Source organism: Austwickia sp. TVS 96-490-7B (genome assembly GCF_019331795.1).
Classification (GTDB): domain Bacteria; phylum Actinomycetota; class Actinomycetes; order Actinomycetales; family Dermatophilaceae; genus Austwickia.
In genome coordinates this window covers 287464-345134 of the sequence record NZ_JAHPZL010000001.1, presented here as the reverse complement: position 1 = coordinate 345134, position 57671 = coordinate 287464, and the positions used below count along the sequence as shown (strand labels likewise).

Here is a 57671-nt window from a genome sequence, read left to right as displayed (position 1 = left end):
CACCTACTCGGTGAAAGTCAGCGATGGCACCGGGCAGGAAATCTGGAGCAAACCATCAGCGCCTGTCACTGTGAGCGCTGGCAACACGTTGAGTGGTTACGCCACCACAGTGCTCCAAGACGGCGCCCGCCACTATTGGCGCCTGGGCGAGTCTGCTGGCTCCACCGCTGACCTCGCTGGCGGCGTGGACGCCGTCTTCGGCAGCGGAGTTCGCACCGGGACGTCCGGTGCGCTCAAGGACGACACCAACACTGCGATGACCGTCGACGGCTCCGTCAACGGCAACGCCAAAGCCAAATCGGTCGAGAACATGGCCGGAGCCACGACCATGGAAGCGTGGATCCGCACCACCTCCACCAAGGGCGGGCGATTCATGGGCGTAGGTGTTGAGACGAAAGACGTGTGGAACCGCACCGTCGTCACCAACGACCGGCACCTCTACCTCACCCCTGACGGTCGACTGGGAGTCCGTCCCGACGGCACCACCACGCAAGTGGAGTCCACCAAGACCTACAACAACGGCTCCTGGGTGCATGTGGTCGCCACCACCGGTGACAACGGCCTGGTGCTCTATGCCAACGGTGAAGAGGTCGCTAAAGACCCCAACTACCGTCCCGGAGGAGCCATCACCGGACGCTGGTATATCGGTGGGGACCGCACCGGCGTACAAACCTGGCCCAGCCGCTGGGCGCTGGCCGGGGACGTCGATGAGGCTGCCGTCTACGGCAAGACCTTGTCTCCTGAGCAGGTGGCCCGACACGCCAAACTCGGCATCGAGGGCGGCGCCGCCCAGATGCCCAACACCCCGCCTCGGGCTAGCTTCACCTCCACCGTCGACCATCTCAAGGTCGCCGTGGATGCGTCCGGATCCACCGATGTCGACGGCAAGGTCGTCTCCTATTCCTGGGACTTCGGCGACAACACTCCGGCCCAAAGCAGCGACACCGCCCAGAGCAGCCACACTTATGCCGCTGCTGGCAGCTACGTCGTCAAACTCACCGTCACCGACGACAAAGGCGCCACCTCGACCGCCCAGTCGACAGTCACAGCGAGCGCACCCGTCGATCCCGCAGCGCCGGTGCTCGCTGACAGCTTCACCCGCACTCTCGAGCGTGGCTGGGGTAACGCCGAAACCGGTGGCGCCTGGGTGCGCGACAACGGTGCCGGGTCCTACTCGGTCGACGGAAACAAAGGCGGGATGTCCATCGCGCCACGCACCTCCGTGGGAGCCCAACTCGGTGACAACACCGGCAAGGACAACGACCTGCGGATGCGTTTCTCCTACGATCAGGCAGCGACCGGCGGTGGCATCTTCTCGCAGATCATCGGTCGTGGCACCTTCACTGACGGGTACGGCGCGCGGCTGTGGATCCACGAGAACGGCAGCGTCCGCATCGCTCCGATCAAACGGGTCGCTCGCGCCGACACTGACTTGGCCGCGCTGCAAGTGGTTCCTGGTCTGACCCACAAGGCAGGCACCGACTACGAGATCCGAGTGCAGGTCACTGGCAGTGCTCCCACCCAGGTGAAGGTGAAGATGTGGGTGTCGGGTGAGACCGAGCCCAGCGCCTGGACAGTGGAAACGACGGACACCACCGACAGCCTGCAGAAAGCTGGCGGGATCGCCGTACAGACCTACCTTTCTGGCACGGCGACCACTCCGATCCTGCGCTGGTTGATCGATGATGTGAAGGTCACGACCGTGCGTCCGTGACCTGCTGAACACCGAGACAGGAGGGAGACACCATGGCACCCGATCGCTTAGCGACGACAGCCCTGGCAGTCTCCCTCCTGCCATTGGTGGTGTTTTTCCTCCGCGGCCGACCCAAAATTCTGGCAACACTGTGGCTGGTCTCGTTCTTCGTCGTCCCCGTCTGGGCGACCATCACCCTGGGAATCGGTCTACCACCGGCCACATACGTCGGATTAGCCGTCCTTCCTTTCGCCTACTTCGGCCCTGGCCCTAGGGTCCCTCTGCGCTGGTACGACTTGCTGGTGATGCTGTTTTGCCTGCTCTGCACCCTGTCGGCGATCCTCAACTCCGGCACCCTCGGCGCCATCACCACCCCGATCCTGCAATGGGCGCTCGGCTACGCAGTCGCGCGAATCCTGTGGGTTCGGGCCGGAGCGGCGTTCATGTCCGCGGCGCTCGCTGTGGCTTGCGGGGTCGCTGCTGTATTGGGCCTCGTCGAATTTTTTACGGCGCACAACATCTTTTTTTCCTTCCCGATGGGGCGCGGCAACGGGTTATACAAGGTGTGGGCTGAAGAGCAGATCCGGGCCGGGTTCTGGCGCGTCGAAGGGGCCTTCGGGCATTCGATCGCTTTTGGCAGTGTCCTGGCGATGTGTTTGCCCGCAGTGATCTGCTCTCGGCTGCGCCCGATGATCAAGGCGGCCATCTCACTCCTGGTGGGGGTGACCTTGGTGCTCACTTTTAGCAGGCTCTCGCAGATCACTGCTCTGGTGGGGATCCTGCTCACGTTGTTCCTGCCCGGTGGGCATCTGCAGCGACGTACCCGGAAAATGGGCATCGTCGCTGTGGTCGGCTTCGCAGCGCTCTCCTTGCCGTTTATCAGCGCGACGGTCGAGCAGGCCGGTGACGAGGCGGAGGGCAGCGCCGAATACCGGGACCGGTTGTGGAGCCTGTTGGACGGCCTGGTGCCGTTCGGTCCGTCGCCGGCCGCGCATGTCTCTCCGACCGGCACCTTGTATTTCGGTGAGTTCCGCTCTATCGATAACGCTTTCCTGCTGACCGGGCTGACCTACGGGTGGTTGCCGCTGGTCCTGGCGGTCGTTCTCCTGGCTGGTGGCGTCGTCTCCATACTGCGCTGCGGGTACTCTGCGCCGTTGGCTGGATTGCTGGCTCAAACTCCGGCGGTATTCAGTGTCGCTTTCATTACGCAATACGAAGTGTTCTACTGGGCGATGGTGGGGATGGCTTGTGCTGCGACAGCTGAGCTGGTCCGAGGGAGTGACGAACTGGCGGCTGAGGGGGGCAGCGTGAGTCGCTCCCCGCTGTGGGGACTGAGGTCCTGGAGGTCGCCTGAGGCTGGTGATCGGCTCAACCCTGGGTGATCTCTGACGATCTGTGCGGGGACGGCCCCACACGTCTTCCCCACATTCTTGGAGTTCTCCGTGTCCCATACTTCCCTGCGCTCATTTTTCCCCCACCGTGTCACCACAGCTCTGGCTGTGTGTTGCGCCCTGACTCCTGTCCCCGCCACGATCGGCCTCAGCTCAGGTGCGGCTTTTGCTGCTTCACCTGCGGCAACGTCCTCGACGATGATGATCCAAGACAGCTTCACCCGCACCGTTTCTGGTTCTTGGGGTTCTAGCGATCACGGTGGAACCTGGACGGCGCCTAGCGCGGCGACCGTCCAGGTCATCGGCGGTCGCGGCCAGATCGATGGCTTGGCTCCGGCGACCGCATCAACCCTGTTGCACAACGCCACCCTGCCAGCAGACATGTCATGCGGGGTGTCCTACGTGGTCCCGGCGACGCGCGTTTACACCGCCGTCGAAGCCAGGGTGCAGTCGACCACCGGTCCTCGTTATCGGGCGAGTGTCGTCGTGATGCCCGAATCAGGGCGGTTGGCCTTGACGATTGTGCGCGCTCATGGCTCTTCAGAGACCGTTGTCGGGCATCGCGACCTGTCAGCGACGGCGAAGCCTGGCCAGGTGGTCCGGGTCGAGATGGCGGTGACCGGGACGGATCCTGTCCGATTGCGGGCTAAGGCTTGGGCCGGAAGCACCGCTCCTGACTGGCAGATCGATGCGACCGATGCGTCAGCAGATCGAGTCACCCAACCTGGTCGGATGGGGGTGCGTGCCTACGTGTCCAGCTCGGGGGCCAAAACCTCAGTCCAGCTCGACGACGTCACTGCATCGTCCTTGGCTCCCGCCGTACCACCCACGACGCCACCTGCGACTCAGGAACCGTCAACGCCGTCGGGCCCGCCCGCGATCCAGCCAGCCGCGACAGCAGGATCGGCAGCGTTGGGGTCCACCAACTACTCGATTCCCGCAGGTGCGGTCTTCGTCTCTGCGGCCGCAGGCAACGACAGCGCTGCCGGCGGCAAGGACACCCCGGTGAAAACGGTGGCGGCGGCCCTGCGCAAAGTCGGCGCGTCAGGAACGATCGTGCTTCGCGGCGGTGCTTACCACGAGAGCGTCACCATCCCGGCGAATAAGCCAGTGACCATCCAGTCTTTCCCCGGCGAAAAAGCCTGGTTTGACGGGTCACGGGCCGTCGGCGGTTGGCGCGCGGACGGGACAGCGTGGGTGGCCACCGGCTGGTACACCAATTTCGATGACAGCCCCACCCAAACCACTGGCGCACCTGACAATGACACCCCTGGATGGCAGTTCATCAACCCGAAATACCCGATGGCATCGCACCCGGACATGGTCTGGATTGGCGGTGTCGAACAACGCCAGGTCGGCTCCCGAGCTGAGGTCAAAGCAGGCACGTTCTATGTCGACGACGCCGCAGGCAAGCTCTATCTCGGATCAGATCCGCAAGGCAAGGTCGTTGAGGCCAGCGACCTCACCGCGGCGATGAACATCCAAGCCCCCCAAGTGAGTTTGCGTGGCATCGCGGTGCGTCGATATGCCAACTCCGTCCCGCAGATGGGCGCGATCCTGGGCTACGGCACCGGCTTGCAGATGGAAAATGTGATCGTTCAAGACAATGCCACCACCGGTCTGGGGGTGTACGCCGGAGGCGCCCGGCTATCTCGTATCACGGTCAGTGGTAATGGCGAGACCGGCCTGAACGGGTGGCGAGCCGACGACTTGGTCGTCACGGATTCCCTGTTCGAGAAGAACAACGACGAACGCTTCAACTTCGCACCAGCTGCGGGGGCGATGAAAGTCGTCAAGAGCCAAGGCGTCGTGGTGCGCGGCAGTAAGTTCGTCAACAACCCCGGCCCCGGTCTGTGGTTTGACGAGTCGGTGGCGAAGATGACCGTCGTGGGCAACGACATCCGTGACAACGAGGGCACCGGTCTGATCGTGGAACTGTCCTCCCGCGCGGTCGTCGCGGATAACGTCGTCACCGGCAACCTGGAGGAGGGCATCCGGGTCCAAAACAGCGACAAGGTGTCGGTGTGGAACAACACCATCGTCAACAACGAGCGGGCGTTGAACCTGGTCCAAGACTGGCGGGAAGCGAGCAACCTGTCCGTCGCCGGTCACGACCCGCGGATGGGCTTGCCTGACCCGTTGATGCCGTGGATCCTGCGGGACATCTCCATTGGCAACAACATCCTGCAAGCCGGTCACGGCGCGAATGCCACTCTCGCGGTGGAGAACTACGAGCACAAGTACGACGCGGACGCACTGCGCATCACCAGCGACGGCAACATCTACCAGGTGCCCGCGTACGGCGCCCCACGGTGGCAAGTTGTCTGGGCGCGTCGTGGCACCGACCCGTATGTCTACACCACGCTCGCGGATTTCCGGGCGGCCCGTAGCCAGGAAAAGCACAGCGTCAGCACCACTGCCGCAGCCCGCACCACCGCACTGACCGCTATCGCCCAACCGTTGCCTGCCGCAGTGACTGCGGCACTTCTGGGTAAAAAGCTCACCGGGGTCGTCGGCGCGGTGCGCTGACGCCGACATCCCACCGCACGCGGCGTGTCGTCGACATTAGCTCGATGACGCGTCGCGTGCTGCGGTCTGGAGCTCCTGCACCCACGCCTTCAGGCGATCAGGTGCTGCTGGTGGGCTAAACCCCGCCGCAGTGATCTTCGCCAGTGACAACGCGCTGTGCTGTGGCCGCGGCGCCAGATCTTTACCGCTGCCATAGACAGCGGTACTGACTCGGCCGATGTCTCCAGGGTCGCGTCCACACCAGGCGAAAACCTGTGCGGCGACCTCCGCCCAGCTCGTCACCGGGCCGGAGTTGGTGAGGTGATATACGCCGTACGGGGCGTTCTCGCGCAGGAGGTGAACGATCCCGGCGGCGAGGTCATCAGCGAAGGTGAGCCGACCGTATTGGTCGTCAACCACAAGGGGCGAGACCCCCCGACCAGCCAGCGACATCATCGTCGCGACGAAGTTGCGACCCTGCCCAACCACCCAACTGGTGCGCACCAGATAGTGCCGAGGCACCTGCGCTACCAGCGCCTCTCCTGCTGCTTTGGTGGCGCCATATACCCCCAAGGGGCACACCGGTTCGTCTTCGAGGTGCTCCTCGACAGTGCCGTCGAAGACATAGTCCGAGGAAATATGCACCAACGTCAGTCGACGATCCCGCGCCAGATCGGCCAGACGACGTACGCCGTCCACATTGACCGCCCACGCTCGACGGCGACCTTCTGCTTGTTCGGCGTCGTCAACAGCGGTGTACGCCGCGGCGTTGATCACCGTGCCCACCCCCCGCCAGTCCAACTGCTCCAAGCTGTGCGGATCGGCCAGGTCACAGGTGGCCCGGTCCACAAAGGTGGCCTGCGGCACCGCTGCCTGCAGCGCTCGCCCGAGTTGGCCTGAGGAGCCCAACACCACGATCCGGGCCGGAGGGATGGGGGTGATCTGCGACAACATCGGGTGGTCCTGGTCAGCTGGGGAAAGGACAGTCTGCTCCAGCGGGATCGGCCAGGCCACCCCCACCTGTGGGTCGGCCAGGTTCACGAAGGTGTATTCCGCGGTGGCTTGCGCGCTCCAATGGTCGTTGACTAGGTAGGCGTACGCCGTCCCCGGATCAAGCGACTGATAGGCGTTGGCCACCCCTCGCGGAACGAACACCGCCACACCCGGATCAATCATCATCGTGGCCACCCGGCCGAAGGACTCACCGGCCCGTAAATCCACCCAGGCCCCATACACCCGCCCGGTGGCGACGGACACCAACTTGTCCCACGGCTCGGCGTGGAACCCCCGTGTCACTGGGCCGTCATTGAACGACACGTTCTGCTGCACCGGACCAAAATCGGGAAGTCCCGCAGCGACCATGCGTTCGCGGTTCCAGTTTTCTTTGAACCAGCCCCGGGCGTCGCCATGCACTGGTAGCCGCCACACGGACAGTCCAGGAATTGTGGTGTCTTCCCGGTGCATCAGCGCGCACCCTCCCCGCTCAGGGGGCGTTCACCAGCAGCCGCGTATTTACGTTCGGTGGCGGCTTTTTGCGGTCGCCACCACGCCTCATTGGTGCGATACCAGTCGATAGTCGCAGCGAGACCAGCCCGAAAATCCTGGTAGCGCGGAGTCCACCCCAGCTCAGTGCGCAACGTGGTCGCGTCGATGGCATATCGCAAGTCATGCCCAGCACGATCAGTGACCAGGTCGTAGGCGTCCCGAGGCTGACCCATCACGTCGAGGATCATCTCGACGACTTCACGGTTGTTTTTTTCTCCGTCCGCGCCAATCAAGTAGGTCTGCCCGATGCGGCCGCGAGTCAAGATCTGCAGCACCGCAGCATTGTGATCGTCAACGTGGATCCAGTCCCGCACGTTGGCTCCCGCGCCATACAACCGGGGACGCACCCCGTCGATCACATTGGTGATCTGTCGCGGAATGAACTTCTCCACATGTTGATAGGGGCCGTAATTGTTAGAACAGTTGCTGATGGTCGCCTGCACCCCAAACGATCGGGTCCATGCCCGCACCAGGTGATCCGACCCAGCCTTAGTCGCTGAATACGGACTGGACGGGCGATACGGCGTGGACTCAGTGAACCGCGACGGATCGTCTAACTCCAGGTCGCCGTACACCTCGTCAGTGGACACGTGATGAAAACGCACCCCGTGGCGACGTACCGCCTCCAACAACTGGAACGTGCCGATCACGTTGGTCTGCACGAACGGGCTCGGGTCAGCCAAAGAATTATCGTTATGGGATTCCGCCGCGAAATGCACCACCGCGTCGCAGCCACTCACCTGCTCATCGACGGTGGTTGCGTCAGCAATGTCACCGACAACCAGGCGGCATCGCGTCGGGGATAGTCCTTCGAGGGTACGGCGATCCCCGGCGTAGGTGAGTTTGTCCAGCACCACCACCGACGCATCGGTGTGGTCCAGGACATGCCGCACGAAATTGGCCCCGATGAACCCGGCGCCACCGGTCACCAGGATGGATCGTAGGTCAGTCATGCTGGGCTCCTGTCAGTCTGGTCCTGCGAGGGCAGGTGGGCCCCGCACTTCTCACATGTTGCTGGTCCGGCCTGGTCGTCATACGTCTCGTCGTCATCGTCGGGCAGCGGCTGGATGGGGGTGGTCGCCAGGTTGGAGAGGACCTCCCGCAGCAAGGTGCTCGACGTGTGCCGGGTATACGGGAAGTACTCCACCCGCGCGCCGACCTGTCGCAGGTCAGCTTCGAGTTTGTCTCCCTTGGGGGTGTGCTGCCAGTCGTCGCCCTTGAAGATGACGTCGTAACGGAACTCCTGCCACGAGTCGAACTTGTCAGCGTGGTCGTCGACAACGACTTGGTCCACGGCAGCCAGGTGTTGGACGATTGCCATCCGTTCATCCAGGGGGATCACCGGGGTTTTTGATTTGACTTTTTCTACCACCCCGTCTGAGACCACCCCGACGATGAGGTGGTCGCAGTGTTTACGAGCCTGAAGAATGATATTCAGGTGACCGATGTGAAACATGTCGAAAACGCCCGAAACGTACCCCTTGACCACTTTTCCTCATTTCTGTTGCGGGGACGTCGGCACTGACGGTCACCTGACCGTCACGCAGAGGCGTCCCCCCTCCCCAGCAATGGCACCCCGAGGGGATTCAGATGTATCTCACCTGGATCCCGGACTTTCTTCCCCTGAGTCTGCCCTCTCGGCCGCTCGAGTAGGCCGCAGTACTCATATCAAGATGATTTTTGACGACTGGTGATGATGGCAGTCCCCTCGTCAGACCCGCGGCGCGTGGGTAGTCGGGGAGAACCCCCACAACCATGATGCTTCGCGCCCCGGGTGAACGCCTATGAAACAGTCGTCCAATTTCAGGTATCGTAGCAAAGAGAGTTCAGATACCTTCGCGCAGCAGCTTTGGGGGAGGTGCGACGACCCGCACCAACGGGCCGCCACCACATCGGTAGCACGACGCGCTATATCGGTGCGTCATGCCATATCCACATGTGCGTCGACCTTGAACCGTCCGACGGGGGACGAGGGGAAGACCGCACAGTGCAACCAGCCGATGCCATGGCAGGGCAACACCCGAGCCGATGTGGGGGAGACAGGTCTTAGCGAGAGGAGTTGCGGGAATGCGCATCGCCATGGTCGGAACACGAGGGGTACCTGCTCGATACGGAGGTTTCGAGACCTGCGTGGAGGAAGTGGGTCGTCGACTCGCTGACGCCGGGCATGAGGTCATCGTGTATTGCCGCGCCGACGAACGAGGCCCTGACACCTACCTCGGGATGTCACTCGTATGGCTGCCTGCTTTGCACCACCGCGTCGCGGAAACCCTCAGCCATACCGCCCTGTCCGTGGCCCACGGCATCAGCAAAGCCCGCCCGGACGCCGCGATTGTCTTCAACGCCGCGAACTCCCCGCTCATCCCCCCACTCAGCATGTCGCGTATCCCAGTGGCCACCCACGTCGACGGCCTGGAATGGAAACGCGCGAAATGGGGCCCAGTCGGGCAGCGCTACTACCGGATGGCTGAATCCCTCGCGGTGCGCTGGTCTGACGCGCTGATCGCCGACGCGATCGGCATCCAGGATTACTACCAAGACGAATTCGGGGTCGCCACCCACCTCATCACGTACGGCGCTCCGCACGTCGAGCGCGCTGACCACCCCGGTCTCACCGAACTCGACCTGACTTCCCGCGGATACCACCTGGTCGTGGCTCGGATGGAACCGGAAAACCACGTCTCTCTCATCGTCGACGGCTATGTCCGAAGCAATGCCACCGCGCCACTGGTGCTGGTGGGTTCGGCGCCGTACGCCGACGAATACATCTCCTCGATTCGGGCGCTTGCCGACGAGCGAGTCCGCTTCCTCGGCGGAGTGTGGGATCAGGAACTGCTCGACCAGCTCTATGCGAACTCCCTGATCTACTGGCACGGACATTCCGTGGGAGGCACCAACCCTTCGCTGCTGCGCGCCATCGGCGCTGGTGCGGCCGTCAACGCCTTCGATGTGTCCTTCAACCGGGAGGTCCTCGGCGCCGCTGGCCGATACTTCTCCCAACCGGACGACATCGCCGCCCTGGTGACCGACGCCGAAACCGACCTGTCGGCGACCCTCGCCCGTGGTGAGAGCTCCCGGGAGCGCGCTGAGCGATATGACTGGGACGATGTCGCCGCGAAATATGAACACCTGTGTGCCCGCCTCGCCAACGGCGACCTGCGTAAACGTGGATCTCGTGGATATCGGCGCCCGCGCCCGCGCACCGTGGAGGCGACGCCGTTGCTAGACAGCCGCCTCACCCAGGAGACCCACCGGTGACCGCACCCGAGCGTCAGTCCCGATCCATTCCCGACACGGTGCGACTTCTTGCCGGATTCCAGAAAAGCTCCCAAGGCGCCCCGGCGTACTCCAGGTTTGTCAACCGGCCCCTGGGCCGCGTCTTCGCCGCGATCGCTGATCGGCTGAACCTCACGCCCAACCAGGTCACCCTGATCTCCGGGCTGACTTCGCTGAGTGGCATTGCCGCGCTCGCGCTGCGCCCCGCCGATTGGATGACCGGTATCCTCACCGCGACACTGCTCGTCCTGGGGTATGCCTTGGACTCCGCTGACGGGCAACTCGCCCGACTCACCGGTGGCGGATCCCCCGCCGGTGAATGGCTCGACCACGTCGTGGACTGCATCAAGATCAGCCTGCTGCACCTGACCGTGCTGATCTCCCTCTACCGATACACCGACCTCGACCGCAGCTGGCTGCTGATTCCGGCCGGGTATGTCCTCGTCGCCAACCTGTATTTCTTTGCTTTCATCCTCGGTGACCAGCTCAAACGGCAACACGGAGTCACCCGTAAACCTTCAGGTGCACCCGCTTCAGTGCTGCGCTCCTTGCTCGTCGCACCCACCGACTACGGCCTGATGTGTCTGACCTTCCTGCTGTGGGGCGCACCGCCGATCTTCCTCAGTGCGTACGCCGTCCTCCTGCTCGGCACCACCGGATACGTCCTGCTGGGCCTGCCCAAGTGGTATCGCGACATGTGTGCCCTACCAGGACAGTCCTGATGGGCACCCCCAACCAGCGCGTCGTCGTCGCCGTCCATCCCGGTGCCGAGCGATACGGCTCAGACCGGATGTTCGTCGAATCCGTGCGCGGGCTCCTCGCCGCGGGTTGTCATGTCATCGCGGTCCTCCCCGGACCAGGCCCCCTCTGCGCTGACCTCACCGACGCCGGAGCCGACGTCGACTTCGCGCCCCTGCCCGTCCTGCGTAAATCCGCGCTGAAGCCCGCAGGCCTGGCCACTCTCATCGCCGACACCGTGCGCTCAGCGCGACACACCCGAGACCTGCTGCGACGTCACCGACCCGACGCTGTCTACGTCAGCACCCTGACCATCCCCACCTGGATCGCCGCTGCCCGCCTGCATCGCACCCGGGTGGTCTGCCACGTTCACGAAGCCGAACCCCACGCTCCACGCCCCGTGCGCCTCGGATTGGCCTCCCCGCTGATGCTGGCCGACTCGCTCATCCTCAACAGTGCCTTCGCCGGGACAGTTCTCACCGACACCCTCCCTGCCCTCGCATCACGGATCACCGTGGTCCCCAACGGTGTCGCCGGCCCACCCCACGAACCAACCCCGCCCCGCACCACCCTGGACGGACCCATCCGGGTCGTCTTCGTCGGACGGCTTTCCCCCCGCAAAGGCCCCGACATCGCCTTAGCCGCCGTACGACGTCTGCGCGACCAAGGCCACGACATCCGGCTCACCCTCATCGGATCGGTCTTCACCGGCTACGAATGGTTCGAAGACCAACTCCGCCGTGACGCCGCCACCGACATCGCTGACGGAACCCTCACCATGCGCGGCTTCACCGACGACATCTGGAGCGAACTCGCCCACGCTGACATCGCGCTCGTACCCTCCGTCATGCCCGAACCCTTTGGGAACGCCGCCGTCGAAGCCATCCTGGCCCGACGCCCCGTCGTCGCTAGCCGAATCGGCGGACTCGTCGAAGCCGTCGCCGGAGCTGACAGCGCCGCCCTGGCTACCGCCGGTGACCCCGACGACCTAGCCCGCGCCATTGACGACCTGATCAGCCGCTGGCCCACCATCGCCGCCGCCACCGACGCCGCCTGCGCCCACGCCCGCCACGCCTTCGCCCCGCAGCGATACCGCCACACCGTCGCCACCATCGTCACCGCCCGCCCGACCTCCCCCGCCGAGGAGACCGACTCGTGACCGACGGACTCGCCGTCATCGTCGTCAATTACGACTCCGCTGACCTGCTGCGCGACCACCTCACCGCTGTCCAACGCGACCTCATCAGCGCCACCGACCCGCGCCTCAACCAGGCGCAGATCATCGTCGTCGACAACTGGAGCACCCCCACCGCCCGCGCCCAGATCACCGCGCTCGCCAGCGAACACCACTGGACGCTCCTGCCCCAACAGGACAACCTGGGTTTTGGCCTCGGTACCAACCGCGGTGTCGAGGCCGCCCGTGCTGCCGGAGCCACCCGATTTCTGCTACTCAACCCGGATGCCCACATCGACGCCCCTTCGGTGCGTGCGCTTCTCGACGCCGTCGACACCGACCCGATGACCCTCGCCGCGCCGGTCATTACCCGACCCGATGGCACCCTGTGGTCTGACGGGCACGACTTGTACCTCGCCGATGGCACCACCCGCGCCACTCGACGACGGGACCCGCAGCTGCCCGACGATGCTGTCGCTGAATGGTTCACGGGGGCCTGCCTGATGCTCACCGCGCACCTGTGGGACGCTGTGGGCGGATTCGGTGACGACTACTTCCTCTACTGGGAAGACGTCGAACTGTCCTGGCGGACCACCCGCGTGGGCGGCACCCTGCGCCTCATCCGAGATGCCCACGCCGTCCACGACGAAGGTGGCACCCACCGCCACGCCGACCGGCAAGGACATTCCCCGACTTTCACCTACTACAACGTGCGCAACCGGTTGCTCTTCGCCGCCCGCAACCTCGACCGGTCTACCCGCCGTCGATGGATCCGCACCGCACCCGCCGCCGCCTGGCAGGTCCTCTCCTGGAGCGGACGACGTACCGCCCTGCGCTCACCGCAGCTAGTTCGCGCCGCGCTGCGCGGCACGTACGACGGCATCGCCGTGGCCAGGCGCACCCCGCTTCCGCCCAGCAACTCCAGCCGACCCCTGCGAGTCTTGGCGTCCTTCCCCCAACCCCGACCCACCACCAACCCCTACATCGTCATGCTCAAGGAATGCCTCGAGGCACACCCGCAGATCCACCTCGACACCTTCACCTGGCGACGTGCCCTCACCGGCGACTACGACCTCTTTCACGCTCACTGGCCTGAGATCCTCGTCTCCGGCCATACCCCGCTCAAAGCCCTCATCCGGCAAGCCTTGTTCGCCGCAATGCTGACCCGGATGCGCGCCCGACGCACCGCGATCGTGCGCACCGTGCACAACATTGACCTGCCCCAAGGGATCAGCTGGCGCGAACGAGCCCTCCTGCGCCGCTTCGAACGACGTACCGACTTGAGGATCGTGCTCAACCCGCACACTCCAGCGCCCGAACCCACCCGCACCATCCCGCACGGGCACTACCGCGACTGGTTCGCCCACTACCCTGACGCCGCCCCGCAACCCGGCCGCGTCGCTTACCTCGGGCTGATCCGACGCTACAAAGCGGTCGACACCCTCATCCGGGCCTTCATCCAGACCCCCACCGACTCGCCCGCCCGGTCCCTCTTCATCGGTGGCAAACCTTCCAGCACCGAACTAGCCCAGGACATGGAAGAACTCGCCGCCCGTGACCCGCGCGTCGAACTTGCTTTGACCTTCCTGCCCGAAGCTGACCTCGTCGATGCCGTCCGCAGCGCAGCACTGCTGGTGCAACCTGCTCCCGACATGCATAACTCCGGCACCGTGCTGATGGCGCTCTCCCTCGACCGACCCGTGCTCATCCCGGACAATGCCGTCAACCGCGACCTCGCCGCTGAAGTCGGTCCCGGCTGGATCCACACCTTCACCGGCACCCTCACCAGCGACGACATCGAACGGGCTCTCCGCGACTGCACCCTCCAGGACACCCATCCGCGCCTCGACGGTCGCGACTGGTCCACCACCGCCCACGCCCACCTGCAGGCCTACCGCGCGGCATTCGCATTGCCTCGTGCCGCCACCGCGCCCATCCGTACCCCCCATCTGAGCGACCCGGAGCAGCATCCTGGAAGAGCTGCGCAGGGGTCGGTGACGGCCTCGCGCCGAGGGATGGAGGAACGATGACAGCAGTAGAAGTGTTGACGGCGATCCGTCGCGCCTGGTGGGTCGCGCTGATCTGTGCCCTCGTGGGGGCGGGCGCGATGTTGGGCCTGTCCAGCCGAACCACCCCGACGTACGCCGCGTCCGCGCGAGTGTTTGTCTCCATCGCCAAGGGCAAGAGCGCCACGGACCTGTCGCAGGGCGCCACCTTCGTTCAGTCCCAGGTTGCGTCCTACGCCGACCTGGTGACCTCACCGTTTGTGCTCGAACCGGTGGCGAAGAAACTGGGCGTCGACGGTGGCGGGAAAAAACTCGCCGACGTGGTCACCGGGTCAGCCACCAAGGAAACCGTCTTGATCACCATCAAGGCCACCGATACTGATCCGCAACGGGCCTCTGACATCGCCGACGCTGTCGCCGATGAACTCGGCGCGGCGGTGAGGCAACTCGCACCCCGCGACACTGATGCGCGGCCCATGGTGCAGGTCGTCACTGTCGCCAGATCTGGACCGCCTTCTGCGCCTGTTAGTCCCCAGACCAGCCAGAACACAATGGTGGGGGCCCTGGCAGGAGGCATCATCGGCTTGGTGTTGGCCGTCTGGATCGGCCGACCCCGCGAACGATCTGCTCATCGATGGTTCAGCAAGAAAGCAGAGCAACCGACCAAGAAACCGAAGGAGACCGCTACCGAGGTCACCACGAAGCAAAGCACTACGAAGCAAAGCACCAGTTCGCAGAATGCCGGCACGGCCGGCCGCACGACGTACGACGGGGGACGCGCCACCAGCGACACCGGTGGACGCGAGCATGATCAGGGGGAACGACATGGCACGACTCACACGCCGAATGGTCCTGGGGTGGGGCCTCGGGGGCGCTTTCCTGGGCGCGGCGGGCACTTGGGCACTGCGCGACCGCCCCGTCGAGGCCCAGAGCAGCCCGACGGTCCAGCCCAGCCCTGAACGGCTCACCGTCGCGACCTGGCGTCGCCGCGCGCATACTCCCACCTTCATCGCTCACCGTGGGACTGCGGCGACCACCCCGGAACACACCCTCGAGGGATACCGTCATGCTCTCGACGCTGGCGCGACCTGCATGGAAATATCTACGGTCCTCACCTCCGATGCCACGTTGGTCTGTCACCACGACCTGACGTTGGAGCGCACGACCGACGCCACCGGTCCGGTGTCGCGGCGGACGCTGACAGCATTGCGATCCGTGCGGTCCGCTGCGCCACGGTTGGGGACTCGGTGGTCCGGGATTCGCGCTCCGGGCATCCCCACGCTCGGGGAAGCGTTGGACGTGGTTGCTGGCAGGGCAGTGTTGTGTCTGGAAGCGAAGGATGATGGCGGGTATGACCAGCTGATAGCGACGATCGACCAACGTGGGTTGCGCGATCAGGTCTTCATCAAAGTCCCGACTGATTCAGCCAGGTTGGCGCAGGCGAGCGCCGCTGGGTTCCCGGTGTTTGCCTATTTTGGGTCAGAGAAAGGGGTCACACCCCAAGCCATAGAGAAGGCTGCCGAAGCGTTGCGCGGCGACCATGACGTGCTGGTGTTGCCGATTCGCACCATCGCTGGTGACCCGTTGCCTGACGAATTGATCACTGCGGCGGTCGCGACGGGCCGCACGGTCTGGGTGCATCCGGTGCATCGGCGTAGTGAAGTGGATCGGGCGTTGAGTTTGGGTGTGCAGGGGATGATTTCCTCCCATGTCGGCTATGTCTCGTCGCATGCGCCATCAGCCACCCATGACAGTTGGGTGCAGGGTGGGTTGGCCGCTGGCGATCTGACGAAGGATCCGTACGACGAAGCGGAACGGCTGGAATGGCCTGAGCCGGGGGTGATCCGGTTGCGGGAGCGCCTCAAGGCGGGGTGTGTCATGCCGGGCAGTTTGTGTCCGGTCCGCAAGGACACCGGGGTGGTGCGGATCGAGTTTGACCTGCGTTTTGAGGTTCCGCACTCTCCGGATAACAAGGATGCTGCGGCGGTCATTTTATTTGGGCATGACGACGATCGGTACGCCGAATATGGCGCAGGTCATGGGGATGGATATCACGGGTTGGTGCGTCCTGATGGGCAGCTGATTCTGGGTGCTCATCTTGATGGGCGTCGCGAACAGGAAGAACTCTCGTCTGCGAAGGCCACGGCGCCGTTGGCTCCTGGTCGGTGGGTGCGGATGGTGGTGACGATGGACCGTGGGGCCGTGTCTTGGGGGTACGTCGGTGGGCCGACGGTGAAGGCCGATGATGTGCGTTGGCGGGGTGGCTATTTTCATCTCGGGCGGACTCCGACGGCGCCGGGGGTGTCGATCCGGGATGTGGTGGTCAGCTGACGTCAGGCGCGGGTGGGCTGGCGCGGTCGGGGCCGAGTAGGCGGGCAAAAGCGACACAGGATTGCAGGTCACGCCGTACGGCGGGGACGGCGAGCGCGACGAGGGCGACCACGCCCGCTCCGGTGAGGCCATCGAGGAGTAGCCGGAGGATGTCGGGCAGTCCTGCGGTGGCGAGGACAACGGCGAAGGCGAGGCCGCCAGCAAGTGCGTTGACGCTGACGATGCGTAGGCCGTTGCTGATGAGCTCCCGGGTGGGCAGTGTGCCGAATCGACCTAGCACCACGAAGGTCACCGGCCACATCACGAAGGGGACGGCGGCGTATCCGGCGGCGACTCCGAGCACTCCGAAGTGGCTGCCTGCCAGGATGGTGACGACCCGGATCACGGTGGTCACCAGGGTGTATCTGCGGTAGGTGGTCATCATGGCTCGGACAGTGAACGCCCAGCCTGCGACGAAATCGACGAGTTGGCATAGTGCTGCGACGGCCAGCAGTGCAAACAGTGGCACGATCGCTTCCCACCGGTCTCCGAGGAAGAGGTGGACTAGCGGGGCAGATCCGGCTGCAACCAGGGCTAACGCCCATCCGACGGTGTATCCGAGGGTGATCTGGGCGCGGCTGAGAACACGCAGGAACTCGCGGTCGTCGTCTTGCACTTTGGCCAGGATGGGGGTGCCGACGTCGGTGACAGGCACCCGGACCTGGTTGTACGGCTGCATCAAGAGTTGGAAGGCCCGGTTGTAGAGGCCGGTGGGGATGCTGCCGTAACGCAGTCCGATGATGAACTGGTCGGCGTTGTTGCCGACGTAGTTGATGAGTTGGATGGTGACATATCCCCAGCCCAGGGACCACATCTGGCGCATCGGCACGGACCGGTCGTAGCGTTGTGGCCGCCACCGGGCGAGCAGCATCAGCAAGGCCAGCATGGTGGCGTAGAGGGTCAGCTGTTGGGCGACTAAGGCGTGGAAACCCCACCCTTGCCAGGCGCCGTAAATCCCGACAGCCAACGCCACCGCGGGGGCCAGGGTGTCAGCGATCGCCAGCTGCGCAAACGCGAGGTCGCGTGCGAGGGATGCCCGGAACTGCGTCGATGCGCCGCTGAGGATGAAGGTGAATGCTAGTGCGCGGGCGACGGGGACCAGCAGTGGTTCGCGATACATCAGCGCGATCAGGGGCGCGGCCAGGAAGATCCCCACGCACAGGGCGACTCCGATCCCCAGGTTCATCCAGAACAGGTTGGAGCGCTGCGCTACTGACAGCGATGAGGCCCGCACCGCCACGGTGTACAACCCGAAGTTTCGGAAGATGTCGGCGATCCCGATGATCACTGAGACCATGGCCAGGAGGCCGTACTCCCCGGGGGTGAGCATCCGCGCCAGGATGATGACTCCGCCGATTTGGATGAGGGTGCGAGCCCCTGACCCGGTCAGGCTGACTGCTGCTCCGCGGGCGGCTCGACGTCCCAGATTCGAGGGTGGGGACGCGCTCACCGTCGTCGCTCAGTCGGGTTGCCGGGTGTGCTGGTCATGGTGTGCTCCGTCAGCGCTTGTCTCGGTCAGCTCCTGGCGGAAGGATGTTGTTTCGGATCGCTTTGCCCCGCAACATTCTTGCCCCCTCTGCCGCGCATTCATTTTGGCACATCGAGATCTGGGGAGATCTCGCTGAGATCAACGCAGACGTCCGTCATGGATCATGCGGCCAGTGGCGGCGCGCAGATCTGGTGTCAGATACCACCATTGCCGCTGGCGATGCCGGACAATCGATATCATGCGCGGGATAATTTTGGCGGGGGGATCTGGGACCAGGCTCCACCCGATCACTCAGGGTGTGAGCAAACAACTGCTCCCGGTCTATGACAAACCGATGATCTACTACCCGTTGTCGACGTTGATCCTGGCCGGGATCCGCGACATCTTGGTGATCACCACGCCCCATGATGCGGAGGGTTTTGAGCGGCTGCTTGGGGATGGATCCCGGTTTGGGATCACCGTGACCTATGCCCGCCAGCCTGAGCCGAAGGGCTTGGCTCAGGCGTTCACCATCGGCGCTGATTTCATCGGAAATGATTCTTGCGCACTGGTATTGGGCGACAACATCTTCTATGGCCAAGGGTTGGGCACTCAGCTGGGCCGGATCGACGGCTCCGATGGGGCATTGATCTTCGCGTATTGGGTCGCCAACCCTGAGGCATACGGCGTCGTCGAGTTTGACGCCGATGGTCGGGCGATTTCCATTGAGGAGAAACCCAGCCACCCCCGCAGCCACTACGCCGTCCCTGGCCTGTATTTCTACGACAACGACGTGGTCAGTATCGCCCGTGACCTGAAACCTTCACCCCGAGGCGAACTCGAGATCACCGATATCAACCGCATCTACTTGCAAGCCGGTCGGCTGCATGTCGACATCCTGCTGCGCGGCACCGCCTGGCTCGACACCGGCACCTTCGCCGACCTCAACGACGCCGGGAACTTCGTGCGCACCATCCAAGCGCGCCAAGGTCTGCAAGTCGGCTGCCCCGAAGAAGCCGCGTGGCGGATGTCCTTCCTCAGCGACAGCGACCTCGCCCAACGCGCAGCACAACTCGCCAAATCCGGGTACGGCGCCTATCTCACCTCGCTGCTGGAGCACGGCCACGCCGACCCCGCTGGAGACGCCTCGTGAATCGAGCGTCCATCTCCGTCACCATCGCCGTCCCGACGTTTCGACGTACCGCCATGCTGCGCGACCTGCTTCCCCTGCTAGCGGAACGCACCGGGCCCCTCCCGGAAAGCACCATGGTGCGGATCCTCGTCGTTGACAACGACCCGGAAGGCAGCGCCGCAGCTGTCGTCCGCGACACCGCCGCCACACATCTGCCAGTGCGCTACGTCCACGAACCCGACCCGGGCATCGCTGCCGCCCGCAACCGTGCCGTGGCCGAATGCCCCACCGATGACGTCATCGTCTTCATCGACGATGACGAACAACCCCACCCCGGGTGGCTTGCCCCGCTGGTCGACACCTGGCGACGGACCGGAGCTGACGCGGTGGCCGGACGAGTTGTTCCGCGCTACCAGAGCCCGCCGAGCCCGTGGATCGACGCCGGGGGATTCTTTGTCCGGCGCGACCTACCCACCGGCACCGTCGTACCCACCGCTCCTGCCGGGAATCTCCTCCTTGACCTGCACACGCTGCGACGGCACGGGCTGCGATTCGACCCGCGCACCGGCCTGACCGGCGGGGAAGACACCGTCCTGACCCAGGCGTTGACCCGCCTCGGTGGCACTGTCGTGTGCTGTCGCGAATCCGTCGTAGAAGACCTGGTCCCTACCGAACGGGCCCGTCCCCGTTGGGTGCTCGCCCGGACCTTCAGCCACGCCGTCAGCAGCGGCCTGATGGCCACTGGATTCCCCGACACCACCAGCGCGCTGCCGCAACGGGCCAGCGTGGCTGCTCGCGGCCTCGCCCGGATTCCTCTGGGCGCTGGACGAGCCAGCCTTGGCCTGCTCACCGGCAACCTGCGTCATCAAGCCCGCGGGCTGCGACTGCTGGTGCGCGGCGCCGGGATGGTGGTCGGCGCAGCCGGGATGACGTACGTCGAATATGCCCGTGATGACCAGCCCGGACGTCGCCTCCGCCCTGCTCGCGCCCGGCCCGACACCGCTGCCTCGTCGACACGACCGGCATCATCTGGCCTGGCTGGCGCGCTCGGATCGATCGTGTCAGTGCGCACCGACACACCCGGTCTCGCACTGACCTTCGACGACGGCCCCGACCCAGACGTCACCCCTGCCCTGCTCGACGTCCTCGCCCGCCACCACGCGAGCGCCACCTTCTTCGTCCTCACCCGCCGCGCTCAAGCCCATCCTGACGTCATACGACGCCTCCTTGACGAAGGCCACGAGATCGGACTGCACGGACTGCATCACCGCCGCCTCACCGTCCTCTCCCCAGCCCAAGTCACTGCGGACGTGCGCCGCGCCCACGCCGACCTCACCGACCTGACGGGACACGCTGTGCCCTGGTTCCGGCCTGCCTACGGCGCCCAAGGATGGCGCATCCGTCGCCTCGCCCGCTCCCTGTCACTGACCCCTGTGCTGTGGTCAGCGACCATCTGGGACTGGAAAAACACCGACCATCAGCAACGCCTCGACAAAGCCGCCCTCGCTGGACCTGGCGACATCGTCCTCGCCCACGACGGCCGCGCCGGGCGAGACGACGGAGCCACCGAACCCGCCGACCTGACCCCACTCGATGTCGACAAAGTCACCCTGCTTGACGACATCCTCACGGCCTGGACAGACCGAGGTCTGCGCGTGATGACCGTCTCGGAACTGCTGCGCCACGGACACCCTGTGCACCGCCTGGTCCGACCGGTGGCCAGCGACCTCCCCTGGCGCCGATCCGCCAGGTAGGCAATGACGTTCAAGCCACCGGGCGGGGTCGTCCTCCTAGACTCTGGGCATGCGCGTCCTGGTCACCGGTGGCTGCGGCTATATCGGTACACACACCGTCCTCCAGCTCGTCACCGCCGGCCATGACGTCGTCGTCGTCGACGACTTCTCCAACGCCTCCCCAGCGGTCATCCCCCGACTCGAAGAACTCGCCGACCGACCTATCCCAGTGCACCGATTCACCCTCGAAGATCGCGCTCGCACGGACCATCTCCTTGCCACTGAACGTGTGGATGCGGTGATCCACTTTGCTGGGTTCAAAGCGGTCGGTGAATCAGTGGCTCACCCGATCAGCTACTACCGCAACAATATTGGAGCGACCCTGTCGCTGCTGGAAGCGATGAGCGCCCACGACGTCCACCGCCTGGTGTTTTCCTCCTCAGCGACGGTGTACGGCGCCGACGCCACGCCCCCCTTCACCGAAGACCTCCCCACCAGCGCCACCAACCCCTACGGCTGGACCAAAGTCATGATCGAACAGATCATGCGTGACCTGGCCGTCAGCGATCCCCAGTGGCGCATCGCCCTTTTGCGTTATTTCAACCCGGTCGGTGCTCACCCTTCTGGGCGCATCGGTGAAGACCCCAGCGGTATCCCGAACAACCTGCTGCCGTTCATCGCTCAGGTTGCGGTGGGCCGCCGCGACCGGCTGCTCATCTTTGGCGACGACTACGACACCGTCGATGGCACCGGGGTGCGGGACTTTATCCACGTCGACGATCTGGCCTTGGGCCATGTCGCCGCTCTCGAAGCGCTCGGCCATCGCGACGAGGCCGTGAACACCTGGAATCTCGGGACCGGCCAAGGCACGTCAGTGCGGCAACTGTTGCGAGCGTTTGAGAAAGCATGCGGGCGAGAGCTGCCCTATGCCGTGGCACCGCGCCGTCCCGGTGACATCGCCACGTCATACGCTGACCCGACCCGGGCCCACCGCGACCTCCGGTGGGAAGCCACCCGCAGCATCGACGACATCTGCGCGTCCGCATGGGCGTGGCAGTCGGCGAACCCCCACGGATATCAGGCCTGAAACAGCAGGCCGCAACCTTGCTGAGGCTGGTTAATCGTCGAGAGCGACTGTCACTGAGATGGTGTATTGGTCACCGCGATAACGGTGGTCGCCGCACTCGATGATCTGCCCGGACGGGTCGTAGGCGCTGCGCCACATCGTCAGCAACGGATCGGCGCGGGTCAGCCCGAGTAGTCGACGCTCAGCGCCGGTGGCATTGCGGGCGGCGAAGGTCTGCTGCGCAGTCCGTGGGCTCAGGCCGCAGCTGCGCAGGATGGCATAGAGGCCTTCTCGCTCGAGGCGTTCAGTGGTGAACGCGGCCAACGCGGGAGAGTCTGGGGGCAGCCAGTTTTCCAGGATCGCCAATGGCAACTCACCGACGTACCGCAGTCGAGTCAAGTGGATCAGCCGGGTGCGTTCTGGCAATCCCAAGGTGCGTGCCGCCCGAGGATGTACGGCGGTGGTCTGCAAATCCAGCACTGTGGTGCGCGGGGCTCGATCCGCTGCGGCGAGATCGTCGTACAAGCTGTTGAGCTCGGCGTGCTGTTGGACGCCGCCGCTGGCGACGACGGTCCCCACGCCGCGTCGCCGGACCAACAGTCCGCGCTCGACGAGGACTGCGATGGCGCGCCGCACTGTGGGCCGGGACAACTTGAGGCGGTGCGCCAAGTCCAACTCTGTCTCGACGAGATCGCCTGGTTGGAGGCGGCCGTGCTCGATGCCAGCGAGGAGAGCATCAGCCAATTGCAGGTAGAGCGGGGAGGTGCTGCTGCGGTCGAGGTGCACGGGCAGCGGGACAGTCACCTTCCCAGGGTAGCTAGGGTGGCGCAGCGAGCCACGGCGGGGCGTGGCCCCTCGGAGGGCGGCTCCTCGAAGGGGATGACGGTGGGATGGTGGGGTCATGCGGCACCGACCGTCATCCACGAGTCGGTGCGGGCGCGCCGCCCCAAGGCCACCGCGCGCAGCCCCATGAAGATCTGGAAAGCCCCCCAGAGGACCATGACGGCGATCCCAGGGCCGGTTGAGGTGAGTTGGTCCGCGCAGACGTGCACGGCGACCGCGAGCGGGGCATAAGCCACCAGGAGCCACACCTGGGCGAGTGCCAGCCACCTGGCATCTCCGGCGCCGATGAGCACCCCGTCGAGGACGAAAACATACCCGGAGATCGGTTGGCCTAGGGCGACGACCAGAAGCGCCATCGCCAAAGCGTCCCGCACTCCCTGATCCGGGGTGAAAAGCACTGGCAGGACAGTGTGTAGGGGCAGCAGTAGGACGCCCAAGGCGACGCCACACCAGGTGCCCCAGCGAGTCATCATGGTGGTCATGGTGCGGGCAGCGGCGGTGTCGCCGCGTCCCAAGGCATGCCCGGTCAGGGACTGACCGGCGATGGCGAGGGCGTCCAGTGAGAACGTCAGGAAAGTCCAGATCGTCGCGGACACCTGATAAGCAGCCAACGGGATATCGCCGAGCGCGGCAGCTGCCCACGTCGTCAGCAACAAGATGGTGCGCAGCGCGAGAGTGCGCACCAGCAGCGGTACGCCGTCGACGGCGGCAGTGAGGATGCCACGCAGGTGAGGACGTCGAGGGGCGCGGTGGTGATGCGCGGCGCGAGCTACTACCGCCAACAGTGCGAGCGCCATGGAGTTTTGGGCGATGACGGTGCCCCAGGCTGATCCGGCGACGCCGAGGTGCAGGCCGAGGACAAACCACACGTTGAGGGCGATGTTGGCGGTGAAGCCGAAGGTGGTGACCAGCAAGGGGGTGCGGGTGTCCTGAAGTCCGCGCAGGATGCCGGTGGTAGCCAGGGTCAGCAGCATCGCGGGCAGGCCGAGGGCGCTGATCCGCAGGTAGGTGATGGCGTGGCTCAGGACCTCAGGGGACGGTCCGAAAGCAGCAGCGAGAGGTGCGGCGCCGAGACCGACGACAGCGCAACTGAGGATTCCGAGCGCGGCAGCCAGCCAGATCCCGTCGAGTCCGGCGCCCAAGGCGTGGCGGGTCCCTGCAGCGCCGAGAGTGCGGGCGACGACAGCTGTCGTGCTGTACGCCAGGAAGACAAAAAGGCCAGCGGCGGTGGACAAGATGGCGCCAGCGATGCCAACACCAGCGAGGCTGGAGGTGCCAAGGTGGCCGATGATGGCAGAGTCGGCTAAAAGGAAGAGGGGTTCTGCGACGAGAGTGACATAGGCGGGGATAGCGAGCCGCAGGATGTCACGGGTATACCCCTGCGCTGATTGAGGGGCAGGGGTGTTGGCGGTCACGAAGGAACGATACCGACGGCGTGTCGTGGTGGTGTGTCCCGGTTGCTCACTCGAGTTTTCCACATCCTTGTCCCCAGGGGACCGGGTGATCTGGGGAATTGACGTGGCATTGACCGAATGCTGGGTTGCAGCTTCCTGAAGTCGGGTTTTATCAAAGTCGTGGTAAAGAGGGGAGGTCAGGGGGCATGGATAAACATGCAGTTATCCACAGGAGTTTCCACAGGGCTGGTGAGAGGGGTGCGGTGATCGCCGTACGGCGTCGACCGGAGGGGGAGGGGGCCAGGCTGGGCATGGTGGCGGGCCTGATATCCGCTCTGTGAGACATGCTGTCTCGCAGGGTGCCCCTGCGACAACTTCTCCACAATCAACAGGCTGTGCGTTGTATTCGGGCCGGTCAATGCGGGGGAAGCGGCAATAAATCCCCCGCTTATCCCCAGCTGTATCCACAGGCTGTGGATGTTCTCCACCGATGAGAGGCAGTTGTCCACAAGTTGTCCACAGCGTTATCCACAGCTGTGATTGAGCGGACGCTTCCAACGCCGTAACGTGTGCACGCCGCACTCGCACAAACGTCTTGTTGGGCGCTCGACCTTGTCCGGGCGCGGTTCCTGCCGATCAAGATGACAACGTCCCATCGCGCCGGTCGCCCAGGTCTCCTGTGCAGGTCGACGCGTTGTCAGAGCGCAGCGGCAGACTGCTCAACGGGGAGCCGCACAGACCTGATCGTCATGACGACGCACGGCTTGGAGAAGGAGGGTCGGGTAGCGCATGTCCATCTCGGAACTCGAAGAGCAATACGCCGCATCCCCCTCCGGCCCCAACGACCGGATGCCCCCCCAAGATGTCACCGCCGAACGATCCGTCCTCGGCGGAATGCTGCTCTCCAAAGACGCCATCGCCGACTGCGTCGAAGCGCTACGCGGCACCGACTTCTACCGCCCCGCCCACGAACTGATCTACGACGCGATCCTCGACCTCTACGGCCGCGGCGAACCAGCAGACGCCATCACCGTCGCCGACGAACTCACCAAACGCGGTGACCTCACCAAAATCGGCGGACAGGCCTACCTGCACGACCTCATCTCCTCAGTGCCGACCGCCGCCAACGCCGGCTACTACGCCCACATCGTCGCCGAACGAGCCACCCTGCGCCGCCTCGTCGACGCCGGCACCCGCATCGTCCAAATGGGATTCGGTCAAGGCGGCGGCGACGTCGAAGAAATCGTCAATGCCGCCCAAGCCGAGGTCTACGCCGTCGCCGACAAACGCGGCGGCGAGGACTACCACCTGCTGCGCGACCTCCTCGAACCCACCTACGACGAAATCGAAGCCGCCGGCGGCGCCAGCGGCGAAATGTCCGGCGTCCCCACCGGATTCACCGAACTCGACGAACTCACCAACGGCCTGCACGGCGGACAAATGATCGTCATCGCGGCACGACCAGCCGTCGGCAAATCCACCCTCGCCCTGGACTTCGCACGAGCCGCAGCGATCAAAAACCAACAAGCCACCGTCATCTTCTCCCTGGAAATGAGCAAATCAGAAATCACGATGCGCCTCATCTCCGCAGAAGCAGGCATCAACCTGTCAAAAATCCGGCGCGGCAAACTCGAAGACCGCGACTGGGAAAAACTCGCCCGACTAGCATCAGACTTTGATACGGCGCCACTCTTCATCGACGACTCACCCAACATGTCGCTGATGGAAATCAGAGCTAAATGCCGCCGTCTCAAACAACGCAACAACCTCAAACTCGTCATCATCGACTACCTGCAGCTCATGAGCTCCGGCAAACGCGTAGAAAGCCGCCAACAGGAAGTCTCCGAATTCTCCCGCGCCCTCAAACTCCTCGCCAAAGAGCTCGACGTGCCCGTCATCGCACTCTCCCAGCTCAACCGTGGCCCCGAACAACGCACCGACAAAAAACCACAAGTCAGCGACCTGCGTGAATCCGGATGCCTCACCGCAGACACCACCATCCTGCGCGCCGACACCGGAGCCCCCACCACCATCGGCGCGCTCGCCGCGACCGGCGCCACCGACATCCCCGTCTGGGCCCTCGACGAATCATTGCGGTACGTGCCCCGACTCATGACCCACGCGTTCCCCACCGGGACCCGGCCGGTCTTTCGGCTCACCACCGCTGACGGCCGCACCATCCGCGCCACCGCCAACCACCCCTTCCTCACCTACGACGGTTGGCGTGCCCTCAGCGACCTACGCCGCGGCGAACGCCTCGCCGTGCCCCGCCACGTCCCCGCACCCGCCGAAGAAGACACCAGCTGGAGCGACGAAGACGTCGTCACCGCCGCGCGGCTCAGCTGCCGCATGGCTGACCTGAGGCTTCCCAGCGCGATATCCAGCCTGCCCAAACGGCACATCGCGCTATTCCTACGGGCCGTGTTCACCGAAGTCGGTGGCGTCATGCTCGCCACCGACCACCCCGGCGGGCACATCTTCTGCTTCGCGGACCACCGCGACCTCCTCGACCGCATCAGCCCCCTGCTGTGGCGCTTCGGGATCACCGGGCACATCGTGCACGACCACACCGGCTGGATGCTCGACATCGTCGACCTCGACTGCCAACGCCGTTTCCTCCAAGAAATCGGCATCGACGGAGAATCCGTCGTCGACGCCGTACGACTCCTCGGGATCGTGCGCGCCGCCACCGCCGTCCCCACCAGCCCCGTCACCGTCGGCACCACCTGGCAGGCCATCGCCACCACCCTGCATGCCAGCCCCGACACCGGCGCCCTCCCCGACGTCGCCGCCACCCTCGACCACGCCGGAATGGACCTGACTGCCATCAACGACGTCCACTGGGACACCATCACCAGCATCGACCTCGACGGTGTCGAACAGGTCTACGACGCAACCGTCCTCGGCAGTCACAACTTCGTCGCCGACGGCATCGCCGTCCACAACTCCATCGAACAAGACGCCGACATGGTGATGCTGCTGCACCGCGAATCCATGTATGAGCAAGATTCCCCCCGCGAAGGTGAAGCCGACATCATTGTCGCTAAGCACCGTAACGGCCCGACCAAGACGATCACTGTTGCTTTCCAGGGCCATTACAGCCGATTCACCAACATGGCGACGAACTACTGATATTTGTTGTCGAGATGGCTGCTGTGCCCCTGGTCGCTGAGGGGGGATCGGTGTCGAGGTGCGCTCAATCGTGTAAGACTGGGGGCCGATTCTAAGAATTAGCTGACGTTATGCATCTCGGGCGTGTTGAGTGCCTTCAGTTATGGGGTTGGTATCCCAAGTTTTCAGAACTCCGCGAGTCGCTCCACCCGGTCCGGCGCTGGACCCGCAGCTGGCAGAGCTACGACGTAACCAAGTTCTTTGAGCACCCGCACTGCCTCGCTCGGGCAGTCACGGACGGCGGCGCCGGTCTGGTGTCGCCGCCACTGAACACGGTTGCTGCGGAGAACTTCGGGCCAGGTCGGACCCGGCTTGGCACCGGACTCCTCCTCGATCATCTGGATCACGTCCTCGAGCGTGGGCCGGGACCGGTGGCCACCCGTGGGAAAGTGAATCCGTGACATCCGTGCTGCCTCAAGCTCGGAGTTAGGGGCGGACTGGCGGCGAGACACACCTGAGATTGCGGCGAGTGTCATGACGCGGGTGAACTGATCACGATGAGCGTGGACATGCAGATGCCCGGCTGGAAGCCCCTCGCCTCGATTGTGGACATACTCGTATCTGAAGAGAGGGTCGCCCTTCGGGCGGCTCCCGGCATAGACGGCGACTTTGGAGTTCAACACCTTGAGGTATCGACCGGAACCGTCGAGTTCACAGCGGTAGTTCACCTCTAACGCCAGAGTGCCCTCTTCGCCGACTGGGATCGTAATGCCGTTCGTGTCATCGGACACCACGAAACGTGAACCACTGCTCGTCGCCTTGAATGGCACCGTATGGCCGATGAAGGATGACACAGCATCGGAGATGCGACGAGCGAACGCCTCGGATTCCTCCTCGAGCGTACTCACGCGGTCTGGAGCCACTTGAGGTCCCGGATGCGGCGAAGCACCTGGTACAGGTCGGCGTCAAGCGCGTTCGCAGCAGCGAGGTGCTCAGCCAGGTCGACGGTCATGCCGAGCTTGGCTTCGAGGCGAAGAAGCTCTTCGGCGAGCTCGGACGGCGTCATGTATTCAGTCGTAGAAGACCCCATCAGTGCACCTCCAGAGCGTGGCTTTCAACTATGACAGACAGTAGGCGCTGGCACTGACAACATGGCTAGGCGCGGTCAGCGCATCTCCCTGTCGACGGCAGAGCGACGAACCGCGAAGGGCACATGGGGGTCTGGGCCTTCAGTTCGCGGACCCTGGCCACCTGGCATCTTGGGTGCCTTCCGTAGCACTCCTGAGCGGACAAAGGTGATGCCTGTGCGTCACCTCTGGAGAGAAGCCTCGGACTGCTTCCGCTTCTTCGAAATGGGGGACCTTTTGGGTACGGAGACACCGAGCCGGGGAAGGCCCAGCCCCTTGAGCTCGGCGCGCATCTCCTTGATCTGTCCCGGATCCTGGCCGACTTCGCCGAAGCCAGTATCGAGGAAAGGCCGCTGCTGCAACGGGAGCCACGTCGCCAGGTACACGGGCCGCTAGCACACGGCCGCCCTGCACACGGCCGCCCTGCGCGCGTCCGCCTGGTCGTGGTCGAACGGTGGTGGTCGCAGGTCATGTCGATGTCAGGGCCTGTGTCCGGGTCGCAGCGCGTCGTCCGAGAAGCTGCGCTGCGCGGCGCCACCGATCTGGTCCATGAGAGGGTGCTGGGATGGCCCTCGACATTGACCGTCTCGCGCCCGTGATACGCAGCGCATGGGGCCCTGACACGTGCTACCCCTACGCTCGTGAGCAGTGGAGCGACGAGAACCCATCTCGCGAGCAGTGCGGCATGAGCGCGCTCGTGATTCAGGATCTCCTCGGCGGTGACCTGCTCTTGGGCGAGGTCTTCGTCGATGGGCAGAAGATCGGATACCACTACTGGAACCGTCTCCCCGACGGCACGGTGGTAGACCTTACTGCCGAGCAATTCGCTGAGGAAGAAACGGTCGTCGGGTGCGAGGTCGTCGAGCGCCCCGCAGGAGCACCGCGTCACTTCGCCGAGCCCTACGTGGTCCTTCGCGCGCGAGTGCTCAACATGGTGGATCGCAACCACGCCTCGCTGCCCGCATCCACTGGCTGAGACGAGGCATGTTGCGCGGCCGCTTCGTCGCGCCGCGATATCTGCAAGGTATGCCGCGTAGGGTTGGGCAAGGTAGGGCAGCGTCTCGACAGCCGCCTACTTTGCCCAAACGGCCACGTATGTTGCATAGCGGCCACCACGGCGGGCCTCCTTGATGCAGGCGGTTGCCAAGACCAACTGCGTCAAGGGCGTGTGGTCGGGGCAGTCTCATGTCGCCTCGTCGCGGACAGTTCTGGGGGCGCGGCGGCGAGGGAGTCACTGGCGGGGTTGGGACCACACTTCTGCGAGGTAGGCCTGTGCTGACTGCTGGTCCATCCCGGCGATCTGTTCGCGGGTGGCCCCGTTATCCAGGAGCTGACTCACCATCCCCAAAGACAGAGCAGGCCGGGCCGGTGGCGCCACACGGCCCCGATCAGGCAGCTTCTTGTCGCGCACGCAGTCCCAGAACTCGTCCTCGGTCACGTCCAGCTGGTCTTTGAGGATGACGGTCCACAGGTGTGCGCTGTACTGTTCGGGTGCGTCGGCGGGGTGGGAGATGCGTGTGCGCAGGATCCGCCCGTCAGGGAGCACCAGTTCGAACGTCGGGTGGTGGCTGACCAGCTTGCCGGTGGCGCCTCGGACCGAGGTCCACCCCTCGCGCTGGCAGAACTGCAGATGGTCCTTGGGGCTTCCCCGGCTGCTCACTGGCCCAGCATCCACTCTCGCAGCTGCTCGTCGGTGCTCAGGTTGACCAGCTGCACCAGGCTCCAGTTTTCCTGGTGGTTGGGGGCGTTCAGCAGCCGCGGGTAGTCCTCGGCGTACTCGCGCAGGGCCACCACCAGATCGACGATCGCGGCCTCGAAGTCAGCCGACTCAGTGCCGATCCCCGCGCCTTCCATGATCAACGTGTAGAGGCCCTCTTCGGTGTAGACCCGCGGCCTGTCGGTGATCAGCGCAGACAAGGTACGCCGCAGCTTTTCGGCATCGGCCATGGCCACCCGGTCCGTACCGCGGGCGATGACGGGCAGTCCGCCGTTGGCGGCTGCGTCGATGGTGGCTCGGAACGACGACCGGGCTTCGGTGTAAGTGAGCACGGCCGGACGGGCAGCGCCGGCGGTCATGGTGCCTCCTGGGCAGGGTCTTAAGTGCCAGAGTACGTCACGTACCTCGCGTACGTCTATCGGCTGTGAAGGAACCTGTCTAAGCGGGGCATGGACTGGGTCTGGCACCGTGAGGAAGCGCCCATACAGATCGGGGTGCTTGGCGTAGTGGGCCGCGCCCGGGTCAAGCGCGCATCCTTACGACCCTTGGGTCACGGGGCGGGCCACCCGCGCCGCCGCTGTCGCCGCCGCCTCACGGCGGGCCTCGGCAGTGGCGACGTACGCCTGCAGCCGCCCCGCGAGTGAGTGACGAGGGCCTGGTATCGCGTCAGGTCCGCATACCCACGCTGAGCTGGTCATCCAGGTGACCAGCTAGCTCGCTAGTTGCTATGTGGAGACCTCTCCACCACTGGAGCGTCCAGCACTACCGACGCAAGATCAAAGGCGTTCCCCTTGAAGGGGGCCTGCCCCGTGGCAGCGCAGAACCTGGAGTCCGCGTCGACTCCGCACTCGTCGTGTGGATCAACCTGCAGCCCACGGTGAAGATCGGTGAAGTCGCCTACAACGAGGTGGTGCAGTTGCCATTGAGTGCCGTTGGTGAGGATGCCCACGTCCCGCCGGGACGTAAAGAAGGAGACGCGATGAGGCCAACCGATCTTCTCCTGGAACGCCTTAAGGAACTATCCCGACAGAGCGGGAAGCTGGGGTCTCAGTGCTTCTGGAGATCGGGGTCGATGAGTTCGGGGGGGGCAACGATCGCCCCGCCCGAGCAGATGTTGCGGCGGTAGGCCACCGACGTGTCGGGCGGTGTGGATCTGCTAGCCCTTCGGCACGGCCAGCTGGCGGGATCGGGTGATGGTGACTTGCCCTCAAGATGGGTTCCACTTTCTTTGGCTTTCAGTATGCCGCGAACTCATTGAAGATGATCGGGGTATCATTTTTTTTGATATCAGGAAGTCGGTGGATTGTAGTTCAGCTACTATGAAAATAAGCATGTTTTTTGAACGCCAGATGCACCTATCTCCTGCATGCTCTCTTCAGGTTATCAACTGCTTGAGAAAACTACTGGCTATATTCCCCATGAATAGCTAGGATCAGGTGGCAGGGCTGACTGCTCGACCTGCAGCAAGATTATTTCCACAGATCAGTTAGGAGTTGTCGTGGCTGCGAATTTTAGTACACACACAATCCCCGAGTGTGACCTCTTCATCTTTAAGCCAAAGCCGCACCCTTTCTCAGAAGACATCAGTCTCTTGATTGATCGCGGTTGGAGTTCTTCCTTGCTCGACCGTGAAAAGAATCTTCAATCGTATGATGAGTTTTTTGGCGGGTTCTCACGGTCATCCCCTCTGCGGCCTCAGCTAGCCAGTGCATTAAAGCGAGGCATTCGCGGGCCCGAGCATGTTGCACGGTTTTTGAGTGCGGAGATGATCCTGGGGGTTCTTCTGGGTATGTTTCCCGATTCGGCTTTGACTGATGTCCGACTGGATTATGCGAAGCAGGGCGATTCCTTGGAATCCCCAGCTGGAAGAAAGGACTGCTTCCCAGGTGAACCGGTTGTCCGCACCTATTCCGGAGAAATCCTAGCCTCTGTCATCGAGGGTCCTTCTAAGGCATCGCTGGTGGCGAGTTCCACTGATGCCTTCTCGTATGGATTCTTTAAGCCAGCAAATATGAGTAAACAATCCGCCATGGAGGTCCTCAACATCCTGGCCATTTGATTCTCGAAAGGCGACGCTCCGATTCCGCTCATCTCGAGTCAGATCACGAGATCTCGCCGCTGCGCTTATCGCGGATGGCGGCATTGAAAATCATAGGTGCGACCAGGCAATGGGGGCGCCGTCGCAGATCCACTCAGGATCACCGCGACCCCGCTACTGTGAATTTCACATCACCGCCACGCTCGTGACTGAGTACGCGGTCGTCAGTCCTGACCCGATCCGCTACCAACTTCAGCTCGCCCTTGCTGTCACGGAAGACAAGATCACCACTGACCATCAAGGACCTCAACCATGGCCACTCATGAAGATCAGCACCCGTCTGCTCACTATGACATCAGCTCCCCCGAGAACGTCGCACGTCGCCGGCATGGCCAAAATGTCCTCTCCCGCATCGACGGACATCACGGTGAAGCCGTCATCGACTCCCTAGCCGATATCAACCCTGCACTCGGGCATCACATCGCTGCGTTTGCCTTTGGTGACATTTACGACCGCCCCGGCCTCGATGCTCGCAGCCGCCAGCTGGTGACTCTCGGGGTGCTCACCGCCCTTGGCGGCTGCGAGCCCCAACTCAAGGTCCACATCGGCGCAGCCCTTAACGTCGGCATCACCCGCGATGAAATCACTGAAGTCCTGTTGCACGCTGCCGTCTACGCGGGCTTTCCTCGAGCTCTCAACGCCACCTTTGCTGCTCGCGATGTCTTCGAGGCCCGCGATAAAGCAGCTGAGTCTTAAGGAGTTAATAATAGTCACCACTGCCTCGGATTGACATGTCAAACGGGATGCCGCTCAGCTGCGCGGCATCAGGACCACGGCTCTATTTATTGACCGCCGGATCAGTCTTTGCGGCCAGACCATCTCGTTGTAATGTCATGAGTCATGATGTCTGACACAGTGGTGCTCGTCGTGGATGTGCAGCGAGATGTGATGGCTGAGTCGGTGCGCGCCGCAGAGGTCATCGACACGATTGCGGGTTTGGTGGATCGGGCTCGCGCCGCTGACGTTCCGGTGATGTGGGTCCGTCACCACTCGGACGATCTGCCCATGGGTAGCCCGGGATGGGAGATCGTCGACCAGCTGCACCCCGCAGAGCACGAAACTGTGGTGGAGAAGGAGTACGGCGACGCGTTCGCTGCGACTGATTTGTCTGACCGTCTTGCTGCTTTGGGTGCGCAGACGATTGTGTTGTGTGGCGCGCAGAGTGACGCGTGTATCCGCTCAACTTTTTACGGCGGCCTGTATCACGGCTACCAGATGAAGCTTGTGAGCGATGCTCACACTACGGGGGACCTGCGGCAGTGGGGTGCTGAGTTCACTCCGGAGCAGTCGATTGCCATGCTCAATCTGTATGCGGCGTACACCAAGCTGCCTGACGTAGAAGGGGCGACTGTGACGGCTGCTGAGGCCATCAGCAGGTAGGTACGACGCCGTCTCCACGTGTTCGCTCATAAGCCGAGGCTTTCTTCTGGCACGTGTGTGTGCATGACCGGGCAGACTGGGGCGATGGTGCTTACAGGTCGGGCTGGTCGGGCGTTGGCGGCGGGGTATGTGTCGCGGCTTGCCTGTGTGGATGATGCCGCCACGATGGCTGCTCTCCATGTGGATGTGTGGCGGGCGACGTACACGGGTGTGATGCGCCAGGAAGTCCTTGATGCGTTGGATCCGGTGGCTGCGGCGGAGCGCTGGCGAAATTTCATGGGCAGCGCGGCATGGGATCGCACCGTGTGGGTGGGTGTCGACCCGCAAGGCGAGGTCGTCGCGATGGCATCGGCGGGTCCAGCGCGTGACGATGACGCCCCGACACATCATGAGTTGCGGGCGATTAATGTCAGCCCGCGTGCTCAAGGCAGCGGTCTGGCTGACCTGATGATGCGCGACCTGGTGGGTGATGATCCGGCGTACCTGTGGGTGGTCGAGAGCAACGCGCGGGCGATCGCCTTCTACGCACGTCACGGATTTATCGCGCACGACCGACGGTGGGATGAGTCCTGTGGTGTTCACGAGTTGCGAATGGTTCGCTGATAAAAAACCCTTCGCCGTAGCTGAGTCAGTGTGCAGTCAGACGTCTTAAAAATGACGAGCCTGGTTAAATAACAATGTTTCGCGACTGGCCTGATGTGGCGTGTGTGGCGTGTTAATCTTCAGGTTGGCGGCCTTACGGGGTCGTTTTATGCCTGAAGATTTATCATGACAGGGATGGGTGGTGCAGTGAGGGATATTCGTGCATGGGTGCCGGTGTTGGTGCTGTTTGCTAGCGGATTGTTTCTCCTTTTCCTCAGACATGAGAGCTTGCTGAGTGACCTGGCGGCCTCCTGGATGCTGGTGGTTCTCATTGTGATTTCAATATCGCTAGGACTGAAAAATAGATATTTCAAAAAACATAAACCTTTTACTAGGGGTCATGTCATTCGTGGGGGTAGTGACGATCGGGTTGTGAGTTTTTCATCGGCCATTGGTGAATCGTCTTGGGAGACGATGAAGGATGCCGGGTGGGCTGATCTCATCGGGACGGCGCGGATCCACGTGACTCACGGGCACGCCAAGATCAGCCCCTCCCAGCCATGACATCCAGCCCTTCTGGGCTCACTTCAACGCACCACAAGGCCCCAAGCGAAGACGCGTAAGGTGGGGCCCGAGTCGACCTGACAGCCGTACGCCGAGACTGCGTACGTCAGGGCAGACACCACTGCACGCGTCCCTGCCGCGAGCGCCACCGCGACCAGCAGGCCACCCGCGACGTCCGTCGTGGAGCACACAGGAGTTGAAGATGGACCTCGAATTCGACCCGGACGCCGTCGCGCGGCTGCAAGCTGTCGTCAACGACGCCAACCAAAACGCCTACGACATCGCCCGTGGCATCCAACGACGACTCGGGGAGGGCACCGACCCGCTCAGTCACCCGGACGTTTCCGACGCGCTTCGGCAAGGGTTTGCCCGCAACTTCGCCGCCGTACAGATGGGTCAAGCGATCCTGCTGTGCCTTCAAACTGGGGTGCCGGTGCGTGACGTCTTGACCCTCCTCGACCTCGAAGCGCTCATGGATACAGAGAAAAGTTTCGACGACGAACTCACCGCTTTCCTCGACGGCGACACACCTCACGCCTGACCGCGGCGACGGCAACAAAGCTGGGGTCCGACGCTCCTGACTCACCCCGCCACTGCCATACGACGCAACTGACCCCAGACATCGTTGTCGTTGACCGGCTCGGCCCCCACACTGTGAGTTATGACACGGGGTGGGTGGTCGGGTGCGGTGACGCCACGCAGCCGAACGCGCCCCCACCGCGGCTACCTCCGTCGTGACCTTCCGGAGCGACCCTCCCTCAGCGGTGCCGTCATCCACCGCACCCGCCTGCTGCTGGCCTTCGCCATGCAAGTCGTGGGGCTCATCGCGACCTTCCTGGCGCTGCTGACCACACCAGGTGCCATCTCCATGTTCACCCTGGCAGCCGTCTCCAGTCTCGCCGCGAGTGTGTTGATCGCGGTGACCTCTCTGGTGTCCGGCCGCAGCCCCGCCGTCGGCGTATCGACGTACAGCGCGATCGCCGTCGTCACCCTCGGACTGATGCCCATCGTGGACCGTCCCGGCCTGGCCGGACCCGGATACCCGGTGCTGCTCCACGCTGTCTCCCTCGGCGTGACCTCCCTGCTGATGCGCCTCGCGCCTCGTGGGGCTGTCCCCTGCGCCCTGATCTACGGCCTGTGGATCGCCATGGTGCGCGCTCCAGTCACCGATGTGCCCCAAGCCGTCCTCGAAGGTGGCATCTTCGCCAACATGGGCGTCCTCGTCAGCTGGGCCTTCGCCATCGCCCGCGATGCCGCACGGCACGTCGAAGAAGGCGCCCGACTCGCCAGGAACGCCAACGAAACCGCCCTGCGCACCGAACGACGAGCGTTCGAACGAGACGCCTCCACCCGAGTGCTCCACGACAAAATCGTCACCGCGCTGCACCTCGTCGCCGACACAAAAAACCCCACCATCCCCGACGCCGCCCGACAACCCGCCAGCGAAGCACTCGCCGTCCTCGTGGGACGCCGACGCGACAAAGAAACCACCCCCACCCCCACCGCCATCACCGCTGAAGCCGCCCGCCTCGGCGTACACCTGCACGTCGACATCATCGGCGAAGTCACCAACCCACCAGTGCGGACCGCACTGATCGAAGCGACAACAGCCACCCTCACCGCGCTCGCCAACACCAGCCCACCAGACGGACCACGCCAACTCCACGTGCACGGTCGTCTCTCCGGAACGTTCGCGGACATGCTCCTCACCCAACCCGGCGCCGGACAGCCTGAATCATCAACGACCACCCCAACCCCGGGAGCGACCACTGCGATGACCCGGATCGGTGGTCACGTGCACGTCACCACCCGCGGTGACGACCTCGAAACCCAACTCACCTGGGAAGGGACAGACATCCCGAGCGCCGCCCAATGGTCCGGGAAGTCATTCGCTCCGCTGGTGGCCTGCGGTGTCATCGCGATCGTCCTGCACGAACTGATCGGGCTACTCCACCTCGACGTGGTCAGCAGCGTCCCCGTGGTGCTGGCTGGGATGGTCCTCATCCCCACCTTGACCGCCGGGCTGCTGCTCATTCCGCTGCGCGCCCGCACGACGTACGTCGCAACCGTCCTCGCCCTCCTGGCAGTGCCAGCAGCCCTGACCTACAACCTGCAGCTTCCCTGGCAGGACGACTGGCGGTTTTGGTACGCGAACGTGGCGCTCGACGGCGCCGTAGCCATCCTGTCGTTCAGGGTGCGGCCCTGGCTTGGAGTCGCGCTCACCTTCGTCTCTGGGGCGATCTTCGCCGCCACCCAAATGGCCCGCGGTGACCTGCTCGTGGTGCTGGTTGCTACGGCGTACGTCGGCCCATTCGCGGCCGCCCTCGGAGGTGGCGCCATCCGAATCCTGATGGACACCACCCGCGATCACGTCACCCACTCTGAACAGGAACGACGAAAAGCCGCTCTCGCCGCGATCGAAGCCGAAGAACGAACCCGAGAAGCCGACCGACGATCTGCCGCGATAGGGACCGACGTCCTCCCCATCCTCGCCGCCATTGGCAACGGCGGACCCATGCCCGACCCACAATTCCGGCACACCTGCCGCGCGCTCGCGGATCGATGTGCCGCAGTCCTCAACTGATTCTGTCAGGTGGGGGCGAAGCCGGCTGGGTGAGACGGATCAGCTCAGGCCATAACGCCGTCATCGTTGTCGGGGTTATCCGTATCCCCGCTGGTAGCGGTTCATATCGCGCCAACCCCGATGGAGTGTCCATCACTACTATCGCGTCGGATCGGGCGGGAACGTCGGATAACAATGCTGGTGACCAGTCTGTGGTGATGGTGACGCACCGCCACCGCCCAGCTTTGAGGTCATCACGCATCGGCGAAGGAGACAGCATCTCCGCCAGCGCGTCCGCGGCGGCCTGGCCCCCCGACGTACGCACCGGATCAACCAACTCCAGAGGCAGGACCATGTCGTCGGCGATGCCGCCGTGCGGGCGTGGACCCCACAACGCCAACCTGACTAGGACAGCTGGCAACGAACCAGGTAGCACCGCTCCCAACCGGTATTGGCCCGCCCCTGTGTCTACGACACCGACTCCACCCTCAGGTCTGACCCAGATTTGATGCGACGCCCGCTCCCCAGTTCCGGTCACCTCCACAGCCGCCACCAGCCACGGGGAACTCAGCGCTTCCACCAGCGACGCCAACTCGGGTGCAGGCCGACCCTCAACAAATATCCCAGCACGTTCGGCTTCGGAGAGGTCCAAAAGTGCGCTGTCAGCGCGCACCTCATCTGGCACGTCGCATGAAGAGTGATCCATCGCCAGCCATGACAGGAAACCCTGCAAGGTGCGTCCATCGAGTTCTATGACGCCAGTAGAGGCGTCGTACCTGATCATGCCTGATCCACCCAACGCCACGTTGCGCCGATCGCCTCGACCAGCGGGACCATCTCGGGAAAATCCGCGGTGGACACCGTCACAGTGAGCGTCACCCCACGCCCTGCCCGAGCTCGACTCCACTGCGTCATCGTGACATTCACCCCATCCGGTGTGACATAGTCCGCGAGACGACGATCCGTCACCACATAATCGGCGAACTCCTCATACCGGTCCACCACGGTGTAGGCCGTCAATGTGTCCCTCAGCACGGTCTCGTTGTGTTCCTGCCACTCGGCCACACTCAACCGGTCGATGTCAGAGCGGGTGAGGATGACGTTAGGGCGGAACTCCAGGTCAGGCTCTATCGGAGCGACAACCGCGCATGTCACTGCTGGACCGACCGTCGCAGGATCAAGCACATCCCAATCGGGCGGTACGGCGATTTCCATGTCGTGGGAAGCGTCAAGGACTGGATGAAGTGAGCGGGATGTCATGGGCTTTTCTCGTTGGTCGTTGGCGTTGCGGGATGTGTTGTGGTGGGGTGTGCCTCGAGTTCGAGGTAGTGGTCGCCGATGGGTTTTCCGCCGAAGGCGATGGGGGCGCTTCGTACTTCGTAGGTTGCTGTTTGTCCTTCGGTGAGGTCGATGTCGAGGGTGGGGGAGGTGCCCCAGTCGATGTGGGCGTCGATGGTGTGGAATCCGGTGGTGACGGGGATGGTCAGGGTGTGGCCGGGGCGGATGGTGCCGCTGGCTGTGCCGTCGATGTGGATGGTGATGGCGCGCAGCATGTGGGCGCCGAAGCGGCGTGGGCGGGTGACCTGGATGGTGGCGTTGCGTGGTCCGGTGCGTTGGGGGCGTCGTCGTGGTCGGCTCCCGGCTGGCTGTTTTTTTCGTTGTTGGGCACGTACGGCGGCTGAGCCGACCGGTGGTGGTGGGGGGATGTCGCGGATGGCAGGAGGTGGTGGTTCGGGTTGGTGGTGCCATCGTGCCCAACGTGTGGCCCAGCGGTAGTGGCGTTCAGCGCGTTCGCGGGCTCGGCGGTCTTTTTCGATGGGGCGGGCCCATCGGGGGAGGAACCATAAGGGGAGAGGCACACCGAAAAACCCAACTATCACCAACAAAAATCCTAGTATAGCTGGAAGAGGTAGGAGTGAAAATATTCTTTTAGCCTCATGTGAATGTGGAAGGATTGAGTTGATGTATATAAAGGTCCCTCCCCAGATGAACGACCAGCCGATTGGCACCCCGATGTAGCCGTTGAACAGTCGTTGACGTTGTGGGTGGCTGTCGTCGTACAACCAGTCACCACGCTCTGGGCTGGATCGGCGCCAATGTGCCATCAGTGCCATCACTAAACCGATGGCAATACATCCAATAGACCCTGCCATCACAGATTTCCTAATGAATGCTGTTGGGGTGGATAAATATCATGCTGTGTGGGCGAATGGAGACTATTGTTCTGGATGAATTGGTTTTGCTGGTCATTGCGTCATCCTCTAATAGCATCTCCGAGTTTTTCACCGAACCATTGGCCACCGCTGGAACCCACAACTCCGCCGATGATGCCGCCTGCGATGCCGCCGACTGCCACGCCGACGGGGCCACCCAGCACTCCGATAGCGGCACCAACCTCGGCGCCTACTGTCGCTCCGGCGAGAGCGCCGCCACCGGCGCCGACCCCGGTGAGTGTGGCTCGAGCTGTCTTCATCCCCGTGGACATGCTTGGATCGTCAGCGTCTTTGGTCCACTGGTCATAGGCGCTGGCCACTCCGGTGAGCGCGCCTCCGGCGATCCCAGTCGCTTTGCTCCACTTGGCCCACTTGGCCACCGCAGCGGCATCTTTGGGTGCGGACATCCAGTTCGTCGACGACTGCTTCAACAGATTGTCTGGGTTGCGTGTCGCCATGATTTTTTCCCAGGCGCTCATGTCATTGATCGAGCGAAATGCCCCTGGTCGACCCTGGGTGCTGCCTTTCGGCCATCGTGGGCGGAATTTCTGAAGTTGGGATTGCTGCCATGTCGCATTCCATGATGCACCATTGTTCCCGACTTGCGCACCAAACACTGAGTTTTTAAAGCCATCGCCTCCGTCTGGAGGGATGAGGCTTGCTTTGTCGAGGAACCACACCAAACCCGTGCGGGACGTCAGGGGGGCGATGCTGCTCTGCAGCAGGTCATGGGCAGAGCGTTCCCGTTCTCGAAGCAAATTGGCTTCACCGGACAGTCGATGAAAGGTTCGCATTGCTGCGTCTTGCACGGCAACGCCATTCCGAGCAGCGATAGCAGAACTTGCCGGCACAGTGATGCCGTCAGCATCAACGACTAAGCCGTCGGCAGCGGCCTGCTTGCGCATCCCCTCAAAGCACGAGCGGATGTCACGTAAAGTCGTCGCGAAATAGACCAAAGAATGATGGACCCTGTCCAGGTCTCTGCCTACTTTGTCGAGGTTTTCCAGGTGCATTCGAGATTGTTCAAAGAAGCCAGCAGCGGCAGCACCTTCCCACGACCCACCCAGGCTGTTCCGTGCCCGCACCAGATCGTCGGTGGCTTTCGTGATACGAGTGTGCTGATCTGCGAGTTCTTGAGCTACCGCGAAACACGCCCGTGGATCACCGTGGACGCGAGTGTCGATACGAGATGTCATCGTCGCTTCGCCCCGCCGCAGTTGATGGCCTTGAGCCGATCTGCTTCCGTCGCGTCTCCACGGGCGTAACAGTCAGCTGCTGCTGACATCTCATCGCCGAAACTTTTCGTTGCCTCCGTCGCCTTCGTGCACGCCGTACGCAATGCATCTAACGTGGAACCCAACTCCTGCGAACTTGCCCCTGCATCGACACCTGCCGACAATGACCCTGCGCCTACCTGCGCCGCGACGTCGTGAAAGGTGCGCGCAGCGGCGCGTAGGCGGACGATATCGACCTCAAAAAACCCCCTGACATGGAACTCATGCTAGCGCTGAGGCGAGAAAGCCACCTCGCGATCCAGCTATTACCACCCACGACCTCCAGGACTCAGGAGGCTGGATGGAGCGCACCGTCAGGGGCAATACAGGTGCCGCTGTTACGGTGCGACACACCTCCTGGCCTGCGGTGTTCGTGCTGGTGACGGGAGGCCCCGGGTTGGTCACAGCCGCCGTCCGGGAGGTGTGGTGATGCGGTCAGTCAGGAAGACAGAGGTGTGCGGATGCAGTTCCGGCGGGTGCGACGTGACGACGGTTTCGTGTATGAGGTGCGGGAATGGGACTGCTGGGTCGCCCGTGAAGGGTGGGAACCGTTCGGGCCGTCGCCGTACTCAGTGGACTATCAGGTCGCCCGGGACGACGAGCACCGCCGACACACTGACTGTGCGCTGCCGCTGCAACCACTGTCCTTCCGCGACTTCATGCTGTTTGAGCAACATAATGTTGACGCGGCACGAGGCTTGCTACGCCGATTCCATCCGCGCATCTCCCGAGTCGCCAGTGCCTACGAAAAGACCACGCGGCGAGTCTTCCCGATGTTGCGGCCGCATCGGTTGTTTTACCGTCAGCCGATGTATTACATGTCCAATCATGTGACCTTCTTGCCCAGTGGGGCCCCGGTCGCATTTCCCAATTATTCCTCCGCGTTAGACTGGGAGTTGGAGTTGGGATTTGCGCTGTCACGTCCGCTACGTGACGCAACCAGCGAGGAAGCGCTTGCTGCAATTGGTGGGTTTATGGTCCTTAATGATTTCAGTGCACGCGATGTGCAGCGTGAAGAGATGTCCAGTGGTTTTGGGCCGCAGAAAGCGAAGCATTTTGCAAATTCGCTGTCGGAGACGATCGTGACACCGGAGGAAGTGGTGCCGCGGATTGATGAGATCACGGGCAGCGTCAGTGTCAACGGCTCGTTGGTCAGCGAGGTCAGCGCGGCCGGGATGCAGTGGAGCATCGGTGAGATGCTCGCGCACGCGTCGCGCAGCGAAACGTTGCTGCCAGGTGAGGTGTTTGCCACCGGCACCTTGCCCGGAGGGAGCGGCATGGAGGTGGGCCGCTGGTTGGAGCCAGGCGATCAGCTGACATTGGTGTTGGACGGCATCGGGCGGATCGAGCACACCGTGGTGGCGGCGCCGGTCATCGAGGCGGTGCCGTCGTAACGGATGCACCGCCGGTCGAGCACCAGGTACGCCGAAGCCGCGTCACCTCATGAAACATCCGGGCTAACCACTCACATCACCGATGAAATCTCCGAGCCAAGCATCTCGCGCAACCTTAAAAATAGACTGCGAATTTACTGAGAATTACGAAGACCCCCTATCTGCAGTTAGGGCCATTAACTATGGGCGTTATTCACAAGCGATTATATCTTGCGCGGCATGTGCGCCGGAGGTGCTCGTGACATGCAAGTTTGCAGATCTTCACTCAAGGGGTGAACCGCTCGTGAATAACGCCCTTACTGGATGAGAATTGCTTGATATATCTTACGAACTCACTTCCCACCCCGAGCGTCACGAGAGGAAGGTCATGGAAGCGCGTGCGCCGGAAGACCCCAAAGAAGAGTATGGGGCATCTTATTCAATCGGCCTTTCTCGGATAAGCTTTATAGCTTTAGCTTTAGCATTCATTTTAAGTGACATCTCAGGAAATGCTGCAATTCGCAATTTCTTAATGCCGCCGATCGTCTTGCTTTCGCTGGTTTCACTTATAATAGCATGTAGGTCAAAGGGGATCGCGGCAATCATTATTGGGTTTTTAATGTTTCTACTAAGCCTTTTCTTTTATGTTAGTATAGTGAATGGCAAGATACCCTCGTGAATGATGTCCTCAAGCACATCGTTGCCGACGACTCATATCCTGCGCCCTCACCAGCGGACTCTAGTGTTCTGAGTCACTAATGCGATGATTGTTGTGTGGGATTCGTGTATGTCGGGTCCTGCAGCGAAGCCGCTGGGGTTCGCCGAGCATGAGCGGGCGGTGGACTCCTAGAAGCTGTCGAAGAATCCCGATTTCGTGGATAAGGCCCCGTGACATCGTCGGGCTGTACCTGTCCCCCTGAGAATGCGCTGGTCCTGGCCGTGGACGAGAAGTCTCAGGTGCAGGCGTTAGACCGGACCGCGCCGATCCTGCCAATGCTGCCCACCACCCCGGCACGGGCCACCCACGACTACGTCCGCCACGGGACCACGACCGTGGGGGTACCTCCCACTGCGATAGTGGCGAAGCCGCGCAGTGGGGGGAGTCGCGGCGATGGGCATCCTCTCCGGGGCGGTGAAGGCCTGGCTGCTCACGCACCCCCGCGTGGTCCTGCACTACACCGCGACCTCGCCCGTCCTGGCGGGGCCTCGCCGAACGCTGGTTCGCCGAACTGACCTATCGACTTGCTCGTCGTACGTTCGGTATGACTTGATTTCATCGGTCATGAAGGTGCCCTGAAATAATGAAGACCGGCCCTGGACCTGCCGTAGCAGGCGGAACCGGTCGTGATATGTCGAGGTTAACACGGCACGGAATGGCCAGGCTAGAGCGGATGGCCTCATCGGTGGGTGAAGTCAGTGTTGGCTGCCGGCCTGGGTGCTGAGGTGGTGTTGCGACCAAGCGTGGTAGCCGCCGAGCAGGTCAGAGACGTGAGCGAATCCGCGGTGCCGTAGGTAGCTGGCGCCCACCGCGGAACGCCATCCTCCAGCGCAGTACGCCACGACGGGCCGGGTGTGGTCGAGTTCGTGGTGGCGTGCAGCTAGTTGGGGCAAGGGGATGGTGCGGGCTCCGGGGATGGTGCCGTCGCTGGTTTCGCCGGGGTTGCGCAGGTCGAGGATCTGGTATGTCGATGCCGGGTCCGCCACGATGTCGTCGAGTTCGGCGACGGTACGTCGGCGGGCGTGAGCGACCTGACCGGGGTGGCGGCGTAGGTAGTCATCGGGGTGGGGGAGGTAGCCGATGACGTGGTCGTAGCCGATGCGGGCGAGGCGCATGGCGATGATGTCGGGGTCGTCGTCGGTCAGGACGATGACGGGTTGGTCGGGGGTGAGGAGCATCCCGGCGGTTTCGGCCATGCGGCCGTCGGCGGGGATATTTACTGAGCCCATGAGGTGGGCGACGGCATGGTCGGTGGCGGGTCGGGCGTCGTGGATGACGGCGCCGTCAGCGAGCGCGGCGGTGATCTGGTCGTCGGTGAGGGCGGGGAGGCGGGTGTGGGGGTCGCGCAGGGGACGGCGGTGTTGGTTGAGGGTGGCGTCGTAGCTGAAGTAGGCGGGTGCGGTGGGTTGTCCGTCGGTGACGACAGCGACGAAGTCGGCTTCGCTCATGGGGTGGCAGGCGTAGTTGGTGCGGCGTTGCTCACCGATGGTGGATTCGCGGGCGGTGGAGAGGTTTTTGCCGCAGGCTGATCCGGCGCCGTGGGCGGGGTAGACCCGGACGGGGTCGGGTAGTCCCATGAGGATGTGTTGCACGGAGTGGTGGAGTTGACGGGCGAGGTCGTCGGCGCTGACACCGGTGGAGGCGAGCAGGTCAGGGCGGCCAACGTCCCCGATGAACAGGGCGTCTCCGGTGAGGACGCCGTACGGCGTGTCGTGGTCGTGGATGAGGATGCTGATGGATTCGGGGGTGTGGCCGGGGGTGGCGAGGATCTGCAGGCGGATGTCGCCGAGGGTGATGATCTCGCCGTCGTGCAGGCTGCGGTGGGGGTAGTCGGGGTGGGCGGCGTCGCCGTATCCGATCCAGGCGCCGGTGGCGTCGGCGAGTTCCAGGTGTCCGGAGAGGAAATCGGCGTGGAAGTGGGTGTTGATGACGCCGATGATGTGCAGTCCGGCGGCGCGGGTGTCGGTGAGGTAGTCGTCGATGTCGCGGCGGGGGTCAACGATGACGGCTTGTCCGGTGGTCTCGTCGCCGATCAGGTAGGACGCTTGGGAGAGGCAGTCGAGGTAGTACTGCGTGAAGATCATCGGTACTCCTTAGTCCGGATGCGTTGGGGGCCTGGTCGGTGCGTTGTTCCCGCGGGGAGAGCGGGTGTGGTGGGGTGGCCCGCCCGTTCACCGATCTGCTGCCCCCACGCCCCACCTCCACTGAATCACACTGCGGCACAGTGGAAGAAGGCCCTTGATTGAGATCCGGACGGCGCGGTGGGCCTGCGCTGTGACGACATCCCAGGAGGTTGGCCCGTGATCCACCACACCATCGTCGTCATCGGGGCTGGCACGGCTGGGAACACTGTCGCGGCGCGGTTGTGCCGTGCTGGGGCTCGTGATGTCGCCGTCGTTGACCCCTATCCGATGCACTACTACCAGCCGTTATGGACGTTGGTCGGTGGGGGACGGGCGTCACGGGCCGCCAGCGAACGGCCCCGCCAGGACGTCTTGCCGGTCGGGGTGCATTGGATCACCGATGCTGCCGAGGGCATCGACCCCGAACGACGTACCGTCCTATTGCGGGAGCGTGGGCCGCTGAGCTACGACCAGCTCGTGGTCGCGCCGGGCATCCAGCTCAACTGGGATCGCATCCCTGGCTTGCAAGGCACGATTGGGGCGCATCGCACCGCCAGCAACTACCGTTACGACTTGGCCCCGCTGACCTGGGAACTCATCCGCACTACCGCTGCGGGGACTGCCGTATTCACCATGCCGCCCGGGCCGATCAAATGCGCTGGCGCTCCCCAAAAAATTGCTTATCTCGCAGCGGATTATTGGCGGCGGCAAGGGGTGCTTGACCGGATAGACATCCACCTCATTGTGCCCACTCCAGCACTGTTTGGGATTCCACAGTTTGCGGAGATCCTCGCCGATACTGCCGCTGCCTATGGCATCACCGTGCATCTGTCGACCCGGGTCACTGCGGTGGACGGCCCCGCCCGTTGTGTGCACCTTCATCGTGATGACACCGGCGAGGACAGCGTCCTCCCCTACGACATGGCTCATTTTGTCCCGCCCCAGTCGGCGCCAGACTGGGTGGCCAGATCACCTCTCGCCGCTCCAGACGACCCAGGCGGGTACGTCGACGTGGATCCGCGCACGCTCCAACACGTCCGGCACCGGGAGATTTTTGCGCTCGGTGACGTCGCTGCGACGCCTAACTCCAAGACCGGCGCCGCCGTACGGCATCAAGCCCCCATCGTGGTCGCCAACATGAAAGCCGCCTATCAGGGACTTTCCTTGCCGGGAAGGTACGACGGATATGCGTCGTGCCCGTTGACTCTGTCTCGCCGGACGTTGTTACTCGCCGAATTCGACTACACCGGTCAACCCGCCCCGAGTTACCCGCTGCCGTGGCCGGACACCACCGCCCCGATCCTCGACTTCAACCTGTTTAAGAAGGTCGCACTGCCCGTCATGTACTGGAACTTCATGCTGAAAGGGCTGTTCTGACCGGCAGCGCAGCATAGGCGCGGTCAGACCAAAAGCCTCCAGCGCCGCCGGGAGAGATGGTGTGCACCGGCTACTGAGAAACACCACGGAAACGCATTTTGATCAGCGGATTCGCTACGCGTGCAACAGGTTCGGCAGGCAACTCGCCGAGTCGCGCTGCCACTAAATCTCGCCATTCTTGAACGTGAAAAGGATTAGCATGACGTACGCCGTCCGGTCGTCACATCAGCTGCCAACCTGAGGGCGGCGTGGCTAGGGGCGCGACACGCCCCGGAGGAGGAGAGTGCGTTGTCCGCACCATCAGCCCCGACACGATCGGGCGCCCGCGAACTGACTATCAGAGGCATCATCATCGGTGGTCTGATCACCATCGTCTTCACGGCAGCAAATGTCTACTTGGGTTTGAAGGTTGGTCTGACCTTCGCCACATCTATCCCCGCGGCCGTGATCTCCATGGCGGTGCTGCGATTCTTCGCTGACCACAGCATCGTGGAAAACAACATTGTCCAAACCATCGCTTCCGCCGCGGGGACGCTCTCAGCGATCATCTTTGTCGTCCCTGGCCTGGTCATCGTCGGCTGGTGGACTGACATCCCTTACTGGACCACTGTCGCTGTCTGCGCCGTCGGCGGAACCCTCGGCGTCATGTATTCGATCCCGCTGCGCCGGGCCTTGGTCACCGGCTCTGACCTGCCCTACCCCGAGGGCGTCGCCGCCGCCGAGGTGCTCCGGGTCGGTGATAGCCATGAAGGAGCCGAAGAAAACGCCCGCGGCCTGCGCGTCATCATCGGCGGCGCCATCGCCTCCGCCGGATACATCCTGCTCACCCACATCAAGCTCACCGCAGAAAGCGTCAAAGCGGCCTTCCGCGTCGGCTCCGGCGGCACCCTCGTCGGCGGCAGCCTCTCCCTGGCGCTCATCGGCGTCGGTCACCTCGTCGGCATGAGCGTCGGAGTGGCCATGATCGTCGGGCTGCTCATTTCGTACGGCGTCCTGCTCCCCCTGCAATCCTCCGGCAACCTCGCCACTGACGTGCCGCTACTCACCGCTGTGAACAGCATCTTCAAAAGCGACGTCCGATTCATCGGTGCCGGAGCCATCGCTGTCGCTGCTGTCTGGACGCTGCTAAAAATCATCGGCCCCATCATCAAAGGCATCAACGAGGCGCTCGTCGCCAACCGGACTCGCCGCCAAGGCGGTGACATCGACATCACCGAACGCGACCTATCCATGAGCGTCGTCGGTGGCACAGTGCTGGCGTCCATGCTGCCCATCGGGGCGCTGCTATGGCTGTTCCTGCACGACACGCCCCTGGCAGGCAGCGCAGCCGGTCTCATCGCGATCGCCATCATTTTCATCCTGCTGATCGGGCTTGTCGTCGCCGCCGTCTGCGGCTATATGGCTGGTCTCATCGGTGCGTCCAACAGCCCCATCTCCGGGGTGGGCATCCTCGTGGTCCTCACCGCGGCCGTCCTGATCAAACTGGTGCACGGCGGCAACCAAGACCAAACCACCACCCTGGTCGCGTTTACCCTGTTCACCGCAGCGATCGTCTTCGGTGTCGCCACCATCTCCAATGACAACCTACAAGACCTCAAAACCGGCCAACTCGTCGGCGCCACCCCGTGGAAACAGCAGGTCGCCCTGGTCATCGGAGTGGTCTTCGGATCGATCGTCATCCCCCCAGTGCTGCAACTGATGAACACCAGCTTCGGATTCGCAGGCGCACCCAACGCTGGACCAGACGCGCTCGCCGCCCCCCAAGCGTCGCTGATTTCCTCATTGGCACAAGGTGTCTTCGGCGGCGACCTCGACTGGCATCTCCTCGGCATGGGCGCACTCATCGGGTGTGGCGTCGTCGCTGTCGACGAAGTCCTCAGCAAAACCACCCGGTTCAGCCTGCCGCCGCTGGCCGTGGGCATGGGCATGTACCTCCCCATCGACTTGACCCTGATGATCCCGGTCGGTGCCCTCCTCGGCATGTTCTACGAACGGTGGGCAGCCCGTACAGACAACCCGGAACGCAGCTCCCGAATGGGAGTCCTCCTGGCGACCGGCCTGATCGTCGGCGAAAGCCTCTTCGGAGTGCTCTTCGCCGGGATCGTCGCTGGAACAGGCAAAGAAGAACCGCTCGCGCTGCTCGACAAAAACTTCGCCACCCCCGCCCAATGGATCGGACTGATCGTCTTCGCCGGACTGACCGCCTGGCTCTACCAATGGACCCGGCGACTCTCCGGGGGCATCAGCACCGCCGATGCACCGGCCGACCGGGAACACCACGTCGGGCACAGCTCCTGACCTCAACTCACGCCGTCACAGACCCGACCCGGAACGTTTCCCGGGTCGGGTCTGCCCATCTCCGCCAGGACATCCCCCACTAGGGTGAACGCTATGCCTTCGGTGATGTGGTTCCGCCGCGACCTGCGCCTGCACGACCTGCCAGCGCTCGCAGAAGCCGCCACTGCGGGGCCCGTGCTCCCCTTATTTGTCCTAGACCGTGGCCTGCTCGACCATGCTGGTGCCGTCCGCACCTCCTGTCTGTACGACGCGCTCCGTCACCTGCACGACGCCTGCGACGGGCGCCTCGTCGTCCGCACCGGACCACCCGAACGCATCGTCCCCGAGGTTGCCCGCGCCGTCGGCGCGTCGAGCGTCCACGTCACCGCCGAAAGCGAACCCTACGGTCGACACCGCGACACCACCGTGCAGGCAGCGCTAGCGGACGCCGAGATCGACTGGGTCGCCACCGGCACGCCGTACGCCATCGGACCAGGACTGCTCCACACCGGCGGCGGCACGCCGTACCGCGTTTTCACCCCCTACCTGCGAGCCTGGCGCGACCACGGACACCCCGCACCCGCCCCCCTGCCGCGCAGCCTGCGCTGGGCCGACGGACTAGACAGCGAACCGCTGCCACCCACCCCCGACCTACCGGCCGACCTCACCCTGCCCACCTGCAGCGAAGACACCGCCCACGAACGCCTCACCGACTTCATCGCCGACGACCTCGCCGACTACGACACCCTGCGTGACCGCCCCGACCTGCACCGCACCAGCGGACTGTCCATGCACCTGAAATTCGGGACCATCCATCCACGCACCATCCTCGCCGCCGTCGCCGCCGCAGGACACACCCCCGGAACCGACCGATTCACCGCCGAACTCGCCTGGCGGGAGTTTTACGCCGACGTGCTCTGGCACCGCCCCGACTCCCTCGACACCGACCTGCGCCCCGCACTGTCCACCATGGACTACGACGACCCCGACGACACCTTCGACGCCTGGCGCACCGGACACACCGGCTTCCCCTTCGTTGACGCCGGGATGCGCCAACTCCGCACCGAAGGATGGATGCACAACCGAGTCCGCATGGTCACCGCCTCCTTCCTCATCAAAGACCTCCACCTGTGGTGGCCGTACGGCGCTCGCCATTTCATGGCGCATCTGCGTGACGGGGACCCCGCATCCAATAGCCATGGGTGGCAATGGACCGCGGGCACCGGCACCGACGCTGCGCCCTATTTCCGGATTTTCAACCCCATCACTCAAGGGCAGAAATTCGATCCGCACGGCGACTATGTCCGCCGGTATGTCCCCGAATTGGCGCACCTGCCTGGGCGTGCCGTTCACGAGCCGTGGAAACACCCTGACGGGTATGCCCACGGATATCCGCGACCCATCGTTGATCATGCCGCTGAACGCGCCGAGGCGTTACGTCGCTATCAAGCTGCCACCAGCTAATCATTGGTGGTCTCGGTGGTGTTGGGGTGGGGGGAGCGGGACAGCATCACTGACGGGGCGGCTGCCAGTCGGGACGTACGTTCCATCGCTGAGGACGGCTACGTCGCCACCATATAAAACTGTTTCGGTGCCGAGCCCTCGGTAAAGCGTACAGAGAAGGCAAAACCCGCACCCCCGGAGACGCGGTCAGCTCGAACCGGAACGCCAACGTGGCCACTCCCACCCGGGCAGGCCCCTGGTCGGCCAGAACGTCAAAACCACGCTGTTGGTGAAGAAAAGCGCACAAAACAGCTGCCACTGTGGCGTCGGAATGCTGAAGATACACCACAGACAGAGCGCCAGATAGCCATAAACAAGCCACTCAAGGGCGGGGACCCACTCGGGAAATTCCTCAGGATCAGGCTCCTTGGTCAGTGACAACTGAATCTGACCCCCTGTCATCAGCAGGACGGCCAAGTATGCCCAAATGAAAATGGGGTATCCCGCGATCTGAGTCATCAGCGCGGCCACCGCCAGAGCTAGGGAGGCCGCCCACAATCCAAGCCCTGATCGTCTCATGGACGCCCGTCGCGCCCTGTTCTCACGAATGTGGTGGGCATTCTTCACGTTGACGTTCCCTCTGCTGTGCCGATGAGGGTGCGACGCTTCAGCGCCTTGCGCCGAAACGCCGCACCAATATCACCATTAGATCATGCACGCAAGCGCTGGGGATGCGTCCGCAACCCCAGCGACGAGCCCAACCCCCAGAGCTACTGTTGCGCCGGTCAACCTGACAGTGGTGCGAGAACTCCATTCCGAGACTCTCTGATGGTGAACTTCTTAATTAGCACAACTGTCGAATCCGCACCCTGAGCAAGACTCGTCATCACCCAGACTCGGGTGGTCCAGCTCTCGGTGACGCCCGTGCCGGATTAGTCGCGCAATACGTGGCTTCCAGTGCGACCCTCAGCACAAATCTGGTGCGTGACGAGTGAGATGTATCACGTGCGTTAGCGCCTACTTAAGCCTGCTGAAAGGGTAGCTTCTGGACCGACGAAAGAAGTTTGTGAAAATGGGGTTGACTACAATAACGCTGAGATGAGACTTCCTTGGCATGGGAAGCGTGTCTGCTTGCGCTCATGGCAGCATCCCGGACCGAGAGGTGCCTCGCACACTGACATGGCTCGGCTGGGGAAGGATTTCGCACCCCGGTGACCGCCGGTGGCCACTATCACACCGGTTTTGGGGGCGGCTGGTCTCCTGTGGTTGATGGTCAACTCCTGTGGATAAGTAGTGGTGCCACTGTGAAAAGTCCTGGTGGCAAAGAATGCAGAACTTCGGTCACAAATGGCAAGGTTAACGTCTGGGGATGATGAGAGATGCTGAAGAGATGATATCTAGCACTAGTTCCGGGCAGCATTTCTTGTCGCTCACCAATGTTTCGTATCAGTACAATAATAAACTAGTTCTGGAAAATCTTAGTCTTAAGACCTCGCCAGGCGTGACCGTGATTCTTGGTCCGAACGGTGCGGGCAAAAGCACCCTCCTCAAGCTGGCTTCGACAGAAATCCCCACGCAGAGCGGGATGCTAAAAATCTGTGGTCATCATGTGATGACTGAAAGAAGTGCGCGTTCAGCGCGACGACGGATCGGGTATTTACCTCAAACTTTTAGGGGAATACCAGAGTTTACTGCCATCGAAACAGTGCGTTACTGTGCATGGCTTCACGGACGATCCGCCCACCTCTCCGAAATTCAGGATTTAGTCACTGCTTTGGGTTTAGATTCAGTCGCTCATCGGAAAATACGCACACTTTCGGGAGGTACGCTTCGGCGGGTCGGAATTGCTACTGCTCTAGCTGGTAAACCTGATTATATCCTGCTTGATGAACCTGCTGCGGGCTTGGATCCTCAACAAAGAATCTCCTTACGCCAGATTCTGTTGCAACTTCAAGGACCCCTTGTTCTCGTCAGCACACACCTGGTAGAGGACGCCGTGGTCTTCGCAGACAGGATTGTCATCATCAAAGCTGGAAAGATGGTATTTGATGGTCCGTCCAACGTGCTGCAAGACATGGCAACTGCTGAAACTTTAAAATTTGCAGGATCACATGCAGAAGCAGGATACCTCTCGATTGTTGATGGCATCAAATGACGATCTTCGCTATGCGTTCCCAGATGATTCAGCTAGCCATTTACTCTGTTTTAACAGGGATGCTGGCCGTATCTGTACTGTATTGGCGGCATGTCGAAGATCCCTCAGTTGCTCTATTCGCTAGTGGGTTACTGGTAGCCGCGAGTGTGGTGCTCTCTCCGTTGGTAGCGGCTATGTCAGCACATTCAACAGCTGCGCTGGGGAAATTACTGCTCCTCACACGAGGCGGGGCACGTTCATGGTGGCGAGTATGGCTTTCTCTCACCTGGCCCTTGGGGAGTGGCATCCTGATTGGTTGGGCAGCGATGGTACTGACTGCCCAGCTGCGGCTCGGTATTCACCGTGGCCAGTGGCTGTATATCAGCTATGTCACGTTGAGCTTATTCGTCCTTCTTGAGGCTCTGGCGCTAGGTTCGCTGATGGGATCACTGCTTCCCAAACGGCCCTTTGCTCCCATCATCGCGCTGGCAGGTTATTACCTGCTGATCTCACAAGTTTTTGCTCCGCCACTTTCAGCCAGAGTTGAAATGATATTAGATCCCGCCAAGGTGATCTGGCACGGCGTCATGGCCATGTCACTTTTGATTGCCGCGTCTTCTTTTCGACCTCTGGGATATTGGCCTTCCCTCAGCCTACATCTGAGAAACACGCTCATGACATTTTTTGTTGCATTGATGTTAGTCACCGGCAGTGTCCAAGCTTCCGATATTTCAAGGCCTCGGGAGGTCAGTGAGCAATCTGTAGCATGTTCTTCACATTTTTGTGTGTGGCCTGAGCATGAAAAATATCTCAGCACCCTCGAATCCGGGTATATGCGGTTGTCATCGAACAAACCACAGTGGCTCAAGCAACCCAGTCATTACCGTGAGCGTGGAATCACCAAAGCATCAGGAGATCACTCGTTTTCAATTCCTCCTGAGTGGGCAGCCTGGGCGAGTATGGCAGACGCCATGATCTCAGCCACTCAAGGCACGGGATGTCTGGATCAAAAGCACCTTGATCTTGATAAGTACTCCCAGGCCTATATGGAATTATCGTACTATCTCACAGTTCAAGGAAGTGGCAATTTTCAGCCAGCAGATGTCCATGGAGGACCTCCCATTGATGTGAAATCAATATCTGAAATAGCTTTAGGTCAAAAAGGTGATCAAAAAACATGGTTGGCTGAGCGCAACCAGATTCTCACACAGGGTCGATGTGGCATGTCATGAAAGACATAATCCTGGATTTGAGAGCCCACAGACTGTGGCACGGCGTAGCCGCGATCATCATGCTGGGCATCCTTAACGCCTACACAGCCCAGGCGTGGATTTCACTGCCGGGACACAAAGTTTCGGTGCATGTGCCAGTAGCTCATCTTATCCCCATAACTCTTGTGATCGTCGCTGTCGCCACAATTTTTCCGAGAAGTGCAGAGTGTGCCACTATAGGGAGTGGTCCAGCGCAGAATAACAGGAGGTTTCTCACGCTTGGAATGCTCGTTCTCAGCCTATTATCTATAGGGGTGCCGCTGATTTTACACTCCCTTGATAGTGGTGAATTGCTCGGCATCTTTCGGGCTTTAATGATGTGGGTTGGACTCACCCTTATTTCGGCGCACTATGGCGGGCGAAATATGATGTGGCTGGGTCCCGCTATGGGGATTATGATTATCATTTTCTGGGGTTATCGCGCGGATGGTCAGCCTTTAGATGTGAATTTTGTGAGTGCTCCAGCGGCGACACTCGAATCGTGGATTGTTCCAGTTGGTTTTTTCGTGGTGGGATTGTGGAGTGTCCGCCGGTCTTGCTGGTGAGGAGGACGAGTGCGGCGGTGACGATGTGGCCGAACGATCCGGTCACCCCGGCCGCGGACAACTCGCTTTTTGACCTGTGGGGAGATCCCGGGGAGGACATCTATGAATCAATACGCTCGACGGGTGATGAGGACTTCAAGAAGCAAGTGGACGAGTGGTTGGCGAGTCATCGCGCCTGAATGACTCAGGTCGGTCCGACCCTCAGTCCACGGTGATCGTGTTGGTCCGCGCACTCACGGATGAAATCACCGACCAGATGATGATGGAGACAAGATGGCATGTGCGGTTCGACGACCTGATGACAGGGCGCCTTGGATCGACGAGTCATCCCGGTGATCACCGCATACATAGAGTCCCGGCTTGACCTGCACCGACATGGCTTCAGCATGTCCTGGTCGCACCTGCGGCAGTGCTCGCGGGATCACATGGTGGGTGACCACCTCCCAGTCAGTGGTGTCGCAGCCATACATGTGCGCCAGGTGTCGGCGTACCTCAGTGTCGCTAGCAAGGTCGGATGGTCCGTCAATGAGTGTCGTTGCTGCCACCAGGTGCCGACCTGCTGGGGCGTACGTCGGAGCTGCCGCGCTCACCACCGCCGCATTCCACACCGGCCCGGGGACCCGGCCGCCGCTGCGTCGCCCATCCACTACGATCATCGGCCACGGATGTGGCGCCTGATCCGTGGCAAACCACCAGGTCGCCAACCCCCGCATGTCACGCAACCCGTTGAGGAACGTGTCCCTGGCTAGTCCGGACACTAACCCAGCCACCGCTGACGCCTCGGTCGCCACCACCACCGCAGCAGCCTGATAAGTCTGTGTGTCGGTGCGGACCGACCAGCCGGACCCGCACGGCAGGATCTCCCGGGCCGGTTCTCCCACCCGAATCGACGCCGTGGTTCGTGCCGCCATCAACGCCGGCACCGTCGCCATTCCCCGCGATGGCACTCCCGGCGTTCCCTCCAGGAAAAAACGCACCAATCGGCGTACGAACTGCGTCGACGTCGACCCGGAGCTGTCAGCGAGCACCCCAGCCAGGAACGGCTCGATCACCTCGGTGCGCAACCGGCCGTGCACCCCCGCCGTATCCCACGAATCCGCCACCGACACATCCTGGCCAGCGGACCAGCCTCCCCACGCTGGAGCCACCCACTTCAGCAGGGCAGCCACCTCCCCAGGGGAGAGATAGCCACTGCGCAGCGTCGCAGCCATCAACCGGGGCTCACGGCGCGGGTCCGCCACCACCGTCAACCCTGACCTCTCGGTGCGCACCAGCACTCCGGTCCGGAACGGCCGCACGTCTAATTCGGTCAGATCCACGGCCTGCTGCAACTCCGGGTATGCCGGGTTGACCAGAGCAAATCCGTGATCGCACAGATAGCCATCGACGCGGTCGGTGCGCAGCCGTCCTCCCACTGTGGGCTCAGCTTCCAGCACCGTCACCGCATGCCCGGCGTCAGCGAGGATCCCGGCGCACCGCAACCCCGCTACACCTGCACCGATCACGACGAATTCGCTCATCGCTTACTCCTGTTCACCATGGCCAGTCGCGTCGAAAGCACCGTAGCGAATGCCGACCATCCGGCGTACACCCCCAACCCGGCAGCTTTGCCCCACCCGGTCGGTGCGGCTCGGCGAGCGAGATCTGCTGCGCTCACCGTCAACGCCCCCGCGGTGACCGCTGCTGCGGGCAGTGCCCGGGCCCGGAAGAACACCCCGCTCCACGCCGCATTGAGTGCCAGGTTCGCCGCCAACGCTTGGGTGAACCTGCGCGACGCCCGCGCCCCTTGCGGTGTCGATGATCCCCCTGGACCGTCCTCGGCCAACTCGCAGGCAGCGCTGGTCGAGGCCACCCAGATCACCGCATACAACGTCGTCCACACCACCGGGAATGCCACTGGCGGCGGCTGCCACGACGGCTTGCGCAATTCCCGATACCACGACGAATCCGGCTGAGTGAGCAGCGAACCCACTGCCGCGCAGGCCGCCACGCCCGCGCCGACTCGCCAGGCAGTGCGTCCCCACCGTCGCGGGTCGTACGACGACGACGCGGCCCGCACCGCCTCGTCGTACCCCATCACCCCACCCGGCGGGACCCCCAATACATGCGCCGCATCGTCCTCATGAGCGACCGCGTCGTTGATGAGGCTGCCCACCAACGGCTTCGCCACCCCTGACGGGACCGGAGTCACCAACCCCACCCAATGCGAAGCCAACCCAGGCGTCAGCACCGGCACGATGCCCATCCGTCGCCGCATCAAACCATTGACCTGCGCATACCGAGACATCATCTGCGCATAGGTCAACACCTCCGCCATCCCCACATCGACCGTGCGGTTCACCGACGAGTCCACCTCCGCGGCAGCCGCCAAGAAAAACACCACGTCATCGACCGCAATCGGTTGGATCCGGTTGCGCAGCCAGCGCGGACCCACCGCCACCGGTAGCCGCTCCGTCAGATGCCGCAACATCCGGTACGACGCCGATCCCGCTCCCAACACCACGCCCGCCTGCACCACCACTGATGGCACCGCGCACCCCAAGAACACCTCGCCCACTTCGACCCGCGACGCCAGATGCTCCGACAACTCCACCCCGCGCGGATGCAATCCACTCAGATACACGATCCGGGATATCCCCGCCCGCTCCGCGGCCGCCGCAAAACCTTGCGCTAACCGCCGGTCCCGGGCGGCGTAATCGCCCTGACCGTCCATGGAATGCACCAAATACCAGGCGACATCCACCCCCGCCATGGCTTCATCCAGACAGTCCTCATCACCCAGGTCGCCTTGCACGACCTCCACCTGGTCCCGCCACTGCGCCGCCAACCGGCTTGGGGTGCGCGCCAACACCCGCACCGACCATCCCCGCGCCAACAACTCCGGTACTAACCGGCCACCGACATACCCACTGGCACCGGTCACCAACGCCGTACGTGACATGCGATCCTCCTCGACGACTTACCCGGACACCTCAACCGGTCAACACCACCGGCAACAACAACAACATCCCCAAGGACCACGTCAGGTGACACACGATCGGCCCCAGCACCCCGCCAGTCACTCGCCGCTGCGCCCCCGTCAATACCCCCAACACCACCGCCGCGAACGTCAACAGCGGCACCCCACTGAACACCGTCGACACCCCATAAATCACCGTCGACCCACTCAACGCCCACCGCCGCGGCAACGCCGCATACACCGCCCCCCGAAAAAACAACTCCTCGGCCACCCCATTGATCACCGTCACCGCAGCCACCGCCGCGACCGACCCGAAACGGGCATGATCCAACAACCGATCCACCGGCTCCCGCAACACCGACACCCGCCCCACCACCAGCGCCCCAGCGCAGAACACCGCCAACAGCAAGGCCCCCAAAATCAGCCCCTGCACTACCGCCCGGCCCCCCTGCGTGCCCGACCGAGTATGCGCCCGCCCCCAGTGC

Annotated in this window: 51 protein-coding genes and 2 pseudogenes (1 of these 53 running past the window's edge); 34 read left to right on the top strand and 19 right to left on the bottom strand. The window is 63.1% G+C overall.

The window, feature by feature from the left end:
• The 3 genes in view from KEM60_RS01525 to KEM60_RS01515 are tightly spaced (at most 60 nt apart) and all read left to right on the top strand, a layout consistent with a single transcriptional unit that may run on beyond the window.
• Positions 1-1714, top strand: partial view of a PKD domain-containing protein gene (locus tag KEM60_RS01525; protein WP_219105726.1) — the 3' portion only. 1583 nt of this gene lie to the left of the window's left edge; 1714 of the gene's 3297 nt are visible here — the last part of the coding sequence; the start codon falls outside the window, past its left edge; it ends in the stop codon at positions 1712-1714.
• Between the two features lie 32 nt (positions 1715-1746).
• A complete protein-coding gene (locus KEM60_RS01520) occupies positions 1747-3075 on the top strand; it encodes a hypothetical protein (RefSeq protein ID WP_219105725.1) in 1329 nt (442 codons plus the stop codon).
• A gap of 60 nt (positions 3076-3135) precedes the next feature.
• On the top strand, positions 3136-5613 hold the full coding sequence (locus KEM60_RS01515) for a right-handed parallel beta-helix repeat-containing protein (protein WP_219105724.1): 2478 nt from the start codon (positions 3136-3138) through the stop codon (positions 5611-5613).
• Positions 5614-5649: 36 nt separating this feature from the next.
• On the opposite strand, the gene KEM60_RS01510 is transcribed toward KEM60_RS01515, so the two are convergent.
• The 3 genes from KEM60_RS01510 to KEM60_RS01500 are packed head-to-tail and all read right to left on the bottom strand — an operon-like array spanning position 5650 to position 8626.
• A complete protein-coding gene (locus KEM60_RS01510; protein ID WP_219105723.1) occupies positions 5650-7056 on the bottom strand; it encodes a bifunctional dTDP-4-dehydrorhamnose 3,5-epimerase family protein/NAD(P)-dependent oxidoreductase in 1407 nt (468 codons plus the stop codon).
• Complete coding sequence (gene rfbB, locus KEM60_RS01505) at positions 7056-8090, bottom strand: dTDP-glucose 4,6-dehydratase (protein WP_219105722.1); 1035 nt, start codon at positions 8088-8090, stop codon at positions 7056-7058. Before rfbB ends, KEM60_RS01510 begins: the two co-directional genes overlap by 1 nt.
• Positions 8087-8626, bottom strand: coding sequence for an adenylyltransferase/cytidyltransferase family protein (locus KEM60_RS01500; protein WP_255574118.1), 540 nt, complete (start codon positions 8624-8626; stop codon positions 8087-8089). Before KEM60_RS01500 ends, rfbB begins: the two co-directional genes overlap by 4 nt.
• Before the next feature lie 578 nt (positions 8627-9204).
• On the opposite strand from KEM60_RS01500, the gene KEM60_RS01495 reads away from it, so the two are divergent.
• The 6 genes from KEM60_RS01495 to KEM60_RS01475 are packed head-to-tail and all read left to right on the top strand — an operon-like array spanning position 9205 to position 16662.
• Positions 9205-10395, top strand: coding sequence for a DUF1972 domain-containing protein (locus KEM60_RS01495; RefSeq protein ID WP_219105720.1), 1191 nt, complete (start codon positions 9205-9207; stop codon positions 10393-10395).
• On the top strand, positions 10392-11135 hold the full coding sequence (locus tag KEM60_RS01490; protein ID WP_219105719.1) for a CDP-alcohol phosphatidyltransferase family protein: 744 nt from the start codon (positions 10392-10394) through the stop codon (positions 11133-11135). The genes KEM60_RS01495 and KEM60_RS01490 overlap by 4 nt, the downstream gene beginning before the upstream one ends.
• Positions 11135-12310, top strand: coding sequence for a glycosyltransferase family 4 protein (locus tag KEM60_RS01485; RefSeq protein WP_219105718.1), 1176 nt, complete (start codon positions 11135-11137; stop codon positions 12308-12310). Before KEM60_RS01490 ends, KEM60_RS01485 begins: the two co-directional genes overlap by 1 nt.
• A complete protein-coding gene (locus KEM60_RS01480) occupies positions 12307-14355 on the top strand; it encodes a glycosyltransferase (RefSeq protein WP_219105717.1) in 2049 nt (682 codons plus the stop codon). The genes KEM60_RS01485 and KEM60_RS01480 overlap by 4 nt, the downstream gene beginning before the upstream one ends.
• Positions 14352-15290, top strand: a complete 939-nt coding sequence (locus tag KEM60_RS16360; RefSeq protein WP_255574116.1) for a YveK family protein — start codon at positions 14352-14354, stop codon at positions 15288-15290. Before KEM60_RS01480 ends, KEM60_RS16360 begins: the two co-directional genes overlap by 4 nt.
• Complete coding sequence (locus KEM60_RS01475) at positions 15178-16662, top strand: glycerophosphodiester phosphodiesterase family protein (protein WP_255574147.1); 1485 nt, start codon at positions 15178-15180, stop codon at positions 16660-16662. The genes KEM60_RS16360 and KEM60_RS01475 overlap by 113 nt, the downstream gene beginning before the upstream one ends.
• Here KEM60_RS01475 and KEM60_RS01470 read toward each other — a convergent pair.
• Positions 16655-18151, bottom strand: a complete 1497-nt coding sequence (locus KEM60_RS01470) for a lipopolysaccharide biosynthesis protein (protein WP_219105715.1) — start codon at positions 18149-18151, stop codon at positions 16655-16657. The genes KEM60_RS01475 and KEM60_RS01470 overlap by 8 nt on opposite strands.
• 277 nt (positions 18152-18428) lie before the next feature.
• Between KEM60_RS01470 and rfbA the strand changes: the two genes are divergently transcribed.
• Genes rfbA through galE form a run of 3 tightly spaced genes read left to right on the top strand, consistent with a single transcriptional unit; the run spans position 18429 to position 22121 of the window.
• Complete coding sequence (rfbA, locus tag KEM60_RS01465; RefSeq protein ID WP_219105714.1) at positions 18429-19322, top strand: glucose-1-phosphate thymidylyltransferase RfbA; 894 nt, start codon at positions 18429-18431, stop codon at positions 19320-19322.
• Positions 19319-21055 (top strand): polysaccharide deacetylase family protein, encoded by a 1737-nt coding sequence (locus tag KEM60_RS01460; RefSeq protein ID WP_219105713.1) that lies wholly within the window; start codon positions 19319-19321, stop codon positions 21053-21055. The genes rfbA and KEM60_RS01460 overlap by 4 nt, the downstream gene beginning before the upstream one ends.
• Before the next feature lie 49 nt (positions 21056-21104).
• The gene (gene galE / locus KEM60_RS01455) at positions 21105-22121 is read left to right on the top strand and encodes a UDP-glucose 4-epimerase GalE (RefSeq protein ID WP_219105712.1); all 1017 of its coding nucleotides are present in this window, start codon (positions 21105-21107) and stop codon (positions 22119-22121) included.
• 30 nt (positions 22122-22151) lie between these two features.
• Here the strand turns inward: galE and KEM60_RS01450 are convergent, their stop codons facing one another.
• Positions 22152-22904, bottom strand: coding sequence for a GntR family transcriptional regulator (locus KEM60_RS01450; RefSeq protein ID WP_219105711.1), 753 nt, complete (start codon positions 22902-22904; stop codon positions 22152-22154).
• Between the two features lie 95 nt (positions 22905-22999).
• Complete coding sequence (locus KEM60_RS01445; protein ID WP_255574115.1) at positions 23000-24358, bottom strand: MATE family efflux transporter; 1359 nt, start codon at positions 24356-24358, stop codon at positions 23000-23002.
• Between the two features lie 768 nt (positions 24359-25126).
• On the opposite strand from KEM60_RS01445, the gene dnaB reads away from it, so the two are divergent.
• A complete protein-coding gene (dnaB, locus tag KEM60_RS01440) occupies positions 25127-27469 on the top strand; it encodes a replicative DNA helicase (RefSeq protein ID WP_219105710.1) in 2343 nt (780 codons plus the stop codon).
• 164 nt (positions 27470-27633) lie between these two features.
• Here the strand turns inward: dnaB and KEM60_RS01435 are convergent, their stop codons facing one another.
• Both KEM60_RS01435 and KEM60_RS01430 read right to left on the bottom strand, forming a co-directional pair.
• Positions 27634-28356, bottom strand: coding sequence for a hypothetical protein (locus tag KEM60_RS01435; RefSeq protein ID WP_219105709.1), 723 nt, complete (start codon positions 28354-28356; stop codon positions 27634-27636).
• On the bottom strand, positions 28353-28538 hold the full coding sequence (locus tag KEM60_RS01430) for a hypothetical protein (protein WP_219105708.1): 186 nt from the start codon (positions 28536-28538) through the stop codon (positions 28353-28355). Before KEM60_RS01430 ends, KEM60_RS01435 begins: the two co-directional genes overlap by 4 nt.
• 513 nt (positions 28539-29051) lie before the next feature.
• On the opposite strand from KEM60_RS01430, the gene KEM60_RS16355 reads away from it, so the two are divergent.
• A complete protein-coding gene (locus KEM60_RS16355) occupies positions 29052-29174 on the top strand; it encodes a hypothetical protein (protein WP_255574113.1) in 123 nt (40 codons plus the stop codon).
• A gap of 86 nt (positions 29175-29260) precedes the next feature.
• Complete coding sequence (locus KEM60_RS01425; RefSeq protein ID WP_219105707.1) at positions 29261-29551, top strand: hypothetical protein; 291 nt, start codon at positions 29261-29263, stop codon at positions 29549-29551.
• 255 nt (positions 29552-29806) lie between these two features.
• Here KEM60_RS01425 and KEM60_RS01420 read toward each other — a convergent pair whose 3' ends face one another.
• Both KEM60_RS01420 and KEM60_RS01415 read right to left on the bottom strand, forming a co-directional pair.
• Positions 29807-30235 carry a cytotoxic translational repressor of toxin-antitoxin stability system gene (locus KEM60_RS01420; RefSeq protein ID WP_219105706.1) on the bottom strand — a complete coding sequence of 143 codons (429 nt, stop codon included), beginning with the start codon at positions 30233-30235 and terminating at the stop codon, positions 29807-29809.
• Positions 30232-30651: a hypothetical protein gene (locus tag KEM60_RS01415; RefSeq protein WP_219105705.1), complete on the bottom strand. Its 420-nt coding sequence runs from the start codon at positions 30649-30651 to the stop codon at positions 30232-30234. Before KEM60_RS01415 ends, KEM60_RS01420 begins: the two co-directional genes overlap by 4 nt.
• Positions 30652-31019: 368 nt before the next feature.
• Here KEM60_RS01415 and KEM60_RS01410 point away from each other — a divergent pair, with 368 nt between their 5' ends.
• From KEM60_RS01410 to KEM60_RS01375, 8 genes are all read left to right on the top strand, one after another.
• Entirely contained in the window at positions 31020-31418 is a 399-nt protein-coding gene (locus tag KEM60_RS01410) for a hypothetical protein (protein WP_219105704.1), read from the top strand.
• A gap of 372 nt (positions 31419-31790) precedes the next feature.
• Complete coding sequence (locus KEM60_RS01405) at positions 31791-32351, top strand: hypothetical protein (RefSeq protein WP_219105703.1); 561 nt, start codon at positions 31791-31793, stop codon at positions 32349-32351.
• A gap of 291 nt (positions 32352-32642) precedes the next feature.
• On the top strand, positions 32643-33086 hold the full coding sequence (locus KEM60_RS01400; RefSeq protein ID WP_219105702.1) for a carboxymuconolactone decarboxylase family protein: 444 nt from the start codon (positions 32643-32645) through the stop codon (positions 33084-33086).
• 147 nt (positions 33087-33233) lie between these two features.
• A complete protein-coding gene (locus tag KEM60_RS01395) occupies positions 33234-33770 on the top strand; it encodes an isochorismatase family protein (protein ID WP_219105701.1) in 537 nt (178 codons plus the stop codon).
• A 63-nt stretch (positions 33771-33833) separates the two neighbouring features.
• On the top strand, positions 33834-34373 hold the full coding sequence (locus KEM60_RS01390; protein WP_219105700.1) for a GNAT family N-acetyltransferase: 540 nt from the start codon (positions 33834-33836) through the stop codon (positions 34371-34373).
• 174 nt (positions 34374-34547) lie between these two features.
• Positions 34548-34916: a hypothetical protein gene (locus KEM60_RS01385; RefSeq protein ID WP_219105699.1), complete on the top strand. Its 369-nt coding sequence runs from the start codon at positions 34548-34550 to the stop codon at positions 34914-34916.
• 202 nt (positions 34917-35118) lie between these two features.
• Positions 35119-35457 (top strand): hypothetical protein, encoded by a 339-nt coding sequence (locus KEM60_RS01380; protein ID WP_219105698.1) that lies wholly within the window; start codon positions 35119-35121, stop codon positions 35455-35457.
• Positions 35458-35577: 120 nt separating this feature from the next.
• A complete protein-coding gene (locus KEM60_RS01375; protein WP_219105697.1) occupies positions 35578-37500 on the top strand; it encodes a hypothetical protein in 1923 nt (640 codons plus the stop codon).
• Here KEM60_RS01375 and KEM60_RS01370 read toward each other — a convergent pair.
• From KEM60_RS01370 to KEM60_RS01355, 4 genes are all read right to left on the bottom strand, one after another.
• Positions 37493-38263: a hypothetical protein gene (locus KEM60_RS01370; protein ID WP_219105696.1), complete on the bottom strand. Its 771-nt coding sequence runs from the start codon at positions 38261-38263 to the stop codon at positions 37493-37495. The genes KEM60_RS01375 and KEM60_RS01370 overlap by 8 nt on opposite strands.
• Entirely contained in the window at positions 38260-38739 is a 480-nt protein-coding gene (locus tag KEM60_RS01365) for a hypothetical protein (RefSeq protein WP_219105695.1), read from the bottom strand. The genes KEM60_RS01370 and KEM60_RS01365 overlap by 4 nt, the downstream gene beginning before the upstream one ends.
• On the bottom strand, positions 38736-39338 hold the full coding sequence (locus tag KEM60_RS01360; protein ID WP_219105694.1) for a hypothetical protein: 603 nt from the start codon (positions 39336-39338) through the stop codon (positions 38736-38738). Before KEM60_RS01360 ends, KEM60_RS01365 begins: the two co-directional genes overlap by 4 nt.
• Before the next feature lie 395 nt (positions 39339-39733).
• Complete coding sequence (locus tag KEM60_RS01355) at positions 39734-40888, bottom strand: WXG100 family type VII secretion target (protein WP_219105693.1); 1155 nt, start codon at positions 40886-40888, stop codon at positions 39734-39736.
• A 539-nt stretch (positions 40889-41427) separates the two neighbouring features.
• Here KEM60_RS01355 and KEM60_RS01350 point away from each other — a divergent pair.
• The 4 genes and pseudogenes from KEM60_RS01350 to KEM60_RS16790 all read left to right on the top strand — a co-directional run.
• Entirely contained in the window at positions 41428-42360 is a 933-nt protein-coding gene (locus KEM60_RS01350) for a fumarylacetoacetate hydrolase family protein (protein ID WP_219105692.1), read from the top strand.
• 367 nt (positions 42361-42727) lie between these two features.
• Positions 42728-43018, top strand: a complete 291-nt coding sequence (locus tag KEM60_RS01345; protein ID WP_219105691.1) for a hypothetical protein — start codon at positions 42728-42730, stop codon at positions 43016-43018.
• Between the two features lie 171 nt (positions 43019-43189).
• A pseudogene (locus KEM60_RS16350) lies at positions 43190-43389 on the top strand (IS630 family transposase); the annotation flags it as partial.
• A 76-nt stretch (positions 43390-43465) separates the two neighbouring features.
• A pseudogene (locus tag KEM60_RS16790) lies at positions 43466-43595 on the top strand (IS630 family transposase); the annotation flags it as partial.
• 157 nt (positions 43596-43752) lie between these two features.
• Here the strand turns inward: KEM60_RS16790 and KEM60_RS01335 are convergent.
• Positions 43753-45141: a rhodanese-like domain-containing protein gene (locus tag KEM60_RS01335; RefSeq protein WP_219105689.1), complete on the bottom strand. Its 1389-nt coding sequence runs from the start codon at positions 45139-45141 to the stop codon at positions 43753-43755.
• A 216-nt stretch (positions 45142-45357) separates the two neighbouring features.
• Here KEM60_RS01335 and KEM60_RS01330 point away from each other — a divergent pair, with 216 nt between their 5' ends.
• The 3 genes from KEM60_RS01330 to KEM60_RS01320 all read left to right on the top strand — a co-directional run bounded on the left by KEM60_RS01330 (position 45358) and on the right by KEM60_RS01320 (position 50298).
• On the top strand, positions 45358-46557 hold the full coding sequence (locus KEM60_RS01330) for an FAD/NAD(P)-binding oxidoreductase (protein ID WP_255574112.1): 1200 nt from the start codon (positions 45358-45360) through the stop codon (positions 46555-46557).
• A 288-nt stretch (positions 46558-46845) separates the two neighbouring features.
• Complete coding sequence (locus KEM60_RS01325) at positions 46846-48855, top strand: OPT family oligopeptide transporter (protein WP_255574111.1); 2010 nt, start codon at positions 46846-46848, stop codon at positions 48853-48855.
• A gap of 93 nt (positions 48856-48948) precedes the next feature.
• Positions 48949-50298, top strand: coding sequence for a deoxyribodipyrimidine photo-lyase (locus KEM60_RS01320; protein ID WP_219105688.1), 1350 nt, complete (start codon positions 48949-48951; stop codon positions 50296-50298).
• A gap of 186 nt (positions 50299-50484) precedes the next feature.
• Here KEM60_RS01320 and KEM60_RS01315 read toward each other — a convergent pair whose 3' ends face one another.
• Positions 50485-50808 carry a hypothetical protein gene (locus KEM60_RS01315; RefSeq protein ID WP_219105687.1) on the bottom strand — a complete coding sequence of 108 codons (324 nt, stop codon included), beginning with the start codon at positions 50806-50808 and terminating at the stop codon, positions 50485-50487.
• A gap of 838 nt (positions 50809-51646) precedes the next feature.
• On the opposite strand from KEM60_RS01315, the gene KEM60_RS01310 reads away from it, so the two are divergent.
• Genes KEM60_RS01310 through KEM60_RS01295 form a run of 4 tightly spaced genes read left to right on the top strand, consistent with a single transcriptional unit; the run spans position 51647 to position 54406 of the window.
• Complete coding sequence (locus tag KEM60_RS01310) at positions 51647-52432, top strand: ATP-binding cassette domain-containing protein (protein WP_219105686.1); 786 nt, start codon at positions 51647-51649, stop codon at positions 52430-52432.
• Positions 52433-52443: 11 nt separating this feature from the next.
• Positions 52444-53643 (top strand): hypothetical protein, encoded by a 1200-nt coding sequence (locus tag KEM60_RS01305; protein ID WP_219105685.1) that lies wholly within the window; start codon positions 52444-52446, stop codon positions 53641-53643.
• Positions 53640-54227: a hypothetical protein gene (locus KEM60_RS01300; RefSeq protein ID WP_219105684.1), complete on the top strand. Its 588-nt coding sequence runs from the start codon at positions 53640-53642 to the stop codon at positions 54225-54227. The genes KEM60_RS01305 and KEM60_RS01300 overlap by 4 nt, the downstream gene beginning before the upstream one ends.
• A 17-nt stretch (positions 54228-54244) precedes the next feature.
• Positions 54245-54406 (top strand): hypothetical protein, encoded by a 162-nt coding sequence (locus KEM60_RS01295; protein ID WP_219105683.1) that lies wholly within the window; start codon positions 54245-54247, stop codon positions 54404-54406.
• Positions 54407-54472: 66 nt separating this feature from the next.
• Here KEM60_RS01295 and KEM60_RS01290 read toward each other — a convergent pair whose 3' ends face one another.
• From KEM60_RS01290 to KEM60_RS01280, 3 genes are all read right to left on the bottom strand, one after another.
• Complete coding sequence (locus KEM60_RS01290) at positions 54473-55747, bottom strand: FAD-dependent oxidoreductase (RefSeq protein ID WP_219105682.1); 1275 nt, start codon at positions 55745-55747, stop codon at positions 54473-54475.
• Positions 55744-57168 carry a tryptophan-rich sensory protein gene (locus KEM60_RS01285; protein ID WP_219105681.1) on the bottom strand — a complete coding sequence of 475 codons (1425 nt, stop codon included), beginning with the start codon at positions 57166-57168 and terminating at the stop codon, positions 55744-55746. Before KEM60_RS01285 ends, KEM60_RS01290 begins: the two co-directional genes overlap by 4 nt.
• Positions 57169-57199: 31 nt before the next feature.
• The coding region (locus KEM60_RS01280) for a CPBP family intramembrane glutamic endopeptidase (RefSeq protein ID WP_219105680.1) at positions 57200-57671 on the bottom strand (472 nt) is incomplete at its 5' end.

Coding starts and splice junctions, on each gene's coding strand:
- KEM60_RS01520 (WP_219105725.1), top strand. CDS start 1,747: ATGGCACCCGATCGCTTAGCGACGACAGCCCTGGCAGTCTCCCTCCTG.
- KEM60_RS01510 (WP_219105723.1), bottom strand. CDS start 7,056: ATGCACCGGGAAGACACCACAATTCCTGGACTGTCCGTGTGGCGGCTA.
- rfbB (WP_219105722.1), bottom strand. CDS start 8,090: ATGACTGACCTACGATCCATCCTGGTGACCGGTGGCGCCGGGTTCATC.
- KEM60_RS01495 (WP_219105720.1), top strand. CDS start 9,205: ATGCGCATCGCCATGGTCGGAACACGAGGGGTACCTGCTCGATACGGA.
- KEM60_RS01485 (WP_219105718.1), top strand. CDS start 11,135: ATGGGCACCCCCAACCAGCGCGTCGTCGTCGCCGTCCATCCCGGTGCC.
- KEM60_RS16360 (WP_255574116.1), top strand. CDS start 14,352: ATGACAGCAGTAGAAGTGTTGACGGCGATCCGTCGCGCCTGGTGGGTC.
- KEM60_RS01475 (WP_255574147.1), top strand. CDS start 15,178: ATGGTCCTGGGGTGGGGCCTCGGGGGCGCTTTCCTGGGCGCGGCGGGC.
- rfbA (WP_219105714.1), top strand. CDS start 18,429: ATGCGCGGGATAATTTTGGCGGGGGGATCTGGGACCAGGCTCCACCCG.
- galE (WP_219105712.1), top strand. CDS start 21,105: ATGCGCGTCCTGGTCACCGGTGGCTGCGGCTATATCGGTACACACACC.
- dnaB (WP_219105710.1), top strand. CDS start 25,127: ATGTCCATCTCGGAACTCGAAGAGCAATACGCCGCATCCCCCTCCGGC.
- KEM60_RS01430 (WP_219105708.1), bottom strand. CDS start 28,538: ATGGGGTCTTCTACGACTGAATACATGACGCCGTCCGAGCTCGCCGAA.
- KEM60_RS16355 (WP_255574113.1), top strand. CDS start 29,052: ATGTCAGGGCCTGTGTCCGGGTCGCAGCGCGTCGTCCGAGAAGCTGCG.
- KEM60_RS01425 (WP_219105707.1), top strand. CDS start 29,261: ATGAGCGCGCTCGTGATTCAGGATCTCCTCGGCGGTGACCTGCTCTTG.
- KEM60_RS01415 (WP_219105705.1), bottom strand. CDS start 30,651: ATGACCGCCGGCGCTGCCCGTCCGGCCGTGCTCACTTACACCGAAGCC.
- KEM60_RS01410 (WP_219105704.1), top strand. CDS start 31,020: ATGTGGAGACCTCTCCACCACTGGAGCGTCCAGCACTACCGACGCAAG.
- KEM60_RS01400 (WP_219105702.1), top strand. CDS start 32,643: ATGGCCACTCATGAAGATCAGCACCCGTCTGCTCACTATGACATCAGC.
- KEM60_RS01395 (WP_219105701.1), top strand. CDS start 33,234: ATGTCTGACACAGTGGTGCTCGTCGTGGATGTGCAGCGAGATGTGATG.
- KEM60_RS01390 (WP_219105700.1), top strand. CDS start 33,834: ATGACCGGGCAGACTGGGGCGATGGTGCTTACAGGTCGGGCTGGTCGG.
- KEM60_RS01385 (WP_219105699.1), top strand. CDS start 34,548: ATGGGTGGTGCAGTGAGGGATATTCGTGCATGGGTGCCGGTGTTGGTG.
- KEM60_RS01380 (WP_219105698.1), top strand. CDS start 35,119: ATGGACCTCGAATTCGACCCGGACGCCGTCGCGCGGCTGCAAGCTGTC.
- KEM60_RS01375 (WP_219105697.1), top strand. CDS start 35,578: ATGACACGGGGTGGGTGGTCGGGTGCGGTGACGCCACGCAGCCGAACG.
- KEM60_RS01370 (WP_219105696.1), bottom strand. CDS start 38,263: ATGATCAGGTACGACGCCTCTACTGGCGTCATAGAACTCGATGGACGC.
- KEM60_RS01365 (WP_219105695.1), bottom strand. CDS start 38,739: ATGACATCCCGCTCACTTCATCCAGTCCTTGACGCTTCCCACGACATG.
- KEM60_RS01355 (WP_219105693.1), bottom strand. CDS start 40,888: ATGACATCTCGTATCGACACTCGCGTCCACGGTGATCCACGGGCGTGT.
- KEM60_RS01350 (WP_219105692.1), top strand. CDS start 41,428: ATGCAGTTCCGGCGGGTGCGACGTGACGACGGTTTCGTGTATGAGGTG.
- KEM60_RS01345 (WP_219105691.1), top strand. CDS start 42,728: ATGGAAGCGCGTGCGCCGGAAGACCCCAAAGAAGAGTATGGGGCATCT.
- KEM60_RS01335 (WP_219105689.1), bottom strand. CDS start 45,141: ATGATCTTCACGCAGTACTACCTCGACTGCCTCTCCCAAGCGTCCTAC.
- KEM60_RS01320 (WP_219105688.1), top strand. CDS start 48,949: ATGCCTTCGGTGATGTGGTTCCGCCGCGACCTGCGCCTGCACGACCTG.
- KEM60_RS01310 (WP_219105686.1), top strand. CDS start 51,647: ATGATGAGAGATGCTGAAGAGATGATATCTAGCACTAGTTCCGGGCAG.
- KEM60_RS01305 (WP_219105685.1), top strand. CDS start 52,444: ATGCGTTCCCAGATGATTCAGCTAGCCATTTACTCTGTTTTAACAGGG.
- KEM60_RS01300 (WP_219105684.1), top strand. CDS start 53,640: ATGAAAGACATAATCCTGGATTTGAGAGCCCACAGACTGTGGCACGGC.
- KEM60_RS01290 (WP_219105682.1), bottom strand. CDS start 55,747: ATGAGCGAATTCGTCGTGATCGGTGCAGGTGTAGCGGGGTTGCGGTGC.
- KEM60_RS01285 (WP_219105681.1), bottom strand. CDS start 57,168: ATGTCACGTACGGCGTTGGTGACCGGTGCCAGTGGGTATGTCGGTGGC.